The 44053-nt window shown below is 71.1% G+C and carries 39 protein-coding genes (1 of these 39 cut by a window edge); 31 read left to right on the top strand and 8 right to left on the bottom strand.

Annotation, left to right across the window (positions count from 1 at the left end; translation table 11 throughout):
- The 4 genes from metH to ACFC0Z_RS28115 form a co-directional block, all read left to right on the top strand.
- Positions 1–3127: the 3' portion of a methionine synthase gene (metH, locus tag ACFC0Z_RS28100; protein WP_376443523.1), read on the top strand. Its footprint begins 383 nt before the window's first position; the window shows 3127 of its 3510 coding nt (coding positions 384–3510); the start codon falls outside the window, past its left edge; its stop codon occupies positions 3125–3127.
- A 161-nt stretch (positions 3128–3288) separates the two neighbouring features.
- Positions 3289–3987 carry an HAD family hydrolase gene (locus tag ACFC0Z_RS28105; RefSeq protein WP_376443526.1) on the top strand — a complete coding sequence of 233 codons (699 nt, stop codon included), beginning with the start codon at positions 3289–3291 and terminating at the stop codon, positions 3985–3987.
- A 477-nt stretch (positions 3988–4464) separates the two neighbouring features.
- Positions 4465–6054, top strand: a complete 1590-nt coding sequence (locus ACFC0Z_RS28110; protein ID WP_376443527.1) for an ABC transporter substrate-binding protein — start codon at positions 4465–4467, stop codon at positions 6052–6054.
- A 77-nt stretch (positions 6055–6131) separates the two neighbouring features.
- Positions 6132–7712, top strand: coding sequence for an ABC transporter substrate-binding protein (locus tag ACFC0Z_RS28115; RefSeq protein WP_376443530.1), 1581 nt, complete (start codon positions 6132–6134; stop codon positions 7710–7712).
- A gap of 21 nt (positions 7713–7733) precedes the next feature.
- Here the strand turns inward: ACFC0Z_RS28115 and ACFC0Z_RS28120 are convergent, their stop codons facing one another.
- Positions 7734–8408 carry a response regulator gene (locus ACFC0Z_RS28120; RefSeq protein ID WP_376443532.1) on the bottom strand — a complete coding sequence of 225 codons (675 nt, stop codon included), beginning with the start codon at positions 8406–8408 and terminating at the stop codon, positions 7734–7736.
- A 10-nt stretch (positions 8409–8418) separates the two neighbouring features.
- Positions 8419–9321, bottom strand: coding sequence for a RecB family exonuclease (locus ACFC0Z_RS28125; RefSeq protein ID WP_376443535.1), 903 nt, complete (start codon positions 9319–9321; stop codon positions 8419–8421).
- A gap of 177 nt (positions 9322–9498) precedes the next feature.
- Between ACFC0Z_RS28125 and ACFC0Z_RS28130 the strand changes: the two genes are divergently transcribed.
- The 3 genes from ACFC0Z_RS28130 (at position 9499) to ACFC0Z_RS28140 (ending at position 12281) form a co-directional block, all read left to right on the top strand.
- Entirely contained in the window at positions 9499–10632 is a 1134-nt protein-coding gene (locus ACFC0Z_RS28130; RefSeq protein ID WP_376443626.1) for a site-2 protease family protein, read from the top strand.
- 19 nt (positions 10633–10651) lie between these two features.
- The gene (locus tag ACFC0Z_RS28135; RefSeq protein ID WP_015032448.1) at positions 10652–11539 is read left to right on the top strand and encodes a tRNA (adenine-N1)-methyltransferase; all 888 of its coding nucleotides are present in this window, start codon (positions 10652–10654) and stop codon (positions 11537–11539) included.
- A gap of 115 nt (positions 11540–11654) precedes the next feature.
- Positions 11655–12281 (top strand): hypothetical protein, encoded by a 627-nt coding sequence (locus ACFC0Z_RS28140; protein ID WP_376443537.1) that lies wholly within the window; start codon positions 11655–11657, stop codon positions 12279–12281.
- Between the two features lie 4 nt (positions 12282–12285).
- Here the strand turns inward: ACFC0Z_RS28140 and ACFC0Z_RS28145 are convergent, their stop codons facing one another.
- Complete coding sequence (locus ACFC0Z_RS28145) at positions 12286–12597, bottom strand: ferredoxin (protein ID WP_376443540.1); 312 nt, start codon at positions 12595–12597, stop codon at positions 12286–12288.
- A gap of 251 nt (positions 12598–12848) precedes the next feature.
- On the opposite strand from ACFC0Z_RS28145, the gene arc reads away from it, so the two are divergent.
- The 5 genes from arc to prcA all read left to right on the top strand — a co-directional run bounded on the left by arc (position 12849) and on the right by prcA (position 18519).
- Positions 12849–14615: a proteasome ATPase gene (arc, locus tag ACFC0Z_RS28150; RefSeq protein ID WP_360807354.1), complete on the top strand. Its 1767-nt coding sequence runs from the start codon at positions 12849–12851 to the stop codon at positions 14613–14615.
- 181 nt (positions 14616–14796) lie between these two features.
- Positions 14797–16308 (top strand): depupylase/deamidase Dop, encoded by a 1512-nt coding sequence (dop, locus tag ACFC0Z_RS28155; RefSeq protein ID WP_376443544.1) that lies wholly within the window; start codon positions 14797–14799, stop codon positions 16306–16308.
- Between the two features lie 193 nt (positions 16309–16501).
- Positions 16502–16714, top strand: coding sequence for a ubiquitin-like protein Pup (locus ACFC0Z_RS28160; RefSeq protein ID WP_055644448.1), 213 nt, complete (start codon positions 16502–16504; stop codon positions 16712–16714).
- Between the two features lie 160 nt (positions 16715–16874).
- A complete protein-coding gene (gene prcB, locus ACFC0Z_RS28165; protein ID WP_376443548.1) occupies positions 16875–17714 on the top strand; it encodes a proteasome subunit beta in 840 nt (279 codons plus the stop codon).
- A 52-nt stretch (positions 17715–17766) separates the two neighbouring features.
- Positions 17767–18519, top strand: coding sequence for a proteasome subunit alpha (gene prcA, locus ACFC0Z_RS28170; protein WP_376443551.1), 753 nt, complete (start codon positions 17767–17769; stop codon positions 18517–18519).
- A gap of 62 nt (positions 18520–18581) precedes the next feature.
- Here the strand turns inward: prcA and ACFC0Z_RS28175 are convergent, their stop codons facing one another.
- On the bottom strand, positions 18582–19601 hold the full coding sequence (locus ACFC0Z_RS28175; RefSeq protein WP_376443553.1) for a LacI family DNA-binding transcriptional regulator: 1020 nt from the start codon (positions 19599–19601) through the stop codon (positions 18582–18584).
- A 202-nt stretch (positions 19602–19803) separates the two neighbouring features.
- On the opposite strand from ACFC0Z_RS28175, the gene ACFC0Z_RS28180 reads away from it, so the two are divergent.
- The 13 genes from ACFC0Z_RS28180 to ACFC0Z_RS28240 all read left to right on the top strand — a co-directional run bounded on the left by ACFC0Z_RS28180 (position 19804) and on the right by ACFC0Z_RS28240 (position 33498).
- A complete protein-coding gene (locus ACFC0Z_RS28180) occupies positions 19804–21090 on the top strand; it encodes an MFS transporter (protein ID WP_376443556.1) in 1287 nt (428 codons plus the stop codon).
- Between the two features lie 69 nt (positions 21091–21159).
- Positions 21160–22521 (top strand): Pup--protein ligase, encoded by a 1362-nt coding sequence (pafA, locus tag ACFC0Z_RS28185; RefSeq protein WP_376443558.1) that lies wholly within the window; start codon positions 21160–21162, stop codon positions 22519–22521.
- Positions 22522–22661: 140 nt separating this feature from the next.
- A complete protein-coding gene (locus ACFC0Z_RS28190) occupies positions 22662–23606 on the top strand; it encodes an FKBP-type peptidyl-prolyl cis-trans isomerase (RefSeq protein ID WP_376443561.1) in 945 nt (314 codons plus the stop codon).
- 76 nt (positions 23607–23682) lie between these two features.
- The gene (locus ACFC0Z_RS28195) at positions 23683–24054 is read left to right on the top strand and encodes an FKBP-type peptidyl-prolyl cis-trans isomerase (RefSeq protein WP_376443564.1); all 372 of its coding nucleotides are present in this window, start codon (positions 23683–23685) and stop codon (positions 24052–24054) included.
- Positions 24055–24196: 142 nt separating this feature from the next.
- On the top strand, positions 24197–25153 hold the full coding sequence (locus tag ACFC0Z_RS28200; protein ID WP_376443567.1) for a helix-turn-helix transcriptional regulator: 957 nt from the start codon (positions 24197–24199) through the stop codon (positions 25151–25153).
- 16 nt (positions 25154–25169) lie between these two features.
- Positions 25170–26123 carry a helix-turn-helix transcriptional regulator gene (locus tag ACFC0Z_RS28205; RefSeq protein WP_376443570.1) on the top strand — a complete coding sequence of 318 codons (954 nt, stop codon included), beginning with the start codon at positions 25170–25172 and terminating at the stop codon, positions 26121–26123.
- A gap of 25 nt (positions 26124–26148) precedes the next feature.
- Positions 26149–26373 (top strand): hypothetical protein, encoded by a 225-nt coding sequence (locus tag ACFC0Z_RS28210; RefSeq protein WP_376443629.1) that lies wholly within the window; start codon positions 26149–26151, stop codon positions 26371–26373.
- 37 nt (positions 26374–26410) lie between these two features.
- On the top strand, positions 26411–26608 hold the full coding sequence (locus tag ACFC0Z_RS28215; protein ID WP_376443573.1) for a hypothetical protein: 198 nt from the start codon (positions 26411–26413) through the stop codon (positions 26606–26608).
- A 207-nt stretch (positions 26609–26815) separates the two neighbouring features.
- A complete protein-coding gene (gene tatA, locus ACFC0Z_RS28220) occupies positions 26816–27100 on the top strand; it encodes a Sec-independent protein translocase subunit TatA (RefSeq protein WP_376443576.1) in 285 nt (94 codons plus the stop codon).
- Positions 27101–27168: 68 nt separating this feature from the next.
- Positions 27169–28122: a twin-arginine translocase subunit TatC gene (gene tatC, locus ACFC0Z_RS28225; protein WP_376443578.1), complete on the top strand. Its 954-nt coding sequence runs from the start codon at positions 27169–27171 to the stop codon at positions 28120–28122.
- Between the two features lie 150 nt (positions 28123–28272).
- Entirely contained in the window at positions 28273–31098 is a 2826-nt protein-coding gene (locus tag ACFC0Z_RS28230) for a DEAD/DEAH box helicase (protein WP_376443581.1), read from the top strand.
- 184 nt (positions 31099–31282) lie between these two features.
- Entirely contained in the window at positions 31283–32671 is a 1389-nt protein-coding gene (locus ACFC0Z_RS28235) for a cytochrome P450 (protein WP_376443583.1), read from the top strand.
- A gap of 14 nt (positions 32672–32685) precedes the next feature.
- On the top strand, positions 32686–33498 hold the full coding sequence (locus ACFC0Z_RS28240; protein ID WP_376443586.1) for a class I SAM-dependent methyltransferase: 813 nt from the start codon (positions 32686–32688) through the stop codon (positions 33496–33498).
- On the opposite strand, the gene ACFC0Z_RS28245 is transcribed toward ACFC0Z_RS28240, so the two are convergent.
- Positions 33495–34427 carry a hypothetical protein gene (locus tag ACFC0Z_RS28245; protein WP_376443589.1) on the bottom strand — a complete coding sequence of 311 codons (933 nt, stop codon included), beginning with the start codon at positions 34425–34427 and terminating at the stop codon, positions 33495–33497. The genes ACFC0Z_RS28240 and ACFC0Z_RS28245 overlap by 4 nt on opposite strands.
- A gap of 114 nt (positions 34428–34541) precedes the next feature.
- Here ACFC0Z_RS28245 and ACFC0Z_RS28250 point away from each other — a divergent pair, with 114 nt between their 5' ends.
- Positions 34542–35177, top strand: coding sequence for a MerR family transcriptional regulator (locus tag ACFC0Z_RS28250; RefSeq protein WP_376443592.1), 636 nt, complete (start codon positions 34542–34544; stop codon positions 35175–35177).
- Positions 35178–35273: 96 nt separating this feature from the next.
- Here ACFC0Z_RS28250 and ACFC0Z_RS28255 read toward each other — a convergent pair whose 3' ends face one another.
- Both ACFC0Z_RS28255 and ACFC0Z_RS28260 read right to left on the bottom strand, forming a co-directional pair.
- A complete protein-coding gene (locus tag ACFC0Z_RS28255; RefSeq protein WP_376443595.1) occupies positions 35274–36110 on the bottom strand; it encodes a siderophore-interacting protein in 837 nt (278 codons plus the stop codon).
- Positions 36111–36198: 88 nt separating this feature from the next.
- Positions 36199–37104, bottom strand: coding sequence for a 5'-3' exonuclease H3TH domain-containing protein (locus ACFC0Z_RS28260; RefSeq protein WP_376443632.1), 906 nt, complete (start codon positions 37102–37104; stop codon positions 36199–36201).
- 267 nt (positions 37105–37371) lie between these two features.
- On the opposite strand from ACFC0Z_RS28260, the gene ACFC0Z_RS28265 reads away from it, so the two are divergent.
- From ACFC0Z_RS28265 to ACFC0Z_RS28280, 4 genes are all read left to right on the top strand, one after another.
- The gene (locus tag ACFC0Z_RS28265; RefSeq protein ID WP_376443597.1) at positions 37372–38430 is read left to right on the top strand and encodes a glycine betaine/L-proline ABC transporter ATP-binding protein; all 1059 of its coding nucleotides are present in this window, start codon (positions 37372–37374) and stop codon (positions 38428–38430) included.
- Positions 38423–40234 carry an ABC transporter permease/substrate binding protein gene (locus ACFC0Z_RS28270; RefSeq protein WP_376443600.1) on the top strand — a complete coding sequence of 604 codons (1812 nt, stop codon included), beginning with the start codon at positions 38423–38425 and terminating at the stop codon, positions 40232–40234. Before ACFC0Z_RS28265 ends, ACFC0Z_RS28270 begins: the two co-directional genes overlap by 8 nt.
- A gap of 166 nt (positions 40235–40400) precedes the next feature.
- Positions 40401–40952: a helix-turn-helix domain-containing protein gene (locus ACFC0Z_RS28275; protein ID WP_376443603.1), complete on the top strand. Its 552-nt coding sequence runs from the start codon at positions 40401–40403 to the stop codon at positions 40950–40952.
- 47 nt (positions 40953–40999) lie between these two features.
- Entirely contained in the window at positions 41000–41746 is a 747-nt protein-coding gene (locus tag ACFC0Z_RS28280; protein ID WP_376443606.1) for a helical backbone metal receptor, read from the top strand.
- On the opposite strand, the gene ACFC0Z_RS28285 is transcribed toward ACFC0Z_RS28280, so the two are convergent.
- The gene (locus tag ACFC0Z_RS28285) at positions 41661–42854 is read right to left on the bottom strand and encodes a TDT family transporter (RefSeq protein ID WP_376443608.1); all 1194 of its coding nucleotides are present in this window, start codon (positions 42852–42854) and stop codon (positions 41661–41663) included. The two genes, ACFC0Z_RS28280 and ACFC0Z_RS28285, sit on opposite strands and share 86 nt — an antisense overlap.
- A gap of 70 nt (positions 42855–42924) precedes the next feature.
- Here ACFC0Z_RS28285 and ACFC0Z_RS28290 point away from each other — a divergent pair, with 70 nt between their 5' ends.
- The gene (locus tag ACFC0Z_RS28290; RefSeq protein WP_376443610.1) at positions 42925–43887 is read left to right on the top strand and encodes a LysR family transcriptional regulator; all 963 of its coding nucleotides are present in this window, start codon (positions 42925–42927) and stop codon (positions 43885–43887) included.
- Positions 43888–44053 lie beyond the last annotated feature (166 nt).

Below are 44053 nucleotides of genomic sequence, written 5' to 3' on the forward strand. Positions count from 1 at the left end.
GGTCCTCGGCTCCATCGGCCCCGGCACCAAGCTGCCGTCCCTCGGCCACACCACGTACGACGTCCTGCGCGACGGCTACCAGCAGAACGCCGAGGGCCTCCTCGCCGGCGGTGCCGACGCCCTCATCGTCGAGACGACCCAGGACCTGCTGCAGACCAAGTCCAGCCTCATCGGCGCGCGCCGCGCGATGGACGCCCTCGGCATCGACGTCCCGCTGATCTGCTCGCTCGCCTTCGAGACCACCGGCGTCATGCTGCTCGGCTCCGAGATCGGCGCCGCGCTCACCGCGCTCGAACCGCTCGGCATCGACCTGATCGGCCTGAACTGCTCCACCGGCCCGGCCGAGATGAACGAGCACCTGCGCTACCTCGCCCGCCACTCCCGTACGCCCCTGATGTGCATGCCCAACGCCGGCCTGCCCATCCTCACCAAGGACGGCGCCTACTTCCCGCTGACGCCGCCGGAGATGGCCGACGCGCAGGAGCACTTCGTCCGCGACTACGGCCTGTCCCTGGTCGGCGGCTGCTGCGGCTCCACCCCCGAGCACCTGCGTCAGGTCGTCGAGCGCGTCCAGGGCCTCACGCCCCCCGAGCGCTCCCCGCAGCCCGAGCCCGGCGCCGCCTCGCTCTACCAGACCGTGCCGTTCCGCCAGGACACCTCGTACATGGCGATCGGCGAGCGGACGAACGCCAACGGCTCCAAGAAGTTCCGCGAGGCCATGCTCGACGGCCGCTGGGACGACTGCGTCGAGATGGCCCGCGACCAGATCCGCGAGGGCGCGCACATGCTCGACCTCTGCGTGGACTACGTCGGCCGTGACGGCGTCGCCGACATGGAGGAGCTGGCCGGCCGCTTCGCGACCGCCTCGACCCTCCCGATCGTGCTCGACTCCACCGAGGTCGAGGTCATCCGCGCCGGCCTGGAGAAGCTCGGCGGCCGTGCCGTCATCAACTCCGTCAACTACGAGGACGGCGACGGCCCCGAGTCGCGCTTCGCGAAGGTGACCCGCCTCGCGCAGGAGCACGGTGCCGCGCTGATCGCCCTGACGATCGACGAGGAGGGCCAGGCCCGTACCGTCGAGCACAAGGTCGCCATCGCCGAGCGCCTCATCGAGGACCTCACGGGCAACTGGGGCATCCTCGAGTCCGACATCCTCATCGACACCCTGACCTTCACCATCTGCACCGGTCAGGAGGAGTCCCGCAAGGACGGCATCGCCACGATCGAGTCGATCCGCGAGCTCAAGCGCCGCCACCCGGACGTCCAGACGACCCTGGGTCTGTCGAACATCTCCTTCGGCCTCAACCCGGCCGCCCGCATCCTGCTCAACTCGGTCTTCCTCGACGAGTGCGTGAAGGCCGGTCTCGACTCGGCCATCGTGCACGCCTCGAAGATCCTGCCGATCGCCCGCTTCGACGAGGAGCAGGTCACCACCGCCCTCGACCTGATCTACGACCGGCGCAGCGAGGGGTACGACCCGCTGCAGAAGCTGATGGCGCTCTTCGAGGGAGCCACCACCAAGTCCCTCAAGGCCGGCAAGGCCGAGGAGCTCCTCGCCCTGCCCCTGGAGGAGCGCCTCAAGCGCCGCATCATCGACGGCGAGAAGAACGGCCTCGAGGCCGACCTCGACGAGGCCCTGACGACCCGTCCCGCCCTCGACATCGTCAACGACACCCTGCTCGACGGCATGAAGGTGGTCGGCGAGCTCTTCGGCTCCGGCCAGATGCAGCTGCCGTTCGTGCTCCAGTCCGCCGAGGTCATGAAGACGGCGGTGGCCTACCTCGAACCGCACATGGAGAAGTCGGACGCGGACGGCAAGGGCACGATCGTCCTCGCCACCGTGCGCGGCGACGTCCACGACATCGGCAAGAACCTCGTCGACATCATCCTCTCCAACAACGGCTACAACGTCGTCAACATCGGCATCAAGCAGCCGGTCTCCGCGATCCTGGAAGCCGCCGAGGAGCACAGGGCCGACGTCATCGGCATGTCGGGCCTCCTCGTGAAGTCCACCGTGATCATGAAGGAGAACCTGGAGGAGCTGAACCAGCGCGAGCTGGCCGCCAAGTACCCCGTGATCCTCGGCGGAGCCGCCCTCACCCGCGCCTACGTCGAGCAGGACCTCCACGAGATCTACCAGGGCGAGGTCCGCTACGCCCGCGACGCCTTCGAGGGCCTGCGCCTCATGGACGCCCTCATCGGCGTCAAGCGCGGCGTTCCCGGAGCCGTACTCCCCGAGCTCAAGCAGCGCCGGGTGCCCAAGGCCACCGCGGCCCTCCAGGTCGAGGAGCCGGAGCCGGGCGGCCGTTCCGACGTGGCCACCGACAACCCCGTCCCGACGCCGCCGTTCTGGGGCACCCGGGTCGTCAAGGGCATCCCGCTGAAGGACTACGCGTCCTGGCTCGACGAGGGCGCCCTCTTCAAGGGCCAGTGGGGCCTCAAGCAGAACCGCGCCGGCGACGGTCCCTCGTACGAGGAGCTCGTCGAGTCCGAGGGCCGCCCGCGGCTGCGCGGCTGGCTGGAGCGGCTCCACACGGAGAACCTCCTGGAGGCGGCCGTCGTCCACGGCTACTTCCCCTGCGTCTCCAAGGGCGACGACCTGATCATCCTCGACGAGGCCGGGAACGAGCGGACCCGCTTCAGCTTCCCGCGCCAGCGCCGGGGCCGCCGCCTCTGCCTCGCGGACTACTTCCGCCCGGAGGAGTCCGGCGAGACCGACGTCGTCGGCCTCCAGGTCGTCACCGTCGGCTCGAAGATCGGCGAGGCCACCGCCAAGCTCTTCGAGTCCGACTCCTACCGCGACTACCTGGAGCTGCACGGCCTCTCCGTCCAGCTCGCCGAGGCCCTCGCCGAGTACTGGCACGCCCGCGTCCGCGCCGAGCTCGGCTTCGCCGGCGAGGACCCGGAGGACGTCCAGGACATGTTCGCCCTCAAGTACCGCGGCGCCCGCTTCTCGCTCGGCTACGGCGCCTGCCCCGACCTGGAGGACCGCGCGAAGATCGCGGACCTGCTCCGGCCGGAGCGCATAGGCGTCCACCTCTCCGAGGAGTTCCAGCTCCACCCCGAGCAGTCCACGGACGCCATCGTCATCCACCACCCGGACGCCACGTACTTCAACGCACGGTGACGAACGGCCACCGGCGTGTGATTCCCCTGAGGTAAATGGCCGCGTCGGAGGCGCGCGAGACGTACACTTGTCGGTCCAGTGCAGGCCGGTCGCCCTCCCCGTACCGGGGAGGGCGACCGGCCTTCTCGTCCCTCGAGGTCGTTTCAAGGAAGGTGTGCCGTATGACCAGTACGGTCCCCGCGCCCCTGTTCGGTGCGAACGGAAGCTCCGCGCTCCAGGCGGTCTTCCTCGACATGGACGGGACCCTCGTCGACACCGAGGGGTTCTGGTGGGACGCCGAGGTCGAGGCCTTCGCCGACCTGGGGCACCAGCTCGACGAGTCCTGGCGCGACATCGTCGTCGGCGGTCCGATGACCCGCAGCGCGGGCTACCTCATCGAGTCCACGGGTGCCGACATCACCCTGGAGGAGCTGACCGTGCTCCTCAACGAGAAGTTCGAGCGGCGCATCGAGCGGGGCGTCCCCCTCATGCCGGGCGCCGAGCGCCTCCTCGCCGAACTGGCCCGGCACTCCATCCCGACCGCCCTGGTCTCCGCCTCGCACCGGCGGATCATCGACCGGGTCCTCGCCTCGATCGGCCGCGACCGCTTCACCCTCACCGTCGCCGGCGACGAGGTCGCCCGCACCAAGCCGCACCCCGAGCCGTACCTGACGGCCGCGCGCGGGGTGGGCGCGGACCCGGCGCTGTGCGCCGTCGTCGAGGACACCGCGACCGGTGTCGCCTCCGCCGAGGCGGCCGGCTGCCGGGTCGTCGCCGTGCCCTCCGTGACCCCGATCGCGCCTTCTCCGGGACGGGTGGTCGTGCGCTCCCTCGAAGAGGTCGACGTGCCTTTCCTTCGCACTTTGATCACGGGAATCTGAGCTTTATCTGAGCTTTCCCGTGTGACCCGCGCATTCCCGCGCGGAAATCGGCCACGTGCCGTCCGGGCCATTCACCGATAAGACCTCGGCGTGACCTTCGTCACCCAGAGTGCCCGTCGGTGGGTGGCCCGTCGGCGTTCCGTGACCGAAATCTGCTGATTTCGTCGATCCCATGTGTCCCGGTTCGGTGGACCCCGTCCGCATCGTGTCGACGCATGGTTATAGAGACCCTCGTATTCATGATCACCGTGCGATTACCCGGTGGTCCGCCCGAGGTCGGGGAATAGCGAGACCGCCCACTAATCTTTCGCGGGTACTTCGCCGCATATCCGCGTGCACCGGCGCCCACCCGTACCGCCGTGAACACAGGACCGATCGCAACACCCGGCCCGATCGCTCCCGCCCAGACCGGGCGGCCGGCGGCGGAGTGTCCCCAGACCTCTGTACCCCCCGTGCCGGTTGAGGAGAACGTCCCTGATGAACCGCAAGACCCTGGTGCTGCCCGCCGCGGCCGTACTGCTGACCCCCCTGCTCGCCGCCTGTGGCGGAGACGGGGACAGCAGAGCCATCGTCGTCGGCACCACGGACCAGTTCATCGCGACCGAGGACGCCCCCGCGCCGCTCGACCCGGCCTTCGCCTACGACACCGGCGCCTGGAACATCCTCCGGCAGACCGTCCAGACCCTGCTGCACACGCCCCGCGGCGGCGGCGAGCCCGTCCCCGAGGCCGCCGAGAGCTGCGGCTTCTCCGACAAGGCGAGCGAGAGCTACCGCTGCAAGCTCCGCCCCGGCCTCACCTTCGCCGACGGCACACCCGTCACCGCCGAGGACGTCAAGTTCTCCATCGAGCGCGTCCTGAAGATCAAGTCGGACAACGGCACGGCCGCCCTCCTCTCGACCGTCGACACCGTCGAGACCAAGGGCGCCGACGAGGTCGTCTTCCACCTCAACGCGCCCGACGCGACCTTCCCGTACAAGCTCTCCACCCCGGTCGCCGGCATCCTCAGCAAGGACAAGTACGAGGCCGGAAAGCTCCGCGAGGGCTTCGACGTCGACGGCTCCGGGCCGTACACGATGAAGGTCGAGCGCGAGGGCGACAAGGCCGCCCGCTTCGTCTTCACCAAGAACCCGAAGTACAAGGGCGACATCGTCGCGCGCAACGAGAAGGTCGAACTGCGCGCCTTCACCGACGCCGGTTCCATGGGCAAGGCCCTGGAGAGCAAGGACATCGACATGATGGCCCGCTCGCTCTCCCAGGGGCAGATCAAGAACCTGACCGAGACCCCCGACACGGGCATCCGCGTCACCGAGGTCCCCGGCCTGGAGATCCGCTACCTCGGCTTCAACACCAAGGCCCCCTCCGTCAAGGAGAAGGCCGTCCGCCAGGCCATGGCCTCCGTCATCGACCGCGGCGCCCTCGTCAACCTCGTCTACGGCCCCACCGCCGAGCCGCTGTACTCGCTGATCCCCTCCAGCATCACCGGCCACGCCACCCCCTTCTACGACGAGTACGGCGAGCCGGACACCGAGCGCGCGGCCAAGATCCTCAAGGACGCCGGCGTCCGGACCCCGGTCAAGGTGACGCTCAACTACACCACCGACCACTACGGCTCCGAGACCGCCCAGGAGTTCGAGGCGATCTCGAAGCAGCTCACCGCCAGCGAGCTCTTCGACGCCACCGCCCAGGGCGCCGCCTGGTCCACCTTCCGCCCGGCCCAGAAGCGCGGCGACTACGCCGTCTACGGCCTCGGCTGGTTCCCGGACTACCCGGACCCCGACAACTACATCGCCCCCTTCCTCGACAGCGACAACTTCCTCAACACCCCGTACGTCAACAAGGTCGTCCGCGACCAGCTCATCCCGCGTTCGCGCCGCGAGGCCGACCGCACCGCCGCGAGCCCCGTCTACGCGCAGATCCAGAAGATCGTCGCCCGGGACGTGCCCGTCCTGCCGCTGTGGCAGGGCAAGCAGTACGTCGCCGCCCGCGAGGAGCTGACCGGAGTCGAGTACGCGCTGAACACCTCGTCCGACCTGCTCCTGTGGGAACTGGGCCGCGGCACCGCATAACCCCCTCGTCTGGATCGGTTTCACCGGCCGCGCAGCAACGCGCGGCCGGCCTGGCAAGAGATCAAGAGGCACGTTCTGTGAAGGCACACACGAAGTGGCTGACGGCCCCGCTCGCCGCGGGCCTGTCCGCCGCCCTGCTCAGCGGCTGCGGCACCGAGTCGGGTACCGGCTCCGGCTCCGGAGACGGCGTCCGTGTCGGCATGTCCGACGAGATCCTCGCCACCGATCCGGCGGCCGGTTACGACCCCGGCTCCTGGCTGCTGTTCAACAACGTCTTCCAGTCCCTGCTCGCCTTCCCCAAGGGCGGCTCCGCGCCCGTGCCCGAGGCCGCCGAGGAATGCGGCTTCTCCGGCGGCAGCAAGGTCTACACCTGCACCCTCAGGGACGGCCTCACCTTCACCAACGGCAACCCGCTCACCTCGGAGGACGTCAAGTTCTCCTTCGAGCGGGCCCTGAAGATCGCCGACCCCTCCGGCCCCGCGCCGCTGCTCGGCACCATCGACGCCATCGAGACCCCCGACGCGCGGACCGTCGTCTTCCGCCTCAAGGTCCCGGACGCCACCTTCCCGAGCAAGATCGCCTCCGGCGCCGGCTCGATCGTCGACCACCGCGACTACCCCGCGGACACCCTGCGCACCGACGGCAAGGCCACCGGCTCCGGCCCGTACAAGCTGGACTCGATCAGCGACACCGAGGCCACCTTCTCCGCCAACGGCGGCTACAAGGGCACCGCCAAGCCCAAGAACGACGGCGTCACCCTCAAGCTGTACGGCGGCGACCGCGCCGCCCTCTCCAAGGCCTTCGCCGACGGCGACATCGACATCGCCTACCGAGGCCTCGCCGCCGACGACATCGCCGCCCTCGAAGCCTCCGACACCACCGACGACCGCGGCATCGAGGTCGTCCCCGGCACCAGCGCCGAGGTCCAGCACCTGGTCTTCAACATGAAGGACCCCGTCGCCGGCAAGCTCGGCGTCCGCAAGGCCGTCGCCCACCTCGTCAACCGCGAGGCCCTCGTCGAGAACGTCTACAAGTCGACGGCCACGCCGCTCTACTCGATCGTCCCGGCCGGCATCGCGGGCCACAACACCGCCTTCTACGACACCTACGGCACCCCCGACGCGGCCAAGGCCAAGAAGGCCCTGCGCGAGGCCGGCATCACCGAGAAGGTGAAGCTCACCCTCTGGTCCACGCCCAGCCGCTACGGCCCCGCCACCGACCAGGAGCTCAAGGCCATCGCCGGACAGCTCAACGCCAGCGGTCTGTTCGACGCCGACGTCCAGTCCGTCGCCTACGACCAGTACGAGAAGGACATCGCCGCCGGCAAGTACGGCGTCTACGTCAAGGGCTGGGTCCCCGACTACCCCGACGCCGACAACTTCACCGCGCCGTTCTTCGGCGAGGGCAACGTCCTCGGCAACCACTACGAGAACGCCGCCATCACCGGCGACCTCATCCCGAAGACCGCCGCCAACCCCGACCGCGCCGCCACCGCCGACGAGTTCGGCAAGGTCCAGGACCTCGTCGCCGAGGAGCTCCCGGTCCTCCCGCTCTGGCAGGGCAAGCAGTACGCCGTCGCCCGCGAGGACGTCACCGGCCTGGAGTGGACCCTCGACGCCTCCACCGTCTTCCGCTTCTGGGAGCTGAAGAAGGGCTGAGCCGCCGCGCGCGCCCGGCGGCTACTGGTTGCCGCCGGGCCGCACGAGACCGCTCTCGTACGCGTACACCGCCGCCTGCACCCGGTCGCGCAGGCCCAGCTTCGTCAGCACATGGCCCACGTGCGTCTTCACGGTCGTCTCGCTGACGAAGAGATCGGCCGCGATCTCCGCGTTCGACAGACCACGAGCCACCAGCTTCAGCACCTCCAGCTCACGGTCGGTGAGCGTGCCCAGCGTGTCCGGGACCCGCTCCTCGCCCGTCGGCAGGTGCGCCGAGTACTTGTCCAGCAGCCGCCGCGTGATCGAGGGCGCGAGCATCGCCTCGCCGGCCGCCACCACCCGGATCGCCTGCACCAGCTCGTTGGCCGGAGCGTCCTTGAGCAGGAAGCCGCTGGCACCGGCGCGCAGCGCCTCCACCACGTACTCGTCCAGGTCGAAGGTGGTCAGGACCAGCACCTTCGCCGGACCGTCCCGGCCGGGACCCGTGATCTGCCGGGTCGCCTCCACGCCGTCCATGCGCGGCATCCGGATGTCCATCAGGACCACGTCCGGCTGGAGCGCGCGGACCTGCTCCTGCGCCTGGAGACCGTCACCGGCCTCGCCCACCACCGCGATGTCCTGCTCCGCCTCCAGAATCATCCGGAAGCCGGTGCGCAGCAGCGGCTGATCGTCGACCAGGAGGACGCGGATCGTCACAAGGGCTCCTTCACGCGGTGGGCTGGGCCGGATCCATTCTGCCCTGCACCGATTCGTCCGACTCCGGCGGGCGCGCGGAGGCGATCTCCAGCGGATACACCGGGGGAGTCCCGCCGAACTCCGGACACACCGCCTGGTGGTCGCACCAGCCGCACAGCTTCGTCGGACGCGGCCGCCAGTCGCCCGTCTCCGTGGCCAGCCGGATCGCCTCCCACAGGGCGAGCAGCTTCCGCTCCACCCGCTGGAGGTCCGCCTCCACCGGGTCGTACGTCAGCACGTCCCCGCTGCCCAGATAGACCAGCTGGAGCCGGCGCGGCAGCACCCCCTTCAGCCGCCACACCACGAGGGCGTAGAACGTCATCTGGAAGAGCGCGCCGTCCCGGTACTCGGGCCGGGGCGCCTTGCCCGTCTTGTAGTCGACGATCCGCACGTCCCCCGACGGCGCCACGTCGACCCGGTCGATCACCCCGCGCAGCCGCAGCCCCGAATCGAGCTCCGTCTCCACGAACAGCTCGCGCTCGGCCGGCTCCAGACGCGTCGGGTCCTCCAGCGTGAACCACCGCTCGACCAGCCGCTCCGCCTCGCCGAGCCACCCCGAGAGCCGCTGCCCGTCCGGGTCCTCCGCGAACAGCTCGCCCAGCTCCGGCTTCGACTCCAGGAGCCGCTGCCACTGCCCCGGCACCATCGCCTTCGCCCGCGGAGCCGTCCGCTCCGCCGCCGCGTCGTCGAAGAGCCGCTCCAGCACCGCGTGCACCAGCGTCCCCCGCGTCGCCGCCTCGCTCGGCTTCTCCGGCAGCCGGTCGATCACCCGGAACCGGTACAGCAGCGGACACTGCATGAAATCGTTCGCCCGCGAAGGCGACAACGACATGGGTGCCCGGGGCTCCGCCGGCACCTGCTCGCTCGTACTCATGCCCACGACCCTACGACCCGCCACCGACAAGGGCGGAATACCATCGACGGGGAACCCCGTCGCACTGCATGATCGAACCGTGACGCAGCGACGCGGTCACCCGTGCGACGAAAGGAACCCGTGAACCAGGACGAGCCCAAGCCGCAGCGGACCGAGGAGCCCGGAGGCGGGATCCTGATGGGCCGCCCCTTCGGCGTGCCCGTCTACGTCGCCCCCAGCTGGTTCCTCGTCGCGGCCCTCATCACCTGGGTCTTCGGCGACCAGATCGAACGGGTCCTGCCCGAGCTCGGCGCCGCCCGGTACCTCGTCTCGCTCTTCTTCGCGGTCGCCTTCTACGCCTCCGTGCTCGTCCACGAACTGGCCCACACGATCGCCGCGCTGCGCTTCAAGCTCCCCGTGCGCCGCATCCAGCTCCAGTTCTTCGGCGGCGTCTCCGAGATCGAGAAGGAGACCGAGACCCCCGGCCGCGAGTTCGTCCTCGCCTTCGTCGGCCCGCTCCTCTCCCTCGTCCTCGCCGGCGTCTTCTACCTCTCGCTGTACGCCGTCGAGCCCGGCACCGTCCCCGGCGTCCTCCTCGCCGGCCTGATGATCTCCAACCTGATCGTCGCCGCCTTCAACCTGCTGCCCGGCCTCCCGCTCGACGGCGGCCGCATGCTCCGCGCCGTCATCTGGAAGATCACCGGCAAGCCCATGAGCGGCACCGTCGCCGCCGCCTGGGTCGGCCGCGCCCTCGCCGTCACCGTCCTCATCGGCCTCCCCCTCCTCACCCGCACCGGCTGGCTGGGCAACTCCACCGAGGACATCGACGGCTTCACCACCGTCACCGACGCCCTGCTCGCCGCCATCCTCGCCGCGATCATCTGGACCGGCGCCGGCAACAGCCTCCGCATGGCCCGGCTCCGCGAGCACCTCCCCGAGCTCCGCGCCCGCGCCCTCACCCGCCGCGCCATCCCCGTCGAACCCGCCACCCCGCTCTCCGAGGCCCTCCGCCGCGCCAACGAGGCCGGCGCCCGCGCCCTCGTCGTCGTCGACGGGGGCGGCGAGCCCACCGGCATCGTCCGCGAGACCGCCATCGCCGCCGTCCCGCAGCACCGCCGCCCCTGGGTCGCCGTCAGCGTCCTCACCCAGGACCTGAGCCCCGGCATGCGGGTCCCCGCCGAACTCGCCGGGCAGCCCCTCCTCGACTACCTCCGCGCCAGCCCCGCCACCGAGTACCTGGTCGTCGAGGAAGCCGGCGAGATCTACGGAGTCCTCTCCACGACCGACGTCGAGCGCGCCTTCGTCAAGGCCATGGCACGCCCCTCCTCGTGAGCCCGGTATGGTTGTTCACATGTCCGAACCGACCGGTGCCGCCCGCCGACGCGGGCCCTTCAAGGTCGGGGACCAGGTTCAGCTGACCGACCCCAAGGGCCGTCACTACACGTTCACGCTCGAAGAGGGAAAGAACTTCCACACCCACAAGGGTTCTTTCCCGCACGACGAACTGATCGGCGCCCCCGAGGGCAGCGTTGTCCGTACCACCGGAAACGTCGCCTACCTCGCGCTGCGCCCCCTGCTCCCCGACTACGTCCTGTCCATGCCCCGCGGTGCCGCCGTGGTCTACCCCAAGGACGCGGGGCAGATCCTGGCCTTCGCCGACATCTTCCCCGGCGCGCGCGTCGTGGAAGCCGGCGTGGGCTCCGGCTCGCTCAGCAGCTTCCTGCTCCGCGCCATCGGCGACAGCGGCATGCTGCACTCCTACGAGCGCCGCGAGGACTTCGCCGAGATCGCGAAGGGCAACGTCGAGCGCTACTTCGGCGGCCCCCACCCGGCCTGGCAGCTGACCGTCGGCGACCTCCAGGACAACCTGTCCGACACGGACGTCGACCGCGTCATCCTCGACATGCTCGCTCCCTGGGAGTGCCTGGAGGCCGTCTCCAAGGCGCTCGTCCCCGGCGGCATCCTCTGCTGCTACGTGGCGACCACCACCCAGCTCGCGCGCACCGTGGAGTCCATCCGCGAGTTCGGCTGCTACGCTGAGCCGCAGCCCTGGGAGTCCATGATCCGCAACTGGCACGTCGAGGGTCTCGCCGTCCGGCCCGATCACCGCATGATCGGCCACACCGGCTTCCTCGTCACCGCCCGCCGCCTGGCGGACGGCGTCGAGCCCCCGATGCGCCGCCGCCGTCCCGCCAAGGGCGCGTACGGCGAGGACTACGAAGGCCCCAACAAGGGCTGACGTCCCGACACACCCAGCACGCCGCCGCCGAGTTCCCCTCGCAGGAGAGGGAACTCGACGGCGGCGTCCTCATGTTCGGACCCCGTGGTTCCGTCCCCCTGTGACGTGTGGCACGATGCCCAGAACCCCGCCGCACCACCCACAGGAGACGTCTCGCGTGCAGCCCTCCGCCGCCCCGGTTCCCGCGGATCTGCCCGACCACGCGCACACCCACGCCCGTCCGGCGCACTGGCTCGCGACCGCCGGCGCCCTCGCCGCGGTCGTCGCCCTCGCCGCACTTCTCCAGCCGGGCCCCGCCGGAGCCACCGCGGCCCCCGCCGCCCCGCGCCCGGCGCCCGCGCCCGAGGCCGCCGCGGCCGACTACCCGCTGGACTGCGGGGGAGGGGACCGTACCGTCGCGGAGCGCGCCTCGGGCGACCTGGACGGGGACGGAAACCCCGAGACCGTTGCGGTCGTGCACTGCGAAGCCGGCTCCGGCACGCCGCCGAGCGGGGTCTACGTGCTCACGCGCGGCAAGGGCGCGGACGCACCCGCGCGCGTAGTGGCCACGCTCGTCGCACCGGACCAGCACCGCAGCGTCACCGATCTCTCCGTCCGCGACGGAGCGGTGCACGCCACGCTGCTCGGCTACTCGTCCCCCGACGTCCCCAGCTGCTGCCCCGACGAGAAGGAGCAGGTCAGCTGGGCCTGGAAGGGCGGCGCCTTCCTCCGCTCCACCCGGGGAGCGGCGCTCAGCGCCTGACCCGTCACTCCGCGTCGGGGCCGTACACCTCGACCTTGTCCACGACCCGGCGGACGTGGATGCAGTCGCCCGGGCACTCCTTCGCCGAGTCCACCACGTCCTGGAGGAGCGGCAGCGGCACCGGCGTCGTCGCGCCCACGGCCTGGAGGAGCTCGTCGTCGGCGCTCTTCACATACGCGAGCCCGTCGATGTCCAGCTCGAAGACCTCGGGAGCGTACTGCGCGCAGATCCCGTCCCCGGTGCACAGGTCCTGGTCGATCCAGACCTCCAGTGCCTCTTCGACGCCCGTGGCCGGAGCCTCGTTCTGCACGGTCATTTCTCCTGCCGTTTCTGCTTCGCTGGCGCGGGCCCGGGTAAGTCGGGCCCCCTCTGACGGGTGTTGACCCATGACGACGATACAACCGCCCGCTTTCAAGCGGTGAAGGGTGGGTATTCCCCTGGCGAGAGGGGAAGCGCAAGGGTGAAGATCGGACACAGCCCGGAGTCTTTTTGATCTAGGGGTTTCAATCACCACCCACGCAGGTAGGGTCAGGAAGCGTCCAGCTCCCCTTGGAGGAGGTGAGGACCGTGGCAGCCCACGACGACGACATCAACCGCGGCATCCGGCCGGGGCGAGGGTCTGAGGACCCCGCCGGTCAGGTTGCCTATCTCGAGCAGGAAATCGCCGTCCTGCGCCGCAAGCTCGCCGACTCTCCGCGACACACGAGGATTCTCGAAGAGCGGATCGTCGAGCTGCAGACGAACCTGGCCGGCGTGTCCGCGCAGAACGAGCGGCTCGCCCATACGCTCCGCGAGGCCCGCGACCAGATCGTGGCCCTCAAGGAGGAGGTCGACCGGCTCGCGCAGCCGCCGGCCGGCTTCGGTGTCTTCCTGCAGGCCAATGAGGACGGCACGTGCGACATCTTCACCGGGGGCCGCAAGCTCCGGGTGAACGTGTCTCCCAGCGTCGAGCTCGAAGAGCTCCGGCGCGGCCAGGAAGTCATGCTCAACGAAGCGCTCAACGTGGTCGAGGCCATGGAGTTCGAGCGCGCCGGGGACATCGTCACCCTCAAGGAGGTCCTTGAGGACGGCGAGCGCGCCCTGGTGGTGGGGCACACCGACGAGGAGCGGGTGGTGAGGCTCGCCGAGCCTCTGCTGGACGTCACCATCCGCCCCGGCGACGCCCTGCTGCTCGACCCCCGGTCCGGCTACGTCTACGAGGTCGTTCCCAAGAGCGAGGTCGAAGAACTCGTTCTGGAAGAGGTCCCGGACGTCGACTACGACAAGATCGGCGGTCTGGGCAACCAGATCGAGCTGATCCGCGACGCGGTCGAGCTGCCGTACCTCTACCCCGACCTCTTCAAGGAGCACGAACTCCGACCGCCCAAGGGCATCCTGCTCTACGGCCCGCCGGGCTGCGGCAAGACGCTCATCGCCAAGGCGGTGGCCAACTCCCTGGCCAAGAAGGTCGCCGAGGTGACCGGCCAGCCCGCGGGGAAGTCCTACTTCCTCAACATCAAGGGCCCCGAGCTCCTCAACAAGTACGTCGGCGAGACCGAGCGGCACATCCGCCTCGTCTTCCAGCGTGCGAGGGAGAAGGCGAGTGAGGGCACCCCCGTCATCGTCTTCTTCGACGAGATGGAATCCCTCTTCCGCACCCGCGGATCCGGTGTCAGCTCGGACGTGGAGAACACCATCGTCCCGCAGCTGCTCGCCGAGATCGACGGTGTGGAGGGCCTGGAGAACGTCATCGTGATCGGCGCCTCCAACCGCGAGGACATGATCGACCCCGCGATCCTGCGGCCCGGCCGGCTCGACGTCAAGATCAAGATCGAGCGTCCGGACGCGGAGGCGGCGAAGGACATCTTCGCGAAGTACCTCACGGCCACGCTGCCGCTCCACTCGGACGACATCTCCGAGCACAGCGGCTCCAAGGCCGCGGCCGCCCACGGAATGATCCAGTCGGTCGTCGAGCAGATGTACGCGGAATCCGAGGAGAACCGCTTCCTCGAGGTCACGTACGCCAACGGCGACAAGGAAGTCCTGTACTTCAAGGACTTCAACTCCGGCGCGATGATCCAGAACATCGTCGACCGGGCCAAGAAGATGGCCATCAAGGCCTTCCTCGACCACAACCAGAAGGGCATCCGGGTCTCCCACCTCCTCCAGGCGTGCGTGGACGAGTTCAAGGAGAACGAGGACCTGCCCAACACCACCAACCCCGACGACTGGGCCCGGATCTCCGGAAAGAAGGGTGAGCGGATCGTCTTCATCCGCACGCTCGTCACCGGAAAGCAGGGCGCGGACACGGGACGCTCCATCGACACGGTGGCCAACACCGGTCAGTACCTGTAAAACGCGCACCGGCTGCGGATGTCCGGAAACGGGCATCCGCAGCCGACGCATTCCGGACGGTATTTCCCGGGGAATCCCCGGGAAATACCGCAACCGATCTCCCCACCAGCGCTGAGCCGTTCTAGGCTCTTCGGTAACGCCGAGTCGCGCACTGTGAGCGACGCCGGGCAAGGAGGGCCGCATGACCGTACGGCGAGTAATGGGCATCGAGACGGAGTACGGGATCTCCGTCCCCGGGCACCCGAACGCCAATGCCATGCTCACCTCGTCCCAGATCGTCAACGCCTACGCGGCGGCGATGCACCGGGCGCGCCGCGCCCGCTGGGACTTCGAGGAGGAGAACCCGCTGCGGGACGCCCGCGGCTTCGACCTCGCCCGCGAGGCCGCCGACTCCAGCCAGCTCACCGACGAGGACATCGGCCTGGCCAACGTGATCCTCACCAACGGGGCCCGGCTCTACGTGGACCACGCCCACCCCGAGTACAGCGCGCCCGAGGTGACCAACCCGCGCGACGCCGTCCTCTGGGACAAGGCCGGCGAGCGGATCATGGCCGAGGCCGCGCTGCGCGCCGCCCAGCTCCCCGGAGCCCAGCCGATCCACCTCTACAAGAACAACACCGACAACAAGGGCGCGTCCTACGGCACGCACGAGAACTACCTGATGAAGCGGGAGACCCCCTTCTCGGACATCGTGCGCCACCTGACCCCCTTCTTCGTCTCCCGCCAGGTCGTCACCGGAGCCGGCCGGGTCGGCATCGGCCAGGACGGCCGGGAGAACGGCTTCCAGATCAGCCAGCGCGCCGACTACTTCGAGGTCGAGGTCGGCCTGGAGACCACCCTCAAGCGGCCCATCATCAACACGCGCGACGAGCCGCACGCCGACGCCGAGAAGTACCGCCGCCTGCACGTGATCATCGGTGACGCGAACCTCTCCGAGATCTCCACCTACCTCAAGCTGGGCACGACCGCGCTCGTGCTCTCGATGATCGAGGACGGCTTCATCACCGTCGACCTCGCCGTCGACCAGCCCGTCCGCACCCTCCACCACGTCTCGCACGACCCGACCCTCCAGTACCTGGTCACGCTCCGCAGCGGCCGGACGCTCACCGCGGTCCAGCTGCAGATGGAGTACTTCGAGCTGGCCAGGAAGTACGTGGAGGAGCGGTACGGCTCCGACGCCGACGAGCAGACGAAGGACGTCCTCACGCGCTGGGAGGACACGCTCAACCGGCTCGAGAACGACCCGATGAGCCTCGCCGGCGAACTGGACTGGATCGCCAAGCGGGAGCTCATGGAGGGCTACCGGCGCCGCGACAAACTCGACTGGGACGCGGCCCGCCTGCACCTGGTGGACCTCCAGTACGCGGACGTGCGCCCCGACAAGGGTCTCTACAACCGCCTGGTGGCCCGCGGACGCATGAAGCGGCTCCTGGACGAGACCGAGGTCGTGCGCGCGGAGACGGCGCCGCCCGAGGACACCAGGGCGTACTTCAGGGGCCGCTGCCTCGAGCAGTACGCGGACGACGTCGCCGCGGCCTCCTGGGACTCGGTGATCTTCGACCTGCCGGGCCGCGACTCGCTCCAGCGCGTCCCGACCCTGGAGCCGCTGCGCGGCACCAAGGCCCACGTCCAGGCCCTCCTGGACCGCTGCCGCACGGCCGAGGAACTCGTACGGGTCCTGTCCGGAAAGTGATCGGGTCCCCGATCGGGGACGCGATCGGGGCCTGAAATGGCCCGGCACTGGGAATCATGAAATCAGTGCCCGGGCGTTGTGGAAACAAGGGGCCGATGTCAGACCCGACCGATAGGGTCTGATCTTGAAGCATTCGACGTCCGAGCGTGTGGGACTCGACCGAGCGAGCCGAATTTCGAGCGGGGTGAGGGATATGGCGACCAAGGACACCGGCGGCGGACAGCAGAAGGCGACGCGTTCCACGGAGGAGGTCGAGGAGACCACCACGGAGGCGAGCTCCGACCTCCAGGAACGCCAGGAGAAGCTCAGCGACGACGTGGACTCGGTCCTCGACGAAATCGACGACGTACTCGAGTCCAACGCCGAGGAGTTCGTCCGCAGCTTCGTCCAGAAGGGCGGCGAGTAGCCGCCTCCCGCGCCTGAACTCCTCCGTCCCCGGAGCCCCGGAGAAAGCCGTGGGCCCGGGGACGGATGACAGGCGACGGCACGGGTATGGTCCGTGCACAACAGCAAGATCGGCCCGTCCGTCCCACGGCGGGCCGGTTCTCCCACCCGGAAGGAATCGCGTGGAAGCCAACCCTCGTAGCACCGGGCGTCTGCCGGCGGCCTTCCTGACGCCGGGATCGTCCTCGTTCATGGACTTCCTGTCGGCCCACTCCCCGGACCTGCTCCCCGGCCACCGGAAGCTGCCGGAGGGCGTCATCGAGGCCCCGCACGGCACGACCATCGTGGCGGCCACGTTCCCCGGCGGGGTCGTCCTCGCCGGTGACCGGCGGGCCACCATGGGCAACATGATCGCGCAGCGGGACATCGAGAAGGTGTTCCCGGCCGACGAGTACTCGGCCGTCGGCATCGCCGGCACCGCCGGTCTCGCCGTGGAGATGGTCAAGCTCTTCCAGCTGGAGCTGGAGCACTTCGAGAAGGTGGAGGGCGCCACGCTCTCCCTGGAGGGCAAGGCGAACCGCCTGTCCACGATGATCCGCGGCAACCTCGGCATGGCCATGCAGGGGCTCGCGGTCGTGCCGCTCTTCGCGGGCTGGGACGAGGGCAAGGAGAAGGGCCGCATCTTCTCCTACGACGTGACCGGCGGCCGCTCCGAGGAGCACGGCTTCGCGGCGACGGGCTCCGGCTCGATCTTCGCGCGCGGCTCGATGAAGAAGCTCTACCGCGCGGACCTCACCGAGCAGCAGGCCACCACGCTCGTGGTCCAGGCGCTGTACGACGCGGCGGACGACGACTCGGCGACCGGTGGCCCCGACATGGCCCGAAGGATCTTCCCGATCGTCACCGTCATCACCGACGAGGGCTTCCGCAGGCTCAGTGAGGCCGAGTCCTCCGCGCTGGCCCGATCGGTCACCGAGCGGCGACTCGAGCAGCCCGACGGCCCGCGCGCCGCCCTGCTCTGACCGTCCCTCGCCCGCAGAAGCCCTTCAGACCGGAAGAAAGGGACGGTAGCCGGTGTCCACGCCGTTCTATGTCTCACCCCAGCAGGCCATGGCCGACCGGGCGGAGTACGCCCGCAAGGGCATCGCCCGAGGCCGCAGCCTCGTCGTCCTCCAGTACACCGACGGCATCGTCTTCGTCGGCGAGAACCCCTCGCGGGCCCTCCACAAGTTCAGCGAGATCTACGACCGGATCGGCTTCGCCGCCGCCGGCAAGTACAACGAGTACGAGAACCTCCGCATCGGCGGCGTGCGCTACGCCGACCTGCGGGGCTACACCTACGACCGGGACGACGTCACCGCGCGCGGCCTGGCGAACGTCTACGCCCAGACGCTGGGCACGATCTTCTCCAGCGCGGGGGAGAAGCCGTACGAGGTCGAGCTCGTCGTCGCCGAGGTCGGCACCGAGCCGGAGGGCGACCAGATCTACCGGCTGCCCCACGACGGTTCGATCGTCGACGAGCACGGCTCGGTCGCGGTCGGCGGCAACGCGGAGCAGATCAGCTCCTTCCTGGACCAGCGGCACCGGGACGGCATGTCCCTCGCAGAGGCCCTGAAGCTGGCCGTGCAGGCCCTCTCGCGGGACACCAACGGCACCGAGCGGGAGATCCCCGCGGAGCGCCTGGAGGTGGCGGTCCTGGACCGCACGCGCCCGCAGCAGCGCAAGTTCAAGCGGGTCGTCGGCCGTCAGCTGTCCCGCCTCCTGGAGGCGGACAACGCGGCCCTGACGAAGACGGACGAGCCCTCGGACGAGGCTCCCGAGGAGTAGTCCCGCGCAGCCCGGAGGGGCCCCGGTCCGGACGGATCGGGGCCCCTCCGGCGTATGCGCGCTCAGGCCGTCGGCGCGGGTCCCGAGGAGCCGCGGCAGGTGAGGGCGACCGGGAGGTCGTCCGACTCCGGCGGTTCGCCCGCGAGGACGGCGAGGAGGGCTGCCATGCCCCGCTCGCCGATGCGCTCGGCGGGCAGCGAGACGGTGGTGAGCTCCGGTTCGACGGCGGTCGCGAGCGCGAGGTCGTCGAAGCCGGTCACCGAGATGTCCTCGGGGACCCGGAGCCCGAGGCGCCGCACGGCCTTGCAGGCGCCCGCCGCGAGGATGTCGTCGTCGCACACGAGCGCGGTGGGGCGCGGCCCGGGCTCGGAGAGGGCCCGCTCCGCCGCCGCCATGGCCCCGTGCACGTCCAGGGGCGCGCGGACGGTCCGTACGGAGACCTCGGCGAGGGTCTCGGCGAGCGCGGCGGCCCGGACGTCGAAGGTCCAGGACGGGACCGCCGAGGCGAGGTGCACGAAGCGCCGGTGGCCGAGGGCGAGCAGATGGCCGGTGACCTGGCGCATGCCGTCCGCGACGTCGAGGTTCACGTGTGCGGCGGCCCCGGTGTCGGCCGGGTCGCTGTCGAGCATCACGAGGGGCAGGTCGGTGCCCCTGAAGGCCTTGAGGGCGTCCGAGGCCATGGAGGAGGCGATGACCCCGTCGAGGGCGGCACGGGCGGACGCGAAGGGGTCCCTGGCGGGTCCGACGCCGTCGGGGGAGGGGTACAGGACGACGCCGAAGCCGTGCCGGGCGGCGACGGTCGCCGCGCCCGTGTAGACCCGGGCGAAGAACTCGTTGGTGAGCGCCGGGACGACGAGCAGGGCCGTACGGGTGTGGCCGAGGCGGAGGTTCCGGGCGGCGAGGTTGGGCCGGTAGCCCAGGTTCCGGGCGGCTTCCCGGACGGTGTCGGCGGTGCGTTCGGAGACGCGCCCGCGCCACTTGTCGCCGAGGACGAGCGAGACGGTGGCCTGCGAGACGCCGGCGGCCCTGGCGACGTCCCTGCTGGTCGGGCGCGTGCCGCCGAGCGGCTCCGGGGTCTGCACACAAGCCTCCGCGTCGGACGGGTCGCGGTACCGGGCGCCCGGATCCTGTCCTGGGGCCTGTCCGGTACGTCGGATGGAATCCGGACAGTACCCGGTCGGGGGCGGAACGCGGGCTGGACCCGCGCGCTGCCGACATGGTACGTATAACGACGCACGTTATACGTAAAACCTCGGCGGTGTCCGAGGCGGAGGGGAGACCCACATGGCCACCGAGGCCACGGCACACGGCGGCTATCTCGACATCCTCAAGGCGCCGCACGCGGCCCGGCTGCTCGCCGGCACCCTCGTCGGCCGCCTGCCCAACGGCATCGGCCCCATCGCCGTGACCCTCTTCGTCCGCGACCAGGGCGGCAGCTACACGCTCGCCGGCGGTCTCATCGCCGCCTACGGCCTCGCCACCGCGATCGGCCAGCCCCTCCTGGGCCGCGCCGTCGACCTCAGGGGCCAGCTGCGCGTCCAGCTGCCCGCCGCCGTCCTCTCCGCCCTGGGCATGGTCCTGCTCGCCCTCGTCGGCATCGGGAACCTCCCTCTCGCCTACGTGGCCGTCGTCGTCGCCGGACTCTTCACCCCGCCCCTGGAAGGCGGTCTGCGGGCCCTCTGGCCGAGCGTCCTCGGCCGCGAGGACCGGGTCCACCGCGCGTACGCCCTCGACGCCGTCGCCCAGGAGGTCATGTTCACCGTCGGGCCCCTCCTCCTGACGCTGCTCGTGGCCCTCTGGTCGCCCGCCGCCGCGCTCCTCGTCGTCAACGTCCTCGGTGTCCTCGGCGCCCTCAGCGTCGTCCTCTCCGCGCCCTCCCGCGCCTGGCGCTCCGCGCCCCGCGAGGCCCACTGGCTGGGCGCCCTGCGCTCGCCCGGCCTCCTCGCCCTCCTCGGCTCCTTCTTCTTCGTCGGCCTCGCCCTCGGCTCCATCACCGTCGCGGCCGTCGCCTACGCCGACGACCGGGGCGCCCCGTCCGTCTACGGCTGGCTGATGGCGGCCCTCGGCCTCGGCGCCCTCCTCGGCGGCGTCGCCTACGGCGCGCGCCCCTGGGCCGGAGCGCCCGAGAAGCGGCTGCGGGTCATCGTCCTGCTCCTCGCGCTCTGCTACCTCCCGCTCACCCTCACCCCCGGCCCCGTCGCCATGACCGGCCTCGCGGTCCTCTCCGGCGTCTTCCTGGCCCCCGCCCTCGCCTGCGCGTTCATCGTCGTCGACCGGCACGCCCCGACCGGCACCGTCACCGAGGCCTTCTCCTGGCTGGTCACGACCTTCGGCGTCGGCGCGGCCCTCGGCTCCGCCGTGGCCGGACCCGCCGTCGAACTCGCCGGGACGCCCACCGGCTTCGCCGTCGCCGGCGCGGGCGGCCTCGTCGCCTTCCTCGTCCTCCTCGCCACCGGACGCGTCCTGCGGGCGCCGGACGCCCCCTCGGTCCCCGAGGCCGCCTCCGAGGCGCGACACGCCGTCAGCGCGGGCGGCCCCAGCCCCGTACACGCCGAAAAGAACACGCACTGATCGGAAAATGATCGAAACGGGAACGTCCAACCCGGTTTCAGCACAGGCCGTCAGGCGTAATGTTCAGACATGGACCGCCGCATTTTCGGGCTGGAGAACGAGTACGGCGTCACGTGCACGTTCAGGGGACAGCGCCGACTGTCTCCTGACGAAGTGGCGCGCTACCTCTTCCGCCGTGTCGTGTCATGGGGCCGCAGCAGCAATGTCTTCCTGCGGAACGGCGCCCGCCTGTACCTCGACGTGGGTTCGCATCCGGAATACGCCACACCGGAATGCGACAACGTGACCGAACTGGTCACCCACGACAAGGCCGGCGAGCGCATTCTCGAGGGTCTGCTCGTGGACGCCGAACGCCGCCTGCACGAGGAGGGAATCGCGGGCGACGTCTATCTCTTCAAGAACAACACCGACTCGGCCGGAAACTCCTACGGCTGCCACGAGAACTATCTCGTCGCCCGCCACGGGGAGTTCTCCCGCCTCGCGGACATCCTGATTCCCTTCCTCGTCACCCGGCAGCTCATCTGCGGTGCGGGCAAGGTCCTCCAGACCCCGCGCGGCGCCGTCTTCTGCGTCTCCCAGCGCGCCGAGCACATCTGGGAGGGCGTCAGCTCCGCGACCACCCGCTCCCGTCCCATCATCAACACCCGGGACGAGCCGCACGCCGACGCCGAGCGGTACCGCCGCCTCCACGTCATCGTGGGCGACTCGAACATGTCCGAGACGACCATGCTGCTCAAGGTCGGCGCCACCGACCTGGTGCTCCGCATGATCGAGGCCGGCACCGTCATGCGCGACCTGACCCTGGAGAACCCGATCCGGGCCATCCGCGAGGTCAGCCACGACATCACGGGCCAGCGCAAGGTCAGGCTCGCCAGCGGACGCGAGGCCTCCGCCCTGGAGGTCCAGCGCGAGTACTACGACAAGGCCGTCGACTTCGTCGACCGGCGCGGCATCCGCACCGGCACCGTCGCCCAGGTCCTGGAGCTCTGGGGACGCACGCTCGACGCGATCGAGAACGAGCAGCTCGACCGCATCGAGACCGAGATCGACTGGGTCATGAAGCACCGGCTCATCGAGCGCTACCGGGCCAAGCACAACATGACCATGTCGAATCCGAGGGTCGCGCAGATAGACCTCGCGTACCACGACATCCACCGCCGCCGCGGGCTGTACTACCTGCTCCAGAAGAACGGCCAGGCGGCCCGGATCTGCAACGACCTGAAGATCTTCGAGGGCAAGTCCGTGCCCCCGCAGACCACCAGGGCCCGCCTCCGCGGCGACTTCATCCGCCGCGCCCAGGAACAGCGCCGGGACTTCACGGTCGACTGGGTGCACCTCAAGCTCAACGACCAGGCGCAGCGCACCGTGCTCTGCAAAGACCCTTTCCGTTCCGTCGACGACCGCGTCGAAAAGCTGATCGCCGGAATGTAGAACCGTCATGACGGACTGCCGAAGTCCGTCATGACGGACCGTCGGGCCCCGCACGGATGGCGTGCGGGGCCCTCGACGTGACAGGAGGACCCCCTAGAGTGTCGGCACAACTACTGTGCCGTCTGAGATCTGAGGAACACGTGCGCCGACTTGCCGGCCTTCTCGTCGTCCCGCTGCTGCTGCTCTCCACAGCGGCGTGCGGCAGCGACGACAAGGGCTCCGATTCCGCCTCCGCGTCGATGAAGAACGGGCTCCCCGCCATCACCGCGGGCGAAAAGTTCGGCGAGAAGCCGACCCTCGCCAAGGGCGTGGGCGACCCGCCCAAGGAACTGAAGGTCAACGTCATCAGCGAGGGCGACGGCCCGGTGACGAAGGACGGCGACGCGCTCCAGGTGAACTACCTGGGTCAGGCGTGGGACTCCACGACCCCCTTCGACAACAGCTTCGACCGCGGCACCCCCTTCGACCTCACGCTCGGCGCGGGCCAGGTCATCAAGGGCTGGGACCAGGGCCTCAAGGGCCAGAAGGTCGGCAGCCGCGTCGAGATCGGCATCCCGCCGGAGCTCGGCTACGGCGCCCAGGGCCAGGGCGACATCAAGCCCAACGCGACCCTCGTCTTCGTCGTGGACATCCTGAAGGCCGTCACCATCCCCAAGTCGGCCGAGGGCACCGTCGTCCCGCAGGAGGACAAGAACCTCCCGAAGGTCGGCACCAACACGGACGGCAAGGCGCCCTCGCTGACCGTCCCCAAGGTCGCCGCGCCGACCAAGCTCGTCTCGAACTACGTCCTGGAGTCCAAGGGCGAGGTCGTCAAGGCCACCGACACGGTCGTCGTGAACTACGTCGCCGCCCTGTGGAAGGACGGCAAGGTCTTCGACTCGACGTACACCACCGGCAAGCCCGCGAACTTCCCGCTCGCCCAGCTCACGCTGAAGGGCCTGAAGGACGGCCTCGTCGGCAAGAAGATCGGCAGCCGCGTCCTCATCGTCGCCCCGCCGTCCGAGGCCTTCGGCGACCAGGAGAAGCAGGGCATCCCGAAGAACTCCACGCTCGTCTTCGCGGTGGACATCCTCACCAAGATGTAAGGACGGCTCCGCCCCACGGGGGCGGAGATGTAAGACTGTCCTGATCGAGCAGTACATCAGTATGAGGAGCAGTACCGTGAGCATCGAGAAGCCCGAGGTCGACTTCCCGGGTGGCGAGCCGCCGCAGACCCTGCAGATCCGGGAGATCTGGGAGGGTGACGGCGCCGAGGCCAAGGCCGGCGCCCGGGTCTCCGTCCACTACGTGGGCGTGGCCTTCTCCACCGGCGAGGAGTTCGACTCCTCCTGGAACCGCGGCACCCCGCTGCAGTTCCAGCTCGGTGCCGGCCAGGTCATCTCCGGCTGGGACCAGGGCATCCAGGGCATGAAGGTCGGCGGCCGTCGCGAGCTGATCATCCCCGCGCACCTCGCCTACGGCGACCGCGGCGCGGGCAACGCGATCGCCCCGGGCGAGACGCTGATCTTCGTCTGCGACCTCGTCGCCGTCTGATCGCCTGATCACCTGATCGGCAGCGACACCCCGAGGGCCCCCGCCATCCATGGCGGGGGCCCTCGGCTTTTGTCCCGCGACCCCGGAGCGGTACGGTCGGACGTCCGACAAAGGGATCAGGCAAAAGGGGTGCGGGGCGTCGATGGCGATTGCCAAGTCCGAGCGGCTGATGAATCTCGCGCTGTGCCTGCTCGGGACACGTCGCCCGCTCAGCAAGCGTGAGCTCCGGGGCTCCATCGAGGCCTACCTCGAAGCCAGCGGTGACGAGGCCTTCAACCGGATGTTCGAGCGCGACAAGGACGACCTGCGCGAGCTCGGCCTCGTGATCGAGACCGTCGAGAACCTCGACGGCGAGACCGGCTACCTCGCCCGCCGCGACTCCAACCGGCTCCCGCCCATCACGCTCGACGCCGAGGAGGCCGCCGCGCTCGGCCTCGCCGCCAAGGTCTGGCAGCAGGCCCGGCTCGCCGGAGCCGCCAGCGGCGCCCTCCAGAAGCTCCGCGCCGCCGGGATGCCCGAGGCCGAGGACGCGTACGACGTCCAGCCCAGCGCCCTCGAACCGCGCATCCCGGTGCACGAGGCCGCCTTCGAGCCCCTCATGCTGGCCTGCCGCGACCGCAGGCCCGTCGTCTTCGACTACCGCAAGGCCAACGCCGCCCGCCCCGAGACCCGCCAGGTCGAGCCCTGGACCCTCGAATGCTGGCGCGGCCACTGGTACCTCGCGGGCTGGGACCGCGACCGGGGCGCCGAGCGCGTCTTCCGGCTCTCCCGGATCACCGGCAAGGTCCGCTCCCGCGCCGGAGCCTTCACCGCGCCCGTCCCCGACGTCGTGACCGTCCGTGAGACCGTCGAGAGCTGGGCCGGCGAGACCGCCACCCGCTCCGCCCGGATCCGGCTGCGCGCGGGCTGCGGCTACCCGCTGCGGGCCCGCGCCCAGTCCGTGCGGGTCGGCGAGGACGGCTGGGACGAGCTGGAGATCCCGTACGGGCACGGCCTCGACGCCTGGCTCGTCGAGTTCGGCCCCGACGTCGTCGTGCTGGAGCCGGCTGATCTGCGGGCCGATGTACTGGACCGGCTGCGCGCCGTGGCCAAGGGCTGAGGGGGAGACGTACCGCATGGCTGCCAACGCGATCGACCAGACGAGGCGGATGCTGTCCCTCGTCACCTATCTCCGCGAGCGTCCCGGCGCCCACGTCGCCGACGTGGCGCGCGCCTTCGGGATCACCGAGGACGAACTCATCTCCGACCTCGACGTGCTGCCCATGTGCGGCACCAGCTTCCGGGGCGGGGACCTGCTCGACATCGACACCGACGGCGACCGGATCTGGTGGCACAACCCCGACGACGTCGCGGCGCCGCTGCGGCTCGCGGCCGACGAGGCGACGGCCCTCCTGGTCGCCGCCCGCGCCGTCGCCACCCTGCCCGGTCTCCGCGAGAGCGACCGGGACGCGCTCGTGCGCGCCACCGCCAAGCTGGAGGCCGCGGCCGGAGAAGCCGCCGGGGCCAGCGCGCGCCTCTCGGTCACCTTCGAGTCCGAGGGCGGCGTCTTCGCCGAGGTCGACCGCGCCATCTCCGAGCGCCGACGGCTGTGGGTGCGTTACTACTCGCCCGCCCGCGACGAGCTCACCGAGCGCGAGGTCGACCCGATCCGCCTCTTCGCCGTCGGCCACACCTACATGGAGGCGTGGTGCCGCCTCTCCGAGGCGCGCCGCACCTTCCGCCTCGACCGGGTCGTCGAGATCCGGCTCCTGGACGAGCACGCCGCGCCGCCCGAGCTCGAACTCCGTGACCTCTCCGAGGGGCTCGTCCAGCCCTCCGCCGACGACCCCGAGGTGGTCGTCGAGGTCGGCCCCGGCGGCCGCTGGGTCGCCGAGTACTACCCGCACGACCGGGCCGAGGAGCTCCCCGACGGCGGCCTGCGGATCACGCTCCGGACGCCGGACCCCGCCTCGCTGAAGAGGCTCGGGCTGCGCCTCGGCAGCGACGGACGGATCGTCGCGCCGCGCGATCTCGCCGACAGCGCCCGCGAGGCCGCGACGGCCGCGCTCGCCGCGTACGAGGAGGTCTGAGGTGACACGCGGCCTGACGGCGACGATGGCCCCGGTCCTCTTCAAGGCCGCCTGCCCGGACTGCCGGGCCCGCTTCGAGCTGGCGGCGAGCGCCCTGCGGCTCGCCATCGGCGGCAGCCGCCGTACGACCTTCTACTCCTTCACCTGCCCCGAGTGCGGCAGCTCCGTCCGCAAGCCGGCGGGGGAGCGGATCGTCGAACTCCTGACGGGCGGAGGGGTGCGGACGCTGCGGCTCCACACGACCGCCTGAGCGATCCGTCCCGTCCGCCACCGTCTAGGCTCAGCGCATGTTCTGGCCCATGCTCGCCATCGCTCTCGGCTTCCTCGGCATCGCCGTCCTCGGCGTCCTCGCCATCAAGGTCTTCCTCGAGGTCCAGCGCCTCGGCCGCCAAGTGGCCCGTACCACAGAACGGATCAGCGCGGCGGCCGAAGAACTGGAAAACGCGGCCACAGGACTGGCTCGTACGGGCGAGGCGCTGCGCTGAACGCGTGCCCTGCGCTGCGCCGATCCCGTATCGGAGGTGCCCCGAAACCGCCCCTACCAGGGCTCGGGGAACGAAATCCGCAGTATGCAGGGGCATTGCCCTGCGTTTACTCCTGCGGGTTACGATCGCAGGCAGCGCGGTGGCCGGACGCACGTCCGACCCGCCGGGCACGCACCCATGCCGCCTCGGTGAGAAGAGACCACAGCCATGTTCCGTCAGATCGGCCCCCTCGAGATCAGCCTCATCCTCCTCGTCATCGTGCTGCTCTTCGGCGCCAAGAAGCTCCCGGAGATGGCGCGCTCGCTCGGCAAGTCCGCCCGCATCCTCAAGAGCGAGGCGAAGGCGATGAAGTCCGAGGGCGGCGAGACCGCTCCCGCCGGCCCGCCGGCCGACCAGACGACCACCGCCCAGCGCACGATCAAGGCCGCGCCCGGCGACGTCTCCAGCGCCCGTCCGGTCACCGAGACCACGGACACCACCACCCAGCGCTGATCCCGGCCCGACCCGCTCGCCCCAAGGCCGCCGCTCGGCGCCCTGCCCGCATGAGATGAGGACGTGGGTTGCTCAAGTCTGCCCGCACACAGAAGGAGAAGGACCCCGAGGGGCGGATGCCCCTCGCGGACCATCTCCGTGAGCTGCGCAACCGTGTGGCCAAGGCGATGCTGGCGATCGTCGTCGCCTCCATCGTGGCCACGTTCTTCAGTCAGCAGCTGATGGATCTCCTGTCCTCGCCGGTGCCGAAGTGTCCGCCCGGCAGCTCGGTGTCGGACAACACCGGTGGACGCTGTGTGATCATCGCGTACCAGACCATGCTGTCGCCCTTCACCTCGACGGTGAAGGTCGTCATGTTGGCGGGCCTCATCGCCTCCTCGCCGGTCTGGCTGTACCAGCTGTGGGCGTTCGTCGCGCCCGGACTCCACAAGAGCGAGAAGAAGTACACGTACTACTTCGCCGCCGTGGCCGTCCCCCTCTTCGCCGCCGGCGCGTACACCGCGTACCTGATCATGCCGGTCAGCGTGAAGGTCCTCATCAGCATTACGCCCGACGTGGCGTCGAACTTCCTCTCGCTCGACGACCTGCTCGACTTCACCACGCGCATGGTGCTGGTCTTCGGTCTCGCCTTCGAGCTCCCTCTGCTGCTGATGATGCTCAACTTCACCGGCATCGTGTCCGGCAAGCGCATGGCCGGCTGGTGGCGGGCCATGATCATGGGCACCTTCGTCTTCGGCGCCGTGGCCACGCCGTCCACCGACCCGCTCGGCATGATCGCCCTTGCCGGTCCGATCATCGTCCTGTACTTCGCTGCGGTGGGCGTGGCCCTCCTCAACGACAAGCGGCGCAAGAAGGCCGATCCCGACGCCGAGCTCGACGACGACGAGGCCTCCTCGCTCGACCTCACCCCGCAGGCGGTCGGGGCGGTCGAACCCGTCAGTGCCGCCAAGGCCCTGCCCGAGCAGGCCAACGGGTCGGGTGGCGCGGTCCACCGGACGAACGGCTACGACGACATCACCTGATCGGGACCTGATCACGACCTGATCAGGATCTGAGCACCAGCGATCCCCCCGGACCGAGTCCGGGGGGATCGCGCGCGTTATCGGGCGAATTCCATTCCCCCGATAAAGATCGCGTCGCTGTCAGAGGTGGCGGGTAGGCTCGACAACAAGATGACAGAGGACCTCACGCCAGCCGAAGCGTACGCAGCCGCCCGCGCCCGAAACGCCGAGCGGAAGACCGCCCTGGCCCCCTTCCGCGAGATGTACGAGTTCGGTCTGGACCCTTTCCAGATCGAGGCCTGCCAGGCCCTCGAAGCGGGCAAGGGCGTGCTCGTCGCCGCGCCCACGGGCTCCGGCAAGACCATCGTCGGCGAGTTCGCCGTCCACCTCGCCCTGAGCCAGGGCCGCAAGTGCTTCTACACGACCCCGATCAAGGCGCTGTCGAACCAGAAGTTCGCCGACCTGGTGAAGCGGTACGGCGCCGAGAAGGTCGGCCTCCTCACCGGTGACAACAGTGTCAACGGGGACGCGCCGATCGTCGTCATGACCACCGAAGTCCTCCGCAACATGCTGTACGCGGGGTCCCAGACCCTCTCCGGCCTCGGGTACGTCGTGATGGACGAGGTGCACTACCTCTCGGACCGCTTCCGCGGCGCCGTCTGGGAGGAAGTGATCATCCACCTCCCCGAGTCCGTCACGCTGGTCTCGCTCTCCGCGACGGTGTCCAACGCCGAGGAGTTCGGGGACTGGCTCGACACGGTCCGCGGCGACACCGAGGTCATCGTCTCCGAGAGCCGCCCGGTGCCGCTGTGGCAGCACGTCCTGGCCGGACGCCGGATGTACGACCTCTTCGAGGAGGAGACCGACCACGGCGGCCGCGGCGCGTCCCGCCGCGAGGTCAACCCCGACCTCCTCCGCCTGGCCCGGACCGAGAACTCGCGCACGTACAACCCGCGCGACCGGCGGCGCGGCAAGATGGTCCGCGAGGCCGACCGCGAGCGCGAGCGCCGCCAGCGCTCCCGCATCTGGACGCCCGGCCGCCCCGAGGTCATCGAGCGCCTCGACGCCGAGGGGCTGCTGCCCGCCATCACCTTCATCTTCAGCCGGGCCGGCTGCGAGGCCGCCGTCCAGCAGTGCCTGTACGCGGGCCTCCGGCTCAACGACGACGCGGGACGGCAGCGGGTCCGCGAGATCGTCGAGGAGCGCACGGCCTCCATCCCCTCCGAGGACCTCCACGTCCTCGGCTACTACGAGTGGCTCGAAGCCCTGGAGCGGGGCATCGCCGCGCACCACGCCGGCATGCTCCCGACCTTCAAGGAGGTCGTCGAGGAGCTCTTCGTCCGAGGCCTTGTGAAGGCCGTCTTCGCCACGGAGACGCTCGCGCTCGGCATCAACATGCCCGCGCGGTCCGTCGTCCTGGAGAAGCTCGTCAAGTGGAACGGCGAGCAGCACGCCGACATCACCCCCGGCGAGTACACGCAGCTCACCGGCCGGGCCGGCCGTCGGGGCATCGACGTCGAGGGCCACGCCGTGGTGCTCTGGCAGCGCGGCCTCGACCCCGACCACCTCGCGGGCCTCGCCGGCACGCGCACGTACCCGCTGCGCTCCAGCTTCCGGCCCTCGTACAACATGGCGGTCAACCTGGTCGACCAGTTCGGCCGGCACCGCTCGCGCGAGCTCCTGGAGACCTCCTTCGCCCAGTTCCAGGCTGACCGCTCCGTCGTGGGCATCTCGCGCCAGGTGCAGAAGAACGAGGAGGGACTCGACGGCTACCGCGAGGGCATGACCTGCCACCTCGGTGACTTCGAGGAGTACGCGCGGCTCCGCCGCGACCTCAAGGACCGCGAGACGGACCTGGCCCGGCAGGGCGCCGCGCAGCGGCGCGCCCAGGCCGCCGAGTCGCTGGAGAAGCTCAAGCCGGGCGACGTCATCCACGTCCCCACCGGAAAGTTCGCGGGCCTCGCGCTCGTCCTCGACCCCGGAGTCCCGGGGCGGACCAACGGGCACCGCGGCTTCGAGCACCACGAGGGGCCCCGCCCGCTCGTCCTCACCGCCGAGCGCCAGGTCAAGCGGCTCGCGTCGATCGACTTCCCGGTCCCCGTCGAGGCGCTGGAGCGGATGCGGATCCCGAAGTCCTTCAACCCGCGCTCCCCGCAGTCCCGTCGGGACCTCGCCTCCGCGCTGCGCAGCAAGGCCGGGCACATCAACCCCGAGCGGCACCACAAGCAGCGCTCGGCGGCCGCCGACGACCGGCAGATCGCCCGGCTGCGGACCGAGATCCGCGCGCATCCCTGCCACGGCTGCGACGAGCGCGAGGACCACGCCCGCTGGGCCGAGCGCTACTACCGCCTCCAGCGCGACACCCGGCAGCTGGAGAAGCGGATCGAGGGCCGCACCAACACCATCGCCCGTACCTTCGACCGGATCGTCGCGCTCCTCACCGAGCTCGACTACCTGCGGGGCGACGAGGTCACGGACAACGGCAAGCGGCTCGCCCGGCTCTACGGGGAGCTCGACCTCCTGGCGAGCGAGTGCCTGCGCGACCGCGTCTGGGAGGGGCTGACGCCTCCCGAACTGGCCGCGTGCGTCTCGGCGCTGGTCTTCGAGTCGCGCCAGGCCGACGACGCCGTCGCGCCGAAGCTGCCCACGGGCAACGCGAAGGCGGCGCTCGGCGAGATGGTCCGGATCTGGGGCCGCCTCGACGCGCTGGAGGAGGAGTTCAAGATCAACCAGGCGGAGGGGGTCGGTCAGCGCGAGCCCGACCTCGGCTTCGCCTGGGCCGCTTACCAGTGGGCGTCCGACAAGGGCCTCGACGAGGTGCTCCGCGAGGCGGAGATGCCCGCCGGCGACTTCGTCCGCTGGTGCAAGCAGGTCATCGACGTCCTCGGGCAGATCGCCGCGGCGGCGCCGAGGGAGGACAGCACGGTCGCGAAGAACGCCCGCAAGGCGGTGGATTCGCTGCTGCGCGGTGTGGTGGCCTACAGCTCCGTGAGCTGAGGCGGGGACCGTCGGCCGAAGGGGCCCGTGGCGCGTGTGCGCCACGGGCCCCTTCGCCGTCCCCAACAGCCTCCTGTTGACGGGAAGTTATCCACAGGTCGTCGTCCACAGGGCTGGCGCGTGACGGGGCCTTCCGCTTGCATGGACTCGCACACACGGACAGGGAGTTGGGGAGGGGACGTACGTGACCACGCAAGCCGGTCCCGACGCGGGGACGGACACATCGCGTCCCGGCGCGACCATCGTCGAAGGCCCCCGGGGAGTACCGCTCCTCGGGAACCTGCCCGCCTTCGGCAAGGACCCCCTCGCCTTCTTCGAACAGCTCAGGGAGCGCGGCGACTTCGTGCGCTGGCGCTTCGGCCGCGGCCCCGCGCTCTTCATCGCCCACCCGGACGCCATCGGCGAACTCCTCACCGAGGTCGAGCGCACCTTCGACCAGCCCGACCTGGGCATCGCCTTCCGCACGCTCCTCGGCAACGGGGTCGTGGTGGCCAAGGGGGCCGACTGGCGGCGCAAGCGCTCGCTCGTCCAGCCCTCGGTCCGCCCCAAGCAGGTCAAGTCGTACGCGGCGACGATGAGCGAGTGCGCGGTGGACCTGGCCGACCGCTGGAGCGACGGGCAGCGGGTCGACATCAAGAAGGAGATGGCCGCCCTCACCCAACTCGTCGCGGTCCGCACCATCTTCGGCGTCGACACGGCGGCCGACGCGGAGTCGATCGGGCGGGCGATGGACGTCGCGCAGAAGGAGATCGGAGCGGAGTTCAGCGGCATCGGGGCGCTGCTGCCGGACTGGGTGCCGACGCCCGGACGCGCCCGCATCAAGCGGGCGACGGCCGTGATCGACGCCGAGGTCGCCCGGGTCGTCTCCCGCCACCGCGACGGCGACACCGAGCGGCCGGACCTCCTCAGCCGCCTCCTTGCCGCGCGGGACGAGACCGGGGCCAGCCTCTCCGACCAGGAGATCCGCGACGAGACCGTCACGCTCTACATCGGCGGGCACGAGACGACGAGTTCGACGCTGGTGTGGGCCTGGCACCTGCTCTCGCGCAACCCCCGGGTCCGCGACGCCCTCGCCGAGGAGCTCGACCGGGTCCTCCCCGACCACGAGCCGGGCTACGACGACTACGCCTCGCTCCCCTACACCCAGGCCGTGGTGAAGGAGACCCTGCGGCTCTACCCGACGATCTGGCTGCTCACCGGCATCGCCAAGGAGGGCGCCACGCTCGGCGGCACGCCGGTCCCGGCCGGCACCCGCGTCTGGTCGAGCCAGTGGGCCACCCAGCGAGACCCCCGCTGGTACGGGGACGCGGAGGCCTTCCGGCCCGAGCGGTGGCTCCCCGGCGAGGACGGCCGACCGGCCGAGGAGATACCGGAGTACGCCTGGTACCCGTTCGGTGGCGGTCCGCGCGTCTGCCTCGGTACGCGCTTCGCCCTCGTCGAGGCGGTCCTCGTGCTCGCGGTCCTCGCCCGCCGCTTCCACCTGGACCTCCTCACCGACGAGATACGCCCGGTCCCGAGCCTCACGCTCCAGCCGGACCGCGAGGTCCTGGCGACGGTCCGCGCCCGGCGGTGACGTACCTTCTCGGGATGTCTTCCCAAGATCCCGAGAAGTCCGAGAAGTTCGACACCGCGATGGCCGGCTGGAAGGAGTGGCAGGACGCGCCCTGGGGTCGTATCCGCTACACGGTCGCCGAGGCGAACCTGCTGCGCCACCTCGGCGACCCCGCCGCCGAGGGTCCCCTCCGGGTCCTCGACCTGGCGGGCGGCGACGGCGGGGACGCGATCCGGCTCGCCGCCCGGGGCCATCACGTCACCGTCGTCGACTACGCCCCCGCGATGCTCGCCGCCGCCACCGAACGCGCGGCGGCGGGCGGCCTGTCGGACCGGGTGACGTGCGTCCGCGCCGACGTGACGGAGCTGCCGGCGGACCTCGCCGCCGGTGAGTTCGACGTGGTGCTCTGCCACAACCTCGTGCAGTACGTCGACGACGTCCCGGCGACCCTCGTCGGGGCGCTGGCACCCCTGAAGGAAGGAGGCCTCTTCTCCCTGATGGCGATCAACCGCCACTCGGAGGCCCTGAACATCGCCGTCCGCCGGATGGATCCGGAGGCGGCCCTGACCGCCCTCGACGGCGACCGGCTCCAGAGCGCCATGTTCGACGCGGAACTGACCCTGCACACGGCGGAGGACCTGACCCGGACCCTCGGCTCCCTCGGCTGCGAGGACGTGCACCACTACGGCATCCGCACCTTCTGCGACTACATCACCGACGACGCCCGCAAGTACGACCCGGAGTACTACGCCCACCTGGAACGCCTGGAACTCGCGACGACGGCCCTGCACCCGTACCCGCACACGGCCCGCCTGATCCAGCTGACGGCCCGGAAGCGGACGTCCTAGGCGGGGTCCATTGCCGGGGCGGTGGGGGAGCGGAGGGAGAGGACGGTGGCCGTGACGGCGGCGAGGGCGATGGCCGCCGCCGCGGCGAGGACCGTGGAGTCCGGGGATGTCAGGGGCAGGCCGCGGAGGGCCTGCCAGGTGAGGAGGGTGAAGGTGGCCGCGTAGGTAGCGGCGGCGGTGAGGGCCAGGCGGAGGCGGACCTCGGGGGCGGCCAGGCGGGGGAAGCGGGGGGCGAGGGCGGTCAGGGCGAGGAGGAGCAGGGGGAGCAGCTGGAGGGCGTGCATGCCGAAGAAGTGGGGGATGCGGAGGTCGCCGCCGGTGGTGGCCCAGCCGGTGAGGGGCAGTGAGGGGCCGCCGTCGGGGACGCCGACGCTGTGGGCGCCGACGAGGGGCGGGTTGTCGACCGCGAGCTGTTCCGGGGTCGGGCTGACCATCAGGAAGCCCACGGCCGCGCCCGCGAGGGCGATCAGGGACGCGAGCCGGACGGTCCAGGCGGTGGCGGGGTCGAGGATGCGGGCGCGCAGCAGGAGGACGGCGATGACCAGGGCGGCCAGCCACAGGACGGCGACCGTGCCGCCCATGATCTGGAAGACGGCCGTGTCGAAGGCGGTGGCCTGGTTGAAGTGGCTCTGGGTGCCCCGGACCACCTGAAGGGTGATCAGGACCATCTCGGCGGCGCTCGCGGCGACGACGACCGTCCCGGCCCACCAGCCGATCCGCCGGCCCCGGGGGAGCAGGGTGAGCATCCAGGCGAGCGAGAGCGCGTAGGCGACGAACGAGACCGAGAACTTGAACGGCTTGGTCCAGATCGGCACGCCCACGAGTATTCGGTCGTCGACGGCCAGGCCGACGACGGAGACCAGGGCCAGGGCGGCCGTCGAGGCCGCGAACCAGACGAGCGGCCGGTGCCAGGCAGGTAAGAGCGACATGGGAACCCCCGTGAAGTATGGATAGTGGCACTAGCCGCTATCTGATAGCTCCACTATCTATGATGGAGGGGAGGGCGGCAAGGGCCGCGGAGGTTCTGGGAAGGTGAACGCGCTTTGCGCATCGGAGAGTTGAGTCGGACGACCGGGGTGTCGGTGCCGACGATCAAGTTCTACGTACGGGAGGGACTCCTCCCGGCCGGCGAGTTGACGAGCCCGAACCAGGCCTCGTACGGGGAAACGCACGTCCAGCGGCTCCGGCTCATCCGGGCCCTGCTCGACGTCGGCGGGCTCTCGCTCGCCGCGATCCGTGACGTGCTCACGTCGGTCGACGACCGTGACCTGCCGGTGCACAAGGTCCTCGGCAGCGCGGCCGACCGCATGGTCCCGCGCTACGACCGCGAACCGGGTGACACGGGGATGGCGGAGGCCCGGAAGAAGGTCGAGGAGCTCGTCGCCGCGCGCGGCTGGCGGGCCCACCCCGGCAGCGGCGCGGGGGAGGCGCTGGCCGTCGCCCTCGCGGCCCTCGACGAGGTCGGGCACGGCGACTTCGCGGAGGTGCTCGACGCCTACGCGGACGCGGCGGAGCGGGTGGCCCGGGCGGACCTGGAGTACGTGGCGCACCACGTCGCCCGCGAGTCGGTCGTGGAGAGCGCCGTCGTCGGCACGGTCCTCGGCGACGCCCTGCTCGCGGCCCTGCGCCGGCTCGCCCAGGCCGACATCTCGGGCCGGATGTACGGGGACGCCACGTAGTAAGACGCCACGGAGAAGGACGCCACGTGGAAACGGGGGAGGGGCGGGGCCTTCCGGCCCCGCCCCTCCCCTCGCGGTCTTCGCGCGTGTCGAGCCTCAGCTCTCCTGCTCGCGCTCCACCTGCTCGTTCCAGTCGCGCTTGATCGCGCGCCACGCCTCGTCCGTCTTGCCCAGGCGCCAGTAGCCGGAGATCGAGAGGCGCTCGCGCGGCACCTCGCGCTCCAGGCGCAGGTGCCGGCGGAGGTCCTTCACGAAGCCCGCCTCGCCGTGGACGAAGGCGTGGACGTCGCCCTCCGGGAAGTCGAGTGCCCGCACGGCCTCCACGACGGCCTCGCCCGCCGGGCGGTCGCCGCGGTGCAGCCAGGTGACGTCCACCCCGGCCGCCGTCGCGAACTTCTGCTCCTCCGTGGCGTCCGCGACCTCCACGAAGGCGTGCACGCGCGCGCCCTCCGGAAGCCGTTCGAGCGCCACCGCGATCGCCGGCAGCGCGCTCTCGTCACCCGCGAGCAGGTGCCAGTCCGCCGCCGTGTCCGGCGCGTACCCGCCGCCGGGGCCGAGGAAGCGGATCGTTTCGCCCGCCTGCGCCCGCGCCGCCCACGGGCCCGCCAGGCCCTCGTCGCCGTGGACCACGAAGTCGACCGTCAGCTCCCGCTGGGCCGGGTCCCACGCCCGCACGGTGTACGTCCGGGTCGTCGGCCACTGCTCGCGCGGGAACTCCGCCCGGATCCGCTCCATGTCGAACGGCTCCGGGTAGGAGACGCCCTCCGGGGCGAAGAGCAGCTTCACGTAGTGGTCGGTGAACTCCCCGACCTCGAACGCGTCGAGCCCGGGGCCGCCCAGGACCACCCGCACCATGTGCGGGGTGATCCGCTCGGTGCGCACGACACGCGCTTCGGTGGCCTTCGGTGCCTTGCGGGTCGGCTGGTCCGCCACGAGGGGTCTCCTGACTCGACGATGAACATCGGAGATGAACTTAGGTATGCCTAAGCTAGCATCCCCGCGCAAGGCCCAGACAGGGAACTCAGCGTTCGAGCACCGGCAGCAGCCGGCCCACCGCGCCGCCCAGGCCCCAGCGCTTCACCAGCGCGTCGAGCGCCGCCGGATCGCGGGGCGCCGAGGGCAGCGCCGGATCGAACTCCGGCAGCGGTACGTCCCCGGCGACCCGCACCACCGTCGGTGCCACGTCCAGGTACGCCGCCGCCTCCAGGATCCCGCGCCGCTTCGCCGGGGTCAGCTTCGACGTCCGGTCCTCGGCCGCCGCCCGCACCCCCGCCAGATCCTCGTACTCCGTGATCAGCTGCGCGGCCGTCTTCTCGCCGATGCCCTTCACCCCGGGCAGTCCGTCGCTCGCGTCCCCGCGCAGCGCCGCGAAGTCCGCGTACTGGTCGGGGCGCACCCCGTACTTCGTACGGATCAGCTCGGCGTCCACCAGGTCGCAGTCGCCGACGCCCTTGCGCGGGTACAGCACGCGCACGCCCCGGGCGTCGTCCACCAGCTGGAACAGGTCACGGTCGCCCGTCACGATGTCCACCGGCCCCGCGGCCCGGCCGGCGAGCGTCCCGATCACGTCGTCCGCCTCGTACCCCGGCGCCCCGATCCGGGCGATGCCCAGGGCCGCGAGGACCTCCTCGATCACCGGCACCTGCGGGGAGAGCGTGTCCGGGATCTCCTCCTCGTCCGGCCCGGCCTCCGTCTCGACGGCGACGCGGTGCGCCTTGTACGAGGGGATCAGGTCCACCCGCCACTGCGGCCGCCAGTCCTCGTCCCAGCAGGCCACGAGATCGTCGGGCCGGTGGTCCTGGACGAGCCGGGTCACGAAGTCGAGGAGCCCGCGCACGGCGTTCACCGGAGTCCCGTCCGGCGCCCGGACCGAGTCCGGCACGCCGAAGTAGGCGCGGAAGTAGAGGCTGGCGGTGTCGAGGAGCATCAGACGTCGGGTCACCCTCCCGATCATGCCGCACGCCACCGACAACGCCCCGGCACAAGGCCGCACGGGCCCTCACGTGACCCGGAGTGACCCCCGTCACTTTGCGTTTGCACCCGGTGAACCCGGGCAGGCGCGAGCCCGGAGCGGAACCCGGTACGGGATTCAACGAAGGGATCCCCGTACGCGAACGGGCTCGCGGGCCGATCCCGCCCGCTCCACGGTCCGGCCGCGCGGGGGCGGTGGGCCGTTCTCGTCGCTACCCGTGAGGTGTATGTGTCCAGGCTCCAGGCCGACCATCTGTACAAGGTGTTCGGCAGACGACCCGACGACGCCGTCCGGCGGCTCGCCGACGGCGCCGACCGCGAGGAACTCCGCGCCGAAGGGACGACCGCCGCGGTCGTCGACGCCGGCTTCGTGGTCGAGTCCGGTCAGATCTTCGTCGTGATGGGCCTGTCCGGCTCCGGGAAGTCCACCCTCCTCCGCATGCTCAACGGCCTCCTCGAACCCACCGCGGGGCGGGTCCTCTTCGACGGCCGCGACCTCACCGCGCTCTCCCCCCGCGAGATGCGCGCCGTGCGGTCCTCCAAGATCAGCATGGTCTTCCAGCACTTCGCGCTGTTCCCGCACCGGAACGTCCTGGAGAACGCCGCCTACGGCCTGGAGGTCCAGGGCGTCCCGCGCGCCGAGCGCGAGTCCCGCGCCGCCGAGGCGCTCGCCCTGTGCGGCCTCGCCGGCTGGGAGAAGTCCTGGCCCGACGAGCTCTCCGGCGGCATGCAGCAGCGCGTCGGCCTCGCCCGCGCCCTCGCCACCGACGCCGACCTGCTCCTCATGGACGAGTCCTTCAGCGCGCTCGACCCGCTCATCCGCCGGGACATGCAGGACCAGCTCCTCGTCCTCCAGCAGCGGCTGAAGAAGACCATCGTCTTCATCACCCACGACCTCAACGAGGCCATGCGCCTCGGCGACCGCATCGCCGTCATGCGCGACGGCCGGATCGTCCAGCTCGGCACCGCCGAGGACATCCTCGTGCGCCCCGCCGACGACTACGTCGCCTCCTTCATCCAGGACGTCGACCGCTCCCGCGTGCTCACCGCCTCCGCCGTCATGGAGGAGCCCGTCGAGCCCGTCGCCGAGGAGGCCCCCGTCGTCGGACCCGACACCCTCGTCGTCGACCTCTGCGCCGTCGCCGCCACGGGCCCGTACCCGGTGACCGTCAAGGACGCCGGCGGCTCCGTCCTCGGAGTCGTACCGCAGGAACGTCTCCTCGCCGTCCTCGGCGGCCTCACGAAGGAAAACGAGAACGAGGAGGTGACCGTCCGTGCCTAGGCTTCCCCTCGGCGACTGGGTCGACAGCACCGTCGACTGGCTCCAGGTCCACCTCGCCTGGCTCTTCGACGCCGTCAGCGCCGGAGTCACCGGCCTCTACGACGGCATCGACGCCGTCCTGTCCGCCCCGCAGCCGCTGCTCTTCGCCGGCATCCTCGCCGTCGTGGCCTGGTGGCTGCGCGGCCTCGCCGCCGGTCTCCTCGCCTTCGCCGGGTTCGCGCTCGTCGACTCCGTCCAGCTGTGGGACGAGGCGATGGCGACGCTCTCGCTCGTCCTCGTCTCCACCCTCGTCACCCTGGTCATCGCGGTCCCGCTCGGCATCTGGGCGGCCCGCTCGAAGAGCGTCAGCGCGGTCCTGCGGCCGGTCCTCGACTTCATGCAGACCATGCCGGCGATGGTCTACCTCATCCCCGGCATCATCTTCTTCGGCGTCGGCGTCGTCCCCGGCATCATCGCCACCATCGTCTTCGCGCTGCCCCCGGGCGTCCGGATGACCGAACTCGGCATCCGCCAGGTCGACGGCGAGCTCGTCGAGGCCGCCGAGGCCTTCGGCACCACCCCGCGCGACACGCTGCTCCGCGTCCAGCTCCCGCTCGCCCTCCCGACGATCATGGCGGGCGTCAACCAGGTCATCATGCTCGGCCTCTCCATGGTCGTCATCGCCGGCATGGTCGGCGGCGGAGGCCTCGGCGGCGCCGTCTACCGCGCCATCGGCAACGTCGACATCGGCCTCGGCTTCGAGGCGGGCGTCTCCATCGTCGTCCTCGCCATGTACCTGGACCGCATGACCGGCGCGCTCGGCCGCCAGGTCTCCCCGCTGGGCCGCCGCGCCGCCGCCAAGGCCCGCGCCGCGCTGAGCGCCAGGCGCCCCGGCGCGAAGATCTGGGCCCACCGCCCGCAGCCCGTCACCGCCCTCGTCGGCGTCGTCGTCCTCGCCCTCGTCGCGGGCGGCACGAGCTTCCTCGGCGCCGGAGGCACGACCTCCACCACCGCCGCCGGCACGAACACCGGCCACGGCAAGAAGATCAGCATCGGCTACATCCCCTGGGACGAGGGCATCGCCTCCACGTACCTCTGGAAGGAGCTCCTGGAGCGCCGCGGGTACGAGGTCGAGACCAAGCAGCTGGAGGCGGGCGCCCTCTACACCGGCCTCGCCGGCGGGCAGCTCGACTTCCAGACCGACGCCTGGCTCCCCGTCACCCACGCCCAGTACTGGGAGAAGTACAAGAACAAGCTGGAGGACCTCGGCTCCTGGTACGGCCCCACCTCGCTGGAGCTCGCCGTCCCCTCGTACGTGAAGGGGGTCGACTCGCTCGCCGACCTCAAGGGGAAGGCGGGGCAGTTCAACGGCCGGATCGTCGGCATCGAGCCGAGCGCCGGAATGATGGGCATCCTCAAGGACAAGGTGCTCAAGGAGTACGGCCTGGAGGGCGAGTACGAGGTCGTCGACGGCTCCACCCCCGGGATGCTCGCCGAGCTCCAGCGCGCGTACGACCGCAAGGAACCCGTCGTCGTCACGCTCTGGTCCCCGCACTGGGCCTACTCGAACCACGACCTCAGGAAGCTCGCCGACCCCAAGGGCACCTGGGGCAAGGGCGACGGCGTCCACACCCTCGCGCGCAAGGGATTCGCCGCCGAGAACCCCGAGGTCGGTACCTGGCTGAAGAACTTCGAGCTGACGGAGGCGCAGCTCACCGGCCTCGAAGCGGTCATCCAGGAGACCGGCAAGGGCAAGGAGCAGGAGGCCGTCCGCACCTGGCTCGACCGCAACCCCGGCCTCGCGGAGAAGCTGGCCCCGCAGTAGCCCGCGCAGTCGCCTCCGCCGGAGCTCACTGGCCGAAAAGGTGTGGTCGCCGAACGTGTTCGGCGACCACACCTTTTCGTCACGACGCGAAACCCCGCCCCAAAGCTGCGTAAGGTTCAGGTAACCGACGGGTACGAGCGGGTACGAGCAGAGGGAGGGAGCCGACATGGACGAGAAGGAAGCACCCCGCGTGGGCGCTGCCGTCAAGAGACGCCGCAGGACGCTCCAGCTCACCCTTGCCGTCGTCGCCCAGCGCAGCGGCCTCTCCGTGCCCTTCCTCAGCCAGATCGAGAACGAGCGCGCCCGCCCGAGCCGCCGCTCCCTCGAACTCGTCGCCGAAGCCCTGGGGACCACGGCGGGGGAGCTCCTCGCCGAGGCCGAGGCCTCCCGCACCGTCGACGTCGTGCGGGCCGACGAGCGGCTCCCGGGCATGCCCGACGGGGTACGGAGGCTGGTCAGGGGCCGTCACCAGCTGCACGCCCTGGAGTTCACCGGCGAGCAGGACGCGGGCCGCGAGTTCCAGCACCGCAACGACGAGCTCCTGTTCGTCGCCGACGGGGCCGCCGAGGTCGAGGCCGAGGGCCGTGCCCACCGGCTGGGCCGCGGCGACACCCTGTACCTCTCGGGAGGCGTACGGCACCGCTGGCGCGCGACCGAACCGGGGACCCGGCTGCTCGTCGTCGCCGTGGCGGACCACGTCGAGGTCGAGGAGGAGTGACCGGGCCTCGGCCAGGTGTCCCGCGTGGCGCCCCGGGGGTGTCCCGCGTGGCGCCCCGGGTCGTGTCCCTCGTCCCCTCCCTCACGGAGGCCGTCGCCGTCTCCGCCCCGCCCGGCGTCCTCGTCGGCGCCACCGACTGGTGCAGCCACCCCGCCGCGCTCGACGCGGTCCGGATCGGCGGCACCAAGAACCCCGACGTCGCGGCGATCACCGCCCTCCGCCCCGACCTCGTCCTCGCCAACGAGGAGGAGAACCGGGCCCCCGACCTCGCCGCCCTGCGGTCCGCGGGCCTCGACGTCCTCGTCACGGAGATCCGCACCCTCGACCAGGGCCTGCGCGAGCTGGAACGGGTCCTCGCCGCGTGCGGCCTGCCCCCGCGGCCCGACTGGCTGACCGAGGCGGAGGCCGCCTGGGAGGCCGTGGCCCCCGCGCCGTCCTCGGAGCCGTACACCGCCGTCGTACCGATCTGGCGCCGCCCCTGGATGGTCCTCGGCTCCGACACCTTCGCCGGCGACCTGCTCGCCCGCCTCGGTGTCCGCAACCTGTACGCCGACCACGCCGAGCGCTACCCCCGGATCCCGCTCGACGAGCTCCGCGCCGCCGCGCCCGACCTCGTCGTCCTGCCCGACGAGCCCTACCGCTTCACGCGCGACGACGGCCCCGAGGCGTTCCCCGGGACCGCCGCCGCGCTCGTCGACGGACGGATGCTCACCTGGTACGGGCCGTCACTCGCCGAGGCGCCGAGGGCGCTGTCGCGGGAGCTGTCCCGGGCGCTGCGAGCAGCGCACCGCTGAGCAGCCCGCGCACGGTGTGGAACCCGGCCACCAGCCAGGCAGCGACGAGGAACACGTACAGGCCGACGGCGAGCCACCGGAAGGCGGCGAGGCCGGTGTGCTGGGCGAGCCCCTCGGCGCCGGTCACGCAGGTGCCGACGGGGAAGGTGAAGGCCCAGAAGGTCATCGCGAAGCCCATGCCCTTGCGGCGGGCCCGCAGCACCATCGCCCCGGCGAGCGCCAGCCACATCAGGGCGAAGCCCATGACGGGGACGCCGTAGAGGACCGCGAAGGCGGAGAAGCCGTGGGCGTACGTGTCGGGCAGCACGCCCTGGGCGGCGTCGGCGAACTTGTTCGCGGCGGTCGTCGACTGGCCCAGGGGGCCGAGGACCAGGAACAGGGTGGGGGTCAGCGCGAGGGGCAGCGGGCCGCCGACCACGAGCCGCTGGAAGACCAGGGGCAGCATCACCAGGGTGGCGAGGAGGCTGACGCCGAACATCGCGTAGCAGGCGATGAGCAGGGTCTCCTGGGCCTGACCGGCGGGCAGGTGGGGGATGAGGAGGGGGCCGAGGGCGGCGGAGACCATGGGGGCGACGACCGGGAGCAGCCACACGGGCGACGCGCTCTCGATCTTGTGATGGACCACCATGAGGTACGGGATCGCCACGGCCGCGGCCAGGCCGACGAGGGTGCCGGTGGTGAACAGCACGGTGTCGATCGCGATCGCGGCGGGGAGCCCGATCCAGTCCTGGCCGACGATCATCGTGCCGCCGCCGACGGCGAGCAGCGCCATCGAGAGACAGCCGTAGAAGGGGGCCACGGCGGGGTCCAGGAGATGGGCGCGGGCCTGGTCGCGGTGGCGGACCCAGTGCACGGCACGGGCCGAGAGCAGGACGAGCAGCATCGCGAGGGAGAGCGCCCAGACGGCCGTGCACGCGGTACGGAGGCCGGGGACGTCCACCGGGAGGGACGCGCCCGCGTTGGCGATGATGGCCGTGCCCATGACGGAGGCGTACCAGTTGGGTCCGAGGTGACGGACGGAACGGACCGGGTCGGCCGGGTGGGCGCCGGGGGTGGTGACGCGGGGGGCCGAACGGAGGACCGGGCGGGGTGTTGCGACGCTTGCCATGACTTCAGGTTCGCGCCGTTTGTCCGCCCCCACCAGGGATCTTGTGACTATGACGTCATAAGCTGACCTTATGAGCAGTGAGACGAACGGCGCGCCGGGCCCCGGAGAGTCGGGCTCCGGAGAGCCGCCGAGGCCGCACCTCTCCCACCGGGTCCCGGACCTCGGCGCTCTCGAACTCCTCCTCGCCGTCGCCCGCCACGGCAGCCTCGGCGCGGCGGCCCGCGAGGTCGGCATCACCCAGCCCGCCGCGAGCAGCCGGATCCGCTCCATGGAACGCCAGCTCGGCGTGGCCCTCGTCGACCGCTCACCCCGCGGCTCACGGCTCACCGACGCGGGCGCGCTCGTCACGGACTGGGCACGACGGATCGTCGAGGCCGCGGAAGCCTTCGACGTGGGCGCGCAGGCGCTCCGGGGGCGGCGGGACTCGCGGCTGCGGGTCGCCGCCTCGATGACCATCGCGGAGTACCTGCTGCCCGGGTGGCTCATCGCGCTGCGCGCGCAGCGGCCCGACACGGCGGTCTCCCTCCAGGCGGGGAACTCCGCGGCCGTCGCCCAGCGGCTCTTCGCGGGCGAGGCGGACGTCGGCTTCGTGGAAGGGCTCGCCATACCGGACGGGCTCGAAGGAGTCGTCGTCGCGCACGACCGGCTGGCGCTCGTCGCGGCCCCCTCGCACCCCTGGGCGCGGCGGCGGAACCCGCTCGACCCGGCGGAACTCGCGGCGACCCCGCTGGTCCTCCGCGAACGGGGCTCCGGAACCCGGCAGGTCCTCGACGCGGCCCTCGCGGGCCACGGCGGACTCGCCGAGCCGCTGCTCGAACTCGCCTCCACGACGGCGGTGAAGGCGGCGGCGGTGAGCGGGGCGGGGCCCGCGGTCCTCAGCGAGCTGGCGATCACGGAGGAACTGGCCTCGCGACGCCTCGTCGCGATCCCGGTGGAAGGGGTACTCCTCCGCCGCGACCTGCGAGCGGTCTGGCCGACGGGCCACCGGCCGACGGGGCCGGCGCGCGACCTGCTGTCGCTGACTCGGGGGTAGGTGGGGGCCGGGGGTAGGTGGGGGCGGGGTGGGGCGGGGCGCCTGCGGCGGGCCGTTCCCCCACCCGCCCCTTCCCGAAACCGGGGGGCGGGCCCCGGCCCCGCGGCGCCGGGCCGGCCGGGGGGGGCGGGCGGGGGGGGGGCGCCCCCGCGCCCCCCCCCCCGCC

Source organism: Streptomyces sp. NPDC056144 (assembly GCF_042264145.1).
Taxonomy (GTDB): Bacteria; Actinomycetota; Actinomycetes; order Streptomycetales; family Streptomycetaceae; genus Streptomyces.

What these genes read in the sequence shown, in the direction of transcription:
- ACFC0Z_RS28105 (WP_376443526.1), top strand. Translation starts at nt 3,289, where the DNA reads ATGACCAGTACGGTCCCCGCGCCCCTGTTCGGTGCGAACGGAAGCTCC.
- ACFC0Z_RS28110 (WP_376443527.1), top strand. Translation starts at nt 4,465, where the DNA reads ATGAACCGCAAGACCCTGGTGCTGCCCGCCGCGGCCGTACTGCTGACC.
- ACFC0Z_RS28125 (WP_376443535.1), bottom strand. Translation starts at nt 9,321, where the DNA reads ATGAGTACGAGCGAGCAGGTGCCGGCGGAGCCCCGGGCACCCATGTCG.
- ACFC0Z_RS28130 (WP_376443626.1), top strand. Translation starts at nt 9,499, where the DNA reads ATGGGCCGCCCCTTCGGCGTGCCCGTCTACGTCGCCCCCAGCTGGTTC.
- ACFC0Z_RS28135 (WP_015032448.1), top strand. Translation starts at nt 10,652, where the DNA reads ATGTCCGAACCGACCGGTGCCGCCCGCCGACGCGGGCCCTTCAAGGTC.
- ACFC0Z_RS28140 (WP_376443537.1), top strand. Translation starts at nt 11,655, where the DNA reads ATGCCCAGAACCCCGCCGCACCACCCACAGGAGACGTCTCGCGTGCAG.
- ACFC0Z_RS28145 (WP_376443540.1), bottom strand. Translation starts at nt 12,597, where the DNA reads ATGACCGTGCAGAACGAGGCTCCGGCCACGGGCGTCGAAGAGGCACTG.
- dop (WP_376443544.1), top strand. Translation starts at nt 14,797, where the DNA reads ATGACCGTACGGCGAGTAATGGGCATCGAGACGGAGTACGGGATCTCC.
- ACFC0Z_RS28160 (WP_055644448.1), top strand. Translation starts at nt 16,502, where the DNA reads ATGGCGACCAAGGACACCGGCGGCGGACAGCAGAAGGCGACGCGTTCC.
- ACFC0Z_RS28180 (WP_376443556.1), top strand. Translation starts at nt 19,804, where the DNA reads ATGGCCACCGAGGCCACGGCACACGGCGGCTATCTCGACATCCTCAAG.
- pafA (WP_376443558.1), top strand. Translation starts at nt 21,160, where the DNA reads ATGGACCGCCGCATTTTCGGGCTGGAGAACGAGTACGGCGTCACGTGC.
- ACFC0Z_RS28200 (WP_376443567.1), top strand. Translation starts at nt 24,197, where the DNA reads ATGGCGATTGCCAAGTCCGAGCGGCTGATGAATCTCGCGCTGTGCCTG.
- ACFC0Z_RS28205 (WP_376443570.1), top strand. Translation starts at nt 25,170, where the DNA reads ATGGCTGCCAACGCGATCGACCAGACGAGGCGGATGCTGTCCCTCGTC.
- ACFC0Z_RS28210 (WP_376443629.1), top strand. Translation starts at nt 26,149, where the DNA reads ATGGCCCCGGTCCTCTTCAAGGCCGCCTGCCCGGACTGCCGGGCCCGC.
- ACFC0Z_RS28215 (WP_376443573.1), top strand. Translation starts at nt 26,411, where the DNA reads ATGTTCTGGCCCATGCTCGCCATCGCTCTCGGCTTCCTCGGCATCGCC.
- tatA (WP_376443576.1), top strand. Translation starts at nt 26,816, where the DNA reads ATGTTCCGTCAGATCGGCCCCCTCGAGATCAGCCTCATCCTCCTCGTC.
- ACFC0Z_RS28230 (WP_376443581.1), top strand. Translation starts at nt 28,273, where the DNA reads ATGACAGAGGACCTCACGCCAGCCGAAGCGTACGCAGCCGCCCGCGCC.
- ACFC0Z_RS28240 (WP_376443586.1), top strand. Translation starts at nt 32,686, where the DNA reads ATGTCTTCCCAAGATCCCGAGAAGTCCGAGAAGTTCGACACCGCGATG.
- ACFC0Z_RS28245 (WP_376443589.1), bottom strand. Translation starts at nt 34,427, where the DNA reads ATGTCGCTCTTACCTGCCTGGCACCGGCCGCTCGTCTGGTTCGCGGCC.
- ACFC0Z_RS28260 (WP_376443632.1), bottom strand. Translation starts at nt 37,104, where the DNA reads ATGCTCCTCGACACCGCCAGCCTCTACTTCCGCGCCTACTTCGGCGTG.
- ACFC0Z_RS28275 (WP_376443603.1), top strand. Translation starts at nt 40,401, where the DNA reads ATGGACGAGAAGGAAGCACCCCGCGTGGGCGCTGCCGTCAAGAGACGC.
- ACFC0Z_RS28285 (WP_376443608.1), bottom strand. Translation starts at nt 42,854, where the DNA reads ATGGCAAGCGTCGCAACACCCCGCCCGGTCCTCCGTTCGGCCCCCCGC.
- ACFC0Z_RS28290 (WP_376443610.1), top strand. Translation starts at nt 42,925, where the DNA reads ATGAGCAGTGAGACGAACGGCGCGCCGGGCCCCGGAGAGTCGGGCTCC.